Source organism: Enterobacter sp. SA187 (genome assembly GCF_001888805.2).
Lineage (GTDB): Bacteria > Pseudomonadota > Gammaproteobacteria > Enterobacterales > Enterobacteriaceae > Enterobacter_D.
The window spans coordinates 2,527,551-2,585,221 of the sequence record NZ_CP019113.1 but is presented as its reverse complement, the minus strand read 5'-3'; the positions used below and the strand labels follow the sequence as shown (position 1 = coordinate 2,585,221).

Annotated in this window: 53 protein-coding genes and 5 tRNA genes (2 of these 58 cut by a window edge); 16 read left to right on the top strand and 42 right to left on the bottom strand. The window is 56.4% G+C overall.

Annotated elements, in window-relative coordinates:
• The 3 genes from galK to gpmA form a co-directional block, all read left to right on the top strand.
• Nucleotides 1-334, top strand: partial view of a galactokinase gene (gene galK / locus BMF08_RS12370; RefSeq protein WP_072567870.1) — the end only. The gene continues 815 nt to the left of window position 1, outside the view; 334 of the gene's 1,149 nt are visible here — the last part of the coding sequence; its start codon lies beyond the left edge, outside the window; its stop codon occupies nt 332-334.
• Entirely contained in the window at nt 328-1,368 is a 1,041-nt protein-coding gene (gene galM, locus BMF08_RS12365; RefSeq protein ID WP_072567869.1) for a galactose-1-epimerase, read from the top strand. Before galK ends, galM begins: the two co-directional genes overlap by 7 nt.
• 239 nt (nt 1,369-1,607) lie before the next feature.
• Entirely contained in the window at nt 1,608-2,360 is a 753-nt protein-coding gene (gene gpmA, locus BMF08_RS12360; RefSeq protein ID WP_072567868.1) for a 2,3-diphosphoglycerate-dependent phosphoglycerate mutase, read from the top strand.
• A 99-nt stretch (nt 2,361-2,459) separates the two neighbouring features.
• Here the strand turns inward: gpmA and chbG are convergent, their stop codons facing one another.
• The 5 genes from chbG to aroG form a co-directional block, all read right to left on the bottom strand.
• Nucleotides 2,460-3,233, bottom strand: a complete 774-nt coding sequence (gene chbG / locus BMF08_RS12355) for a chitin disaccharide deacetylase (protein WP_072567867.1) — start codon at nt 3,231-3,233, stop codon at nt 2,460-2,462.
• A gap of 1 nt (nt 3,234) precedes the next feature.
• Nucleotides 3,235-4,590 (bottom strand): 6-phospho-beta-glucosidase, encoded by a 1,356-nt coding sequence (locus BMF08_RS12350; protein WP_072567866.1) that lies wholly within the window; start codon nt 4,588-4,590, stop codon nt 3,235-3,237.
• 2 nt (nt 4,591-4,592) lie between these two features.
• The gene (gene chbR, locus BMF08_RS12345; RefSeq protein ID WP_072567865.1) at nt 4,593-5,429 is read right to left on the bottom strand and encodes a transcriptional regulator ChbR; all 837 of its coding nucleotides are present in this window, start codon (nt 5,427-5,429) and stop codon (nt 4,593-4,595) included.
• A gap of 10 nt (nt 5,430-5,439) precedes the next feature.
• The gene (gene chbC / locus BMF08_RS12340) at nt 5,440-6,798 is read right to left on the bottom strand and encodes a PTS N,N'-diacetylchitobiose transporter subunit IIC (protein WP_072567864.1); all 1,359 of its coding nucleotides are present in this window, start codon (nt 6,796-6,798) and stop codon (nt 5,440-5,442) included.
• Nucleotides 6,799-7,070: 272 nt separating this feature from the next.
• Nucleotides 7,071-8,123: a 3-deoxy-7-phosphoheptulonate synthase AroG gene (aroG, locus tag BMF08_RS12335; protein ID WP_072567863.1), complete on the bottom strand. Its 1,053-nt coding sequence runs from the start codon at nt 8,121-8,123 to the stop codon at nt 7,071-7,073.
• Nucleotides 8,124-8,441: 318 nt separating this feature from the next.
• Here aroG and BMF08_RS12330 point away from each other — a divergent pair, with 318 nt between their 5' ends.
• Both BMF08_RS12330 and zitB read left to right on the top strand, forming a co-directional pair.
• Entirely contained in the window at nt 8,442-8,861 is a 420-nt protein-coding gene (locus BMF08_RS12330; RefSeq protein WP_072567862.1) for a protein YbgS, read from the top strand.
• Nucleotides 8,862-8,976: 115 nt separating this feature from the next.
• A complete protein-coding gene (gene zitB, locus BMF08_RS12325) occupies nt 8,977-9,912 on the top strand; it encodes a CDF family zinc transporter ZitB (RefSeq protein WP_072567861.1) in 936 nt (311 codons plus the stop codon).
• Here the strand turns inward: zitB and pnuC are convergent.
• The 21 genes from pnuC to mngA form a co-directional block, all read right to left on the bottom strand.
• Nucleotides 9,909-10,628, bottom strand: coding sequence for a nicotinamide riboside transporter PnuC (gene pnuC, locus BMF08_RS12320; protein ID WP_072567860.1), 720 nt, complete (start codon nt 10,626-10,628; stop codon nt 9,909-9,911). The genes zitB and pnuC overlap by 4 nt on opposite strands.
• Nucleotides 10,629-10,647: 19 nt before the next feature.
• Nucleotides 10,648-11,697 (bottom strand): quinolinate synthase NadA, encoded by a 1,050-nt coding sequence (gene nadA, locus BMF08_RS12315; protein ID WP_072567859.1) that lies wholly within the window; start codon nt 11,695-11,697, stop codon nt 10,648-10,650.
• A 37-nt stretch (nt 11,698-11,734) separates the two neighbouring features.
• The gene (locus BMF08_RS12310; RefSeq protein WP_072567858.1) at nt 11,735-11,953 is read right to left on the bottom strand and encodes a hypothetical protein; all 219 of its coding nucleotides are present in this window, start codon (nt 11,951-11,953) and stop codon (nt 11,735-11,737) included.
• A 135-nt stretch (nt 11,954-12,088) separates the two neighbouring features.
• Nucleotides 12,089-12,164 (bottom strand) — tRNA-Lys (locus BMF08_RS12305).
• Nucleotides 12,165-12,285: 121 nt separating this feature from the next.
• Nucleotides 12,286-12,361: transfer RNA gene (locus BMF08_RS12300), tRNA-Lys, on the bottom strand.
• Between the two features lie 144 nt (nt 12,362-12,505).
• Nucleotides 12,506-12,581 (bottom strand) — tRNA-Lys (locus tag BMF08_RS12295).
• Nucleotides 12,582-12,584: 3 nt separating this feature from the next.
• Nucleotides 12,585-12,660, bottom strand: a tRNA-Val gene (locus BMF08_RS12290).
• A 47-nt stretch (nt 12,661-12,707) separates the two neighbouring features.
• Nucleotides 12,708-12,783, bottom strand: a tRNA-Lys gene (locus BMF08_RS12285).
• A gap of 174 nt (nt 12,784-12,957) precedes the next feature.
• Nucleotides 12,958-13,740, bottom strand: coding sequence for a cell division protein CpoB (gene cpoB, locus BMF08_RS12280; protein ID WP_072567857.1), 783 nt, complete (start codon nt 13,738-13,740; stop codon nt 12,958-12,960).
• Between the two features lie 9 nt (nt 13,741-13,749).
• Nucleotides 13,750-14,271 (bottom strand): peptidoglycan-associated lipoprotein Pal, encoded by a 522-nt coding sequence (pal, locus tag BMF08_RS12275; RefSeq protein ID WP_072567856.1) that lies wholly within the window; start codon nt 14,269-14,271, stop codon nt 13,750-13,752.
• A 34-nt stretch (nt 14,272-14,305) separates the two neighbouring features.
• The gene (gene tolB / locus BMF08_RS12270; protein ID WP_072567855.1) at nt 14,306-15,598 is read right to left on the bottom strand and encodes a Tol-Pal system beta propeller repeat protein TolB; all 1,293 of its coding nucleotides are present in this window, start codon (nt 15,596-15,598) and stop codon (nt 14,306-14,308) included.
• A gap of 130 nt (nt 15,599-15,728) precedes the next feature.
• The gene (tolA, locus tag BMF08_RS12265) at nt 15,729-17,033 is read right to left on the bottom strand and encodes a cell envelope integrity protein TolA (RefSeq protein ID WP_072567854.1); all 1,305 of its coding nucleotides are present in this window, start codon (nt 17,031-17,033) and stop codon (nt 15,729-15,731) included.
• 37 nt (nt 17,034-17,070) lie between these two features.
• Complete coding sequence (tolR, locus tag BMF08_RS12260; RefSeq protein ID WP_072567853.1) at nt 17,071-17,499, bottom strand: colicin uptake protein TolR; 429 nt, start codon at nt 17,497-17,499, stop codon at nt 17,071-17,073.
• A gap of 3 nt (nt 17,500-17,502) precedes the next feature.
• Entirely contained in the window at nt 17,503-18,195 is a 693-nt protein-coding gene (gene tolQ, locus BMF08_RS12255) for a Tol-Pal system protein TolQ (RefSeq protein WP_072567852.1), read from the bottom strand.
• Nucleotides 18,192-18,596, bottom strand: a complete 405-nt coding sequence (gene ybgC / locus BMF08_RS12250; protein WP_072567851.1) for a tol-pal system-associated acyl-CoA thioesterase — start codon at nt 18,594-18,596, stop codon at nt 18,192-18,194. Before ybgC ends, tolQ begins: the two co-directional genes overlap by 4 nt.
• A gap of 148 nt (nt 18,597-18,744) precedes the next feature.
• On the bottom strand, nt 18,745-19,038 hold the full coding sequence (gene ybgE / locus BMF08_RS12245) for a cyd operon protein YbgE (protein WP_072567850.1): 294 nt from the start codon (nt 19,036-19,038) through the stop codon (nt 18,745-18,747).
• The gene (gene cydX, locus BMF08_RS12240) at nt 19,038-19,151 is read right to left on the bottom strand and encodes a cytochrome bd-I oxidase subunit CydX (RefSeq protein WP_072567849.1); all 114 of its coding nucleotides are present in this window, start codon (nt 19,149-19,151) and stop codon (nt 19,038-19,040) included. Before cydX ends, ybgE begins: the two co-directional genes overlap by 1 nt.
• A 14-nt stretch (nt 19,152-19,165) precedes the next feature.
• Nucleotides 19,166-20,305, bottom strand: coding sequence for a cytochrome d ubiquinol oxidase subunit II (gene cydB / locus BMF08_RS12235; RefSeq protein WP_072567848.1), 1,140 nt, complete (start codon nt 20,303-20,305; stop codon nt 19,166-19,168).
• Nucleotides 20,306-20,320: 15 nt separating this feature from the next.
• A complete protein-coding gene (gene cydA, locus BMF08_RS12230; protein ID WP_072567847.1) occupies nt 20,321-21,889 on the bottom strand; it encodes a cytochrome ubiquinol oxidase subunit I in 1,569 nt (522 codons plus the stop codon).
• A gap of 591 nt (nt 21,890-22,480) precedes the next feature.
• Nucleotides 22,481-25,105 (bottom strand): mannosylglycerate hydrolase, encoded by a 2,625-nt coding sequence (gene mngB / locus BMF08_RS12225; protein ID WP_072567846.1) that lies wholly within the window; start codon nt 25,103-25,105, stop codon nt 22,481-22,483.
• An 11-nt stretch (nt 25,106-25,116) separates the two neighbouring features.
• A complete protein-coding gene (mngA, locus tag BMF08_RS12220) occupies nt 25,117-27,012 on the bottom strand; it encodes a PTS 2-O-a-mannosyl-D-glycerate transporter subunit IIABC (RefSeq protein ID WP_072567845.1) in 1,896 nt (631 codons plus the stop codon).
• Between the two features lie 190 nt (nt 27,013-27,202).
• Between mngA and BMF08_RS12215 the strand changes: the two genes are divergently transcribed.
• Nucleotides 27,203-27,919: a GntR family transcriptional regulator gene (locus tag BMF08_RS12215; protein ID WP_072567844.1), complete on the top strand. Its 717-nt coding sequence runs from the start codon at nt 27,203-27,205 to the stop codon at nt 27,917-27,919.
• Between the two features lie 61 nt (nt 27,920-27,980).
• Here the strand turns inward: BMF08_RS12215 and sucD are convergent, their stop codons facing one another.
• The 8 genes from sucD to sdhC all read right to left on the bottom strand — a co-directional run bounded on the left by sucD (nt 27,981) and on the right by sdhC (nt 37,718).
• Entirely contained in the window at nt 27,981-28,847 is an 867-nt protein-coding gene (sucD, locus tag BMF08_RS12210) for a succinate--CoA ligase subunit alpha (protein ID WP_072567843.1), read from the bottom strand.
• Nucleotides 28,847-30,013 carry an ADP-forming succinate--CoA ligase subunit beta gene (sucC, locus tag BMF08_RS12205; protein WP_072569416.1) on the bottom strand — a complete coding sequence of 389 codons (1,167 nt, stop codon included), beginning with the start codon at nt 30,011-30,013 and terminating at the stop codon, nt 28,847-28,849. The genes sucD and sucC overlap by 1 nt, the downstream gene beginning before the upstream one ends.
• A gap of 144 nt (nt 30,014-30,157) precedes the next feature.
• A complete protein-coding gene (gene odhB, locus BMF08_RS12200) occupies nt 30,158-31,396 on the bottom strand; it encodes a 2-oxoglutarate dehydrogenase complex dihydrolipoyllysine-residue succinyltransferase (protein WP_072567842.1) in 1,239 nt (412 codons plus the stop codon).
• A 14-nt stretch (nt 31,397-31,410) separates the two neighbouring features.
• Entirely contained in the window at nt 31,411-34,218 is a 2,808-nt protein-coding gene (sucA, locus tag BMF08_RS12195) for a 2-oxoglutarate dehydrogenase E1 component (protein WP_072567841.1), read from the bottom strand.
• A 255-nt stretch (nt 34,219-34,473) separates the two neighbouring features.
• On the bottom strand, nt 34,474-35,190 hold the full coding sequence (locus tag BMF08_RS12190; RefSeq protein WP_072567840.1) for a succinate dehydrogenase iron-sulfur subunit: 717 nt from the start codon (nt 35,188-35,190) through the stop codon (nt 34,474-34,476).
• A gap of 16 nt (nt 35,191-35,206) precedes the next feature.
• Nucleotides 35,207-36,973: a succinate dehydrogenase flavoprotein subunit gene (sdhA, locus tag BMF08_RS12185; protein ID WP_072567839.1), complete on the bottom strand. Its 1,767-nt coding sequence runs from the start codon at nt 36,971-36,973 to the stop codon at nt 35,207-35,209.
• The gene (gene sdhD, locus BMF08_RS12180) at nt 36,973-37,320 is read right to left on the bottom strand and encodes a succinate dehydrogenase membrane anchor subunit (RefSeq protein ID WP_072567838.1); all 348 of its coding nucleotides are present in this window, start codon (nt 37,318-37,320) and stop codon (nt 36,973-36,975) included. The genes sdhA and sdhD overlap by 1 nt, the downstream gene beginning before the upstream one ends.
• Entirely contained in the window at nt 37,314-37,718 is a 405-nt protein-coding gene (gene sdhC / locus BMF08_RS12175) for a succinate dehydrogenase cytochrome b556 subunit (RefSeq protein ID WP_072567837.1), read from the bottom strand. The genes sdhD and sdhC overlap by 7 nt, the downstream gene beginning before the upstream one ends.
• A gap of 636 nt (nt 37,719-38,354) precedes the next feature.
• Between sdhC and BMF08_RS12170 the strand changes: the two genes are divergently transcribed.
• Entirely contained in the window at nt 38,355-39,641 is a 1,287-nt protein-coding gene (locus BMF08_RS12170) for a citrate synthase (RefSeq protein ID WP_072567836.1), read from the top strand.
• A gap of 96 nt (nt 39,642-39,737) precedes the next feature.
• Here the strand turns inward: BMF08_RS12170 and nei are convergent, their stop codons facing one another.
• The 8 genes from nei to BMF08_RS12130 all read right to left on the bottom strand — a co-directional run bounded on the left by nei (nt 39,738) and on the right by BMF08_RS12130 (nt 46,434).
• Nucleotides 39,738-40,529 carry an endonuclease VIII gene (nei, locus tag BMF08_RS12165; RefSeq protein WP_072567835.1) on the bottom strand — a complete coding sequence of 264 codons (792 nt, stop codon included), beginning with the start codon at nt 40,527-40,529 and terminating at the stop codon, nt 39,738-39,740.
• Nucleotides 40,522-41,268 carry a 5-oxoprolinase subunit PxpA gene (gene pxpA, locus BMF08_RS12160; RefSeq protein WP_072567834.1) on the bottom strand — a complete coding sequence of 249 codons (747 nt, stop codon included), beginning with the start codon at nt 41,266-41,268 and terminating at the stop codon, nt 40,522-40,524. Before pxpA ends, nei begins: the two co-directional genes overlap by 8 nt.
• Nucleotides 41,258-42,190, bottom strand: coding sequence for a 5-oxoprolinase subunit PxpC (gene pxpC, locus BMF08_RS12155; RefSeq protein ID WP_072567833.1), 933 nt, complete (start codon nt 42,188-42,190; stop codon nt 41,258-41,260). Before pxpC ends, pxpA begins: the two co-directional genes overlap by 11 nt.
• Nucleotides 42,184-42,840 carry a 5-oxoprolinase subunit PxpB gene (gene pxpB, locus BMF08_RS12150; protein WP_072567832.1) on the bottom strand — a complete coding sequence of 219 codons (657 nt, stop codon included), beginning with the start codon at nt 42,838-42,840 and terminating at the stop codon, nt 42,184-42,186. Before pxpB ends, pxpC begins: the two co-directional genes overlap by 7 nt.
• Before the next feature lie 14 nt (nt 42,841-42,854).
• A complete protein-coding gene (locus BMF08_RS12145) occupies nt 42,855-43,598 on the bottom strand; it encodes a type 2 GTP cyclohydrolase I (RefSeq protein WP_072567831.1) in 744 nt (247 codons plus the stop codon).
• 12 nt (nt 43,599-43,610) lie between these two features.
• Nucleotides 43,611-45,029, bottom strand: coding sequence for a deoxyribodipyrimidine photo-lyase (gene phrB / locus BMF08_RS12140; RefSeq protein WP_072567830.1), 1,419 nt, complete (start codon nt 45,027-45,029; stop codon nt 43,611-43,613).
• A 12-nt stretch (nt 45,030-45,041) separates the two neighbouring features.
• Complete coding sequence (locus BMF08_RS12135; protein ID WP_072567829.1) at nt 45,042-45,998, bottom strand: YbgA family protein; 957 nt, start codon at nt 45,996-45,998, stop codon at nt 45,042-45,044.
• Between the two features lie 229 nt (nt 45,999-46,227).
• Nucleotides 46,228-46,434: a YbfA family protein gene (locus BMF08_RS12130; protein WP_072567828.1), complete on the bottom strand. Its 207-nt coding sequence runs from the start codon at nt 46,432-46,434 to the stop codon at nt 46,228-46,230.
• Between the two features lie 308 nt (nt 46,435-46,742).
• Between BMF08_RS12130 and kdpF the strand changes: the two genes are divergently transcribed.
• From kdpF to potE, 9 genes are all read left to right on the top strand, one after another.
• Nucleotides 46,743-46,832: a K(+)-transporting ATPase subunit F gene (kdpF, locus tag BMF08_RS12125; protein ID WP_042392117.1), complete on the top strand. Its 90-nt coding sequence runs from the start codon at nt 46,743-46,745 to the stop codon at nt 46,830-46,832.
• Nucleotides 46,832-48,511: a potassium-transporting ATPase subunit KdpA gene (kdpA, locus tag BMF08_RS12120; RefSeq protein WP_072567826.1), complete on the top strand. Its 1,680-nt coding sequence runs from the start codon at nt 46,832-46,834 to the stop codon at nt 48,509-48,511. Before kdpF ends, kdpA begins: the two co-directional genes overlap by 1 nt.
• 10 nt (nt 48,512-48,521) lie before the next feature.
• On the top strand, nt 48,522-50,570 hold the full coding sequence (gene kdpB / locus BMF08_RS12115) for a potassium-transporting ATPase subunit KdpB (protein ID WP_072567825.1): 2,049 nt from the start codon (nt 48,522-48,524) through the stop codon (nt 50,568-50,570).
• Between the two features lie 11 nt (nt 50,571-50,581).
• Nucleotides 50,582-51,163: a potassium-transporting ATPase subunit KdpC gene (gene kdpC, locus BMF08_RS12110; protein WP_072567824.1), complete on the top strand. Its 582-nt coding sequence runs from the start codon at nt 50,582-50,584 to the stop codon at nt 51,161-51,163.
• Nucleotides 51,160-53,847, top strand: a complete 2,688-nt coding sequence (gene kdpD / locus BMF08_RS12105; protein WP_072567823.1) for a two-component system sensor histidine kinase KdpD — start codon at nt 51,160-51,162, stop codon at nt 53,845-53,847. Before kdpC ends, kdpD begins: the two co-directional genes overlap by 4 nt.
• Complete coding sequence (kdpE, locus tag BMF08_RS12100; protein WP_072567822.1) at nt 53,844-54,521, top strand: two-component system response regulator KdpE; 678 nt, start codon at nt 53,844-53,846, stop codon at nt 54,519-54,521. Before kdpD ends, kdpE begins: the two co-directional genes overlap by 4 nt.
• Before the next feature lie 306 nt (nt 54,522-54,827).
• Nucleotides 54,828-54,932: a leader peptide SpeFL gene (speFL, locus tag BMF08_RS21160; RefSeq protein ID WP_110510109.1), complete on the top strand. Its 105-nt coding sequence runs from the start codon at nt 54,828-54,830 to the stop codon at nt 54,930-54,932.
• 197 nt (nt 54,933-55,129) lie between these two features.
• Nucleotides 55,130-57,328, top strand: coding sequence for an ornithine decarboxylase SpeF (speF, locus tag BMF08_RS12095; protein ID WP_072567821.1), 2,199 nt, complete (start codon nt 55,130-55,132; stop codon nt 57,326-57,328).
• A protein-coding gene (gene potE, locus BMF08_RS12090; RefSeq protein ID WP_072567820.1) for a putrescine-ornithine antiporter crosses the window boundary here: on the top strand, nt 57,325-57,671 show its start. 967 nt of this gene lie beyond the right edge of the window; 347 of the gene's 1,314 nt are visible here — the first part of the coding sequence; the start codon lies at nt 57,325-57,327; its stop codon lies off the right edge, out of view. The genes speF and potE overlap by 4 nt, the downstream gene beginning before the upstream one ends.

The following is a 57,671-nucleotide window of genomic DNA, read 5'->3' as shown; positions in this document are numbered from 1 at the left end:
CGCGCGTACCGTGGAAGCGGCCAGCGCGCTGGAAAAAGGCGATCTGACCCGTATGGGTGAGCTGATGGCGGAATCCCATGCCTCTATGCGTGACGATTTCGAAATCACCGTGCCGCAGATCGACACCCTGGTGGACATCGTCAAAGCGACCATTGGCGACAAAGGCGGCGTGCGTATGACCGGCGGCGGCTTCGGTGGCTGCATCGTGGCGCTGGTACCGGAAGCGATGGTGCCGGAAGTGCAGAAAGCCGTGGCGGAACAGTACGAAGCCAAAACCGGGATCAAAGAAACCTTCTACGTTTGCAAAGCATCACAGGGGGCAGGACAGTGCTAAACGAAACGCCTGCGCTGGCCCCGGACGGGCTGGCTTATCGTCTGATCACCCTGCGCAATGGCGCAGGGATGGTGGTGACGCTGATGGACTGGGGCGCAACCCTGCTCTCCGCGCGCGTACCGCTGCCGGATGGCTCGGTGCGTGAAACCCTGCTCGGCTGCCGTACGCCGCAGACCTACCCGGAGCAGACCGCCTATCTGGGCGCGTCTGTCGGACGCTATGCTAACCGCATCAGCAAAAGCCGTTTCCGCCTCGACGGGCAGGAATATCAACTGCTGCCGAGCCAGGGCGAAAACCAGCTGCACGGCGGCCCGCAGGGCTTTGACAAGCTCCGCTGGCGCATTGTGCGGCAGAACGACAGCGAAGTGCTGTTCTCCATCGACTCGCCGGACGGCGATCAGGGTTTCCCCGGCAATCTCACCGCCAGCGCCCTGTTCCGTCTGACGGACGACAACCGTATCCGCATTGAATATCGCGCGACCACCGACAAGCCGTGCCCGGTGAACCTGACCAACCACGCCTATTTCAATCTGGATGGCGCGCAGGGAGACGTGCGTCAGCATCAATTGCAACTGCTGGCGGATCACTATCTGCCGGTGGGCGAAGACGGCATTCCGGACAGTGGCCTGAAAGCCGTCGATCAGACCAGCTTTGATTTCCGCCGCCCGAAAACCCTGGCGCAGGATTTCCTCAGCGATGACGATCAGAAAAAGGTGAAGGGCTACGACCACGCCTTTTTACTGCAGGCGAAAGGCGATCTCAGCCAGCCTGCGGCGCATTTGTGGTCCAGCGATAACCGCCTGCAAATGTCGGTCTATACCACCGCCCCGGCATTGCAGTTCTACTCCGGTAACTTCCTCGAAGGGACGCCGTCGCGCGAGCTGAAAGCGTATGAGGCCTGGCAGGGACTGGCGCTGGAAAGCGAGCTGTTGCCGGACAGTCCGAATCATCCGGAGTGGCCGCAACCGGATTGTGTTCTGCGTCCGGGCGAGGAATATCTGAGTATTACCGAGTACCAGTTTATTCCATCCTGATCCTTTCGTTTTGCCCGGCGGCGCTTCGCCTGCCGGGCGTTCTCTGTTTTGCCGTGACTTTTTTGTTCATTTCGCTGAAATAAACGCCATTTACCGACAAAAACATAACCCTGCATTCACATGCACCTTACACTGCGCGACTATTTTCGCTATGGTTAAGGTTATGCGTTGCCGCTGACGACCTCAGGGCAATATAATGAGAATTGTTATCATTCAATCAGTTTTTGGAGGAGTAGAGTATGGCAGTTACTAAGCTTGTTCTGGTTCGTCACGGCGAAAGCCAGTGGAACAACGAAAACCGCTTTACCGGCTGGTACGATGTGGACCTGTCCGAAAAAGGCGTCAGCGAAGCGAAAGCAGCAGGTAAACTGCTCAAAAGCGAAGGCTTCAGCTTCGACTTTGCGTACACTTCTGTGCTGAAACGCGCGATCCACACCCTGTGGAACGTGCTGGACGAGCTCGACCAGGCCTGGCTGCCGGTTGAAAAATCCTGGAAACTGAACGAGCGTCACTACGGTGCGCTACAGGGCCTGAACAAAGCTGAAACCGCTGAAAAATACGGTGACGAGCAGGTTAAACAGTGGCGTCGCGGCTTTGCGGTAACCCCGCCGGAGCTGACCAAAGATGATGAGCGCTACCCGGGCCACGATCCGCGCTACGCTAAACTGACCGACCAGGAGCTGCCGACCACCGAGAGCCTGGCGCTGACCATCGATCGCGTGATCCCGTTCTGGAACGAGTCCATTCTGCCGCGCATGAAGTCCGGTGAGCGTGTGATCGTTGCGGCGCACGGTAACTCCCTGCGCGCGCTGGTGAAATATCTGGATAACATGAGCGAAGACGAGATCCTCGAACTGAACATCCCGACCGGCGTACCGCTGGTGTATGAGTTTGACGAGAACTTCAAACCGCTGAAACGCTACTACCTGGGTAACGCTGACGAAATCGCTGCAAAAGCGGCGGCCGTCGCTAACCAGGGTAAAGCGAAGTAATAAAAAAAGCGTGGGACCTTCCCACGCTTTTTTAGCGACGGCATTACCTGTTATAAGCGTTATTTACAAACCGCATGGCTATCCGGTTTCGTTGCCGTCTCATGCATCGATCTGCGCCAGATCACCATAGTTTCCCAGCCAGTAACCCTGGGCTTCCACGGCTTGCCTGAGTGACGCTGTGGTCAATACCGCCAGTTCGTCCAGCCGCTGATCGCAATAGCGGCTCTGTTTGACCCCTTGATCCACATAACCCGGATGGCACATCAGCTCAACTGAACGCTCACCGCGCGCTTTTGACTGCGACAGCGCTAAGAGAAAAGCCTGCGCTGAAACGTTATCAGCATAAAAATCACCGATAAAACCGTCGGTACTGCGCACACCCTGCGGGACGATCCCCTGCTGGTGAAGCGCCTCGCGATCGATGCGTAGCGGGATGTTTTTCTCACGGGCAAACGACACCACCTGTGCCCAGACCGGAGGGATAAAATGGGCGTGGTGATGGCTGTCGATATGCACTGGTGGATAACCAAACAAGGAGATAAAGCGCTGATATTGCGCCTGCAATTCCGCCGCAATCTCATCACTGGCGAGCAGCCCCAGCGTTGCCTGTTGCACCAGCCATTTGCCCAGCTGCCCTTCACGGACGAGCGAAGTCATGGGCGTTAGAGGCACGCCAAAGCTGAGCACGAAATGCAGCCCCACGCCTAATGCCGGAAAATCTGCGCTGATTTCTGCTGCGTGTTCGATCGCAGGCGCATTCATCATAGCCGTGGTGGAACTGACCACCCCGTGACGATGAGCTTCAATAATGCCGTAGTTAATCCCCTGGCTCAGGCCAAAATCGTCGGCGTTCACAATTAACAGATTCGTCACATTACGCCTCCCTTGTTGCAGTAAAGGTTGCGATAGCATCGGCAAACTGCGGCAAATATGACTGATGCGCCAGCAGCATCTCCCGCGCCAGTAATTCGGCGTCGCTGTCAGAATTCACCAGTGGGTTGAGGTTGAGCGCGAGTAACAGATCATTGAGGTTGCCGTTCAGCGCGGCGCGGGCGGCGGCGATTTCAAAGCCCTTGATGGTGTGGATAAGCCCCATGGTCTTATCGTCAAAACGGGTAAGGCGCGGGTGCGGTGTTCCTCCGTTGCGCCCCAGCAGAAAGGTCATTTCCACCACCCAGTCATCAGGAATGTTTTCAACGTGGCCGTTATGCGGCAGGTTTATATAATGTTCACTTTGCTTATCGTTATAGATGGCATTAATCACTTCACAGGCGGCATCGGAATAATACGCTCCGCCACGCGCCTCCAGTTCGGCGGGTTTTACTGCAAGGGTTGGATCCTGATAGATCTTAAATAACTGGCGTTCAAGTTTCTGCACTGCCTGCGCGCGCACTTCGCCTTTGTAATATTCGCCAAGCTCAATGGCCAGCATCTCTTTATGTTTAAAGTAATAGAGAAGATAAGAACAGGGCAGTAAATTCAGCCCCCGGATAAGGCTTCCCGCAAAAGGCAGGCTAAAAATATTCTTTACCGTGCTGCCGCTAAAGTTACCGGAAGCCACTTTGTCGATCACCTCCGTAAAACGGGAATGACCATTAACGAGAACATCTTTGATAAATACCAGATGGTTAAGACCAAAGAGATCAAGAGAGAGGTGATCGGTTTTGCCAAGGGATAAAATATCCTGAATAAACCTGTGCATTCCTACCGGCACATTACAGACACCGATAAAGCGGCGGAAATGAGTATGACGATATACCGCTTCAGTGACCATACCAGCCGGATTAGTGAAATTAATGACCCACGCATCGGGGCAGATTTCCTCAATATCCTTGATGATATCAACAATCACCGGAATGGTGCGTAGCCCTTTAAATAACCCCCCCGCCCCGTTGGTTTCCTGGCCTAAATAACCATGAGAAAGCGGGATGCGTTCGTCCTTTTCCCGTGCCGCTAACTGGCCGACACGAAACTGGGTAGTGATAAAACTGGCATCGCGCAACGCTTCCCGGCGATCAAGAGTTTGAACGATTTTCATGGGCAGCCCGGCACGGTCTACCATGCGCTGACACAGCTCACAGATGATCGCGAGTTTTTCCTTTCCTTCGGCAATATCCACCAGCCATAGCTCATCGATCGGTAATTCATGATAGCGCCGGATAAACCCTTCGACTAATTCCGGGGTATAACTACTGCCGCCACCGATGGTCACTACTTTTAATTTATTCATCCTTATTCCTCTGTTGCTCCGTTAGTCGGCTGGCCTGCCAATTGTCGACGGTAATGTCCCGGCGTGAAGGAGGTGATTTTTTTAAAATTGTTGATAAAAATGCCGGGGCTGCTGAATCCGGCATCGAAAGCAATATCGGCCACCGAGAAATTAGTGGTTTCCAGTTGCTGCTTAGCAAAATTGATGCGGATTTCATTAATGATCTGGCCTGGCGTTTTGTGATAATAAAACTGCGTAGCCCGCGTCAGATAGGACTGCGTTTTCCCTGCCAGGCGCACCATATTCTTCAGAGCGTTATCGGCAAACAGCGTTTTATTATGCATCTCACGGATCACTCGCGTCAGCCACGCCGGAATATCCTGCTGACACTGAGGATGTTCATAATGATGCAAATGATTCACTACGTAATAGGTCAACAACTTATTAAATTCATCACATTCACCCGGCTGTAAACTTAAAGACGATAACGTGGATTCGATATAAGTTAAAAAAGCTGGTGCAATGGCATAACTTTGCGAGGCCACAAAACACACCGGTAGCATCGCGGAATAGTGCGCTTCGAAATAGCGCCGACCAATCCCCATATTTAAAATGCGCGCGACGCCGTAATCATAAAATGTCTGATGTGACGATCCGACCGGGATAAAAACCACGTCACCACGCTTTAAAGAAACTGATTTGCCATTAATGACCTGACGGCAGCGGCCAGTCAGTACCAGCGTAAATTCATAATAATCATGCTGGTGCAGCCCGCTCACGCTTGTCGATTTATCAAGGATAAAAAAATAAAAATCATTACCCTTCAAAAACTGGCTTTCCTGTACGGTATTAATTTCCATCACCGTTTCCTCAAAATTGCAGCGCTGCCCTGATGTCGGTCTCGCTTTCTTCTTCGGCAATCACGCCCTGCGCCTTATTGGCGATAATAACAAAAGGTAAATACACCAGCGTGGCCAACACCAGGTTTACCAGCGCGAGAATTAATGCCGCTATGCTGCCATTGGAATTAAAGAAAGCGCCTAAGCCTGGCGGCATCGTCCAGGGTGCAAAATTGGTTGAGGGCGGGATCAAACCCAGCGAATAAGCGGCAAGCGTAATCCCCGCCAGCAACGGCTGGATCAGCACAAAAGGCAGCATCAGAACCGGATTCATAATGATCGGCAGACCAAAGAGAATAGGCTCGTTGATATTGAACAGGCCGGAAGGTAATGCCAGTTTCGCTACCTGCCGATAATCTGCCCGCCGCGATGCAATAAAGATGGCAAAAATAAGGCTCAGCGTGGCCCCCGTACCGCCCAGATAAACATAGGATTCCATCATCGGCCCTGTCCAGAAATGGAAGGTTTTGCCCGCCGCCAGTGCCGCCTCTACAGAACCATATTCGGTATAAATGGCCATATTTTCCATACCCCACGGCCCAAGAATACCACTGTTCAGCGCAGTTAATGCCAGCCCACCGTGAACACCGAAAAACCACAGCAAAGAGTTAAAGATGACATATGCCCAGCCGACTATGCCGCCCAGAGAGGCCAGAGGCGTGGAAACCATACTCATAATGATCTGGTGAAAATGCGTACCCGCCAGCGATAATCCGCCGCTTATCAGCCCCATGATCAGCAAAATGATAAATCCGGGCACCAACGCCGTGAACGACCGCGCCACGGAAGCCGGAACGCTGTCCGGCAGGGTGATAACCCACTGGCGGCGAATGATAAAAGCGAACATTTCGCCAACCGCAAGGCCGATAATCATCCCGGAAATAATATTCGCGCCACCGAGCCAGCCCGGGCCAATCGCAGCCACGTCACCGACCTGGTAAGGCGTTACGGTCATGAACGCCGCAATCGATAACAACCCGGCGGCGAGTCCATCCACCTTTCGTTCCTCCGCCAGCGCCATGCCGATAAAGAACGGCGTTAACAGCGACATAATGCCCAGGGTACCGTTATAAACGCTGCCGCCGATCACCTTAAATGCATCAAGCCGGGTTATCGTTTCCTGATCCAGATGGATCCCCAGCGACCAGAAAAACGACCCTTCGCCAAAATTCAGTAACACATTATTAATCAGGACAAACATCGCCCCCACCAGCGTTAACGGCATTAAGCGAATAAAACCATTTTTTATGGCGTTAACGTGAACCTGTTTTCCCAGCTTTATCGCCACCGGCAATATCACTTTTTCTAAAGCACTCATTGCACCGCTCATCATAAATATCCTTATAAGATCCCTGATACCGGAAACAGTAATTAATGCGGTCATTCAGCAGAAAGGATATTTATGGCGTGTCCCTTCCTGTGAATTAACTCAAGAGTATCTGAAGGCAGCAAAAGGTGATAATCACTGGGGCACGGCTATTATCATTCTTTGACATGGCAATATGATAATTTTCACAATTATCATTTTTCGCCCACCCGTGCTTGGGGTGCGAATATAAAAAACCCGGCAGGCGCCGGGTCTGCAGAGTGCAGATTGGCCGATCAGCCGCGACGCGCTTTCACCGCTTCCGCTAACTGACGCAGCACCACGCCGGTATCTTCCCAACCGATGCAGGCATCGGTAACGCTCTTGCCATATACCAGGGGTTCGCCGCTTTCCAGGCTCTGATTCCCTTCCACCAGATGGCTTTCGATCATCACGCCCATAATGGCTTTTTCACCGCCCGCGATCTGCTTGCAGACGTCTGCGCCCACGTCCATCTGACGTTTAAACTGCTTGCTGGAGTTGGCGTGACTGAAGTCGATCATCACCTGCGGCGGCAGCCCGGCCTTAACCAGCCCCTCTTTCACTTCAGCCACATGGCGCGCGCTGTAGTTCGGCTCTTTGCCGCCGCGCAGAATGATATGGCAGTCGCCGTTACCGCTGGTGTTCACGATCGCCGAATGACCCCATTTGGTCACAGACAGGAAGCAGTGCGGCGCACCGGCGGCATTAATGGCGTCAATGGCCACTTTAATGGTACCGTCGGTGCCATTTTTGAAGCCCACCGGACATGAAAGACCCGATGCCAGCTCACGGTGCACCTGGGATTCCGTCGTACGCGCGCCGATAGCGCCCCAGCTCATCAGATCCGCCACGTACTGCGGCGTGATCATATCCAGAAACTCACCCGCTGCCGGCAGGCCAGTGTCGTTAATATCCAGCAGCAGCTTACGGGCGATACGCAGGCCGTCGTTGATCTGGAAGCTGTTGTCCATATGCGGATCGTTAATCAGCCCTTTCCAGCCCACAGTGGTACGCGGTTTTTCAAAATAAACACGCATCACCACTTCCAGCTCGCCTTTCAGTTCATCGCGCAGCGCCAGCAGGCGGGCGGCATACTCTTTCGCAGCCTGGGGATCGTGGATGGAACAGGGGCCGATCACCACCAGCAAACGGTCATCGTGACCGCTAAGGATGTTATGGATCGCTTTACGGGCGTGGGAGACGGTATTGGCAGCCGTTTCTGTCGCAGGAAATTTTTCAAGGAGTGCAACCGGGGGTAATAACTCGTTGATTTCTTTAATACGTAAGTCGTCGTTCTGATAATTCATGGGGATCCCAGCTTTGCCATACAAATAGAAGTGATTGCAATACTCCCAATCTAACTGCTCGGCATTAAAGTGTAAACGCGCTTTTACACTTGATACGGATAATTCCTGAAAACCAGTTAAAAAGCTCCAGATAGTAGCGAACGTCGGGTTCGTAGCTAAACTTTTTTACTGTAAGCACTTTATTTGTTTGTTTTAACGAGATCCCATTCTGCCTTACCGGCTGGATTTGGCATCTTTCACCACTGGGCGATGAATTCGTATCACATCTGCACTGTTGGACCCAATGTCCAATCAAATGACGAGCACAGGAGCAATATGATGAAAATGAATAAATTAACTGCACTTTTCCTGACGACGACATTAACGCTGGCCAGCGGCGCAGCACTGGCGGCGGATGCTGCTTCTTCCGATAACAACGGCAACGCGAATGCGGCAGCGAGCGCGGGTCAGGTTGCCCCGGATGCTCATCAGAATGTAGCGCCAAATAGTGTGGGTAATAAAGACATCAATACCGGCAATACCAATACTGCAACTGGTACCAATACCACCACCGGTACTACAGCGCCGGGTATGACTGGCGGCAACACCAGCGCCTCTGGCGAGACGATGAGTAAAGACGACATCCACAAAAATACCCAGTGTAAAGACGGCAAATGCCCGGACATCAATGAAAAAGTTCAGACCGGTGACGGTGTGAATAACGATACCAACACCAAAACTGATGGCACGTCCCAGTAACCGGCAGCCATAAGTTGATAAAGAGGAGAGCTTCGGCTCTCCTTTTTTGTGCCGAAAACAAAAAAATCTGTAATGATGTAAGGCGCTGATTATTAACCATGCCGGGATTATAAAAATGGCGCATTCGCACTCTCATTCTCACCCGCCCGCCGATGAAAACGGACGCCGTTTACTGCTGGCGTTTGGCGTCACCACCCTGTTTATGATTATTGAAGTCGTGGGTGGCCTGGTTTCCGGCTCGCTGGCGCTGCTTGCCGATGCCGGTCATATGCTGACCGACTCCGCCGCCCTGCTCTTCGCCCTGCTGGCAGTGGGATTTGCACGTAAGCCGCCCAGCGGCCGACACACCTTTGGCTGGCTGCGGCTGACCACCCTGGCGGCCTTTGTGAACGCCATTGCGCTGGTGGTGATCACTCTGCTTATTGTCTGGGAAGCATACCAGCGTTTCCGTCATCCGCAGCCGGTAGCGAGCGTCACCATGATGGCGATTGCTTTCGCCGGTCTGGTCGCCAATCTGCTGGCATTCTGGATCCTGCACCGGGGCAGTTCGGAAAAAAATCTGAATGTGCGGGCCGCTGCCCTGCATGTGCTGGGCGATCTGCTGGGTTCGGTCGGGGCAATTGTTGCCGCGGTGGTGATCCTGTGGACGGGCTGGACGCCTGCCGACCCTATCCTGTCGGTGCTGGTGTCCTGTCTGGTGTTGCGCAGCGCGTGGCAGCTGTTACGGGAAAGCGTCAATGAATTACTGGAAGGCGCGCCGGTGTCGCTGGATATTAATGCCCTCAAGCGTCATCTGCGCCGGGATATACCGGAAGTGCGTGATGCGCACCATGTGCATGTCTGGACGATTGGTGAAAAGACGGTGATGACGCTGCACGTGCAGGTGGTTCCGCCGCACGACCATGATGCCCTTCTGACGCGCATTCAGCACTTTCTGGCGCATCATTATGACATTGAGCATGTCACCGTGCAGATGGAGTATCAGCCCTGTAGCGGACCGGACTGCGAGCTGAATTCGCTGCCGTCCGGTCATGCACATCACCATCATTAACGGCTGAGCGCGCGTGAACCACGTTCCCGTGCGCTTTTGATCCACATCCGGCTGCCGTTGAGGGCAATAAACGTCAGCAGCAGGTATTCCAGCGACATCGCGTAGACGCCCTGACGGGCAAAGATCACCATGCTTATCACATTGATAACCACCCACAGCAGCCAGTTTTCCACATACTTGCGCGTCATCAGGATCATTGCCACGATGGACAGCACCATCATGCAGGAATCCCAGAACGGGAAGGCGTCCGGCTGAAGTTCAGGCATCGCCACGTTAAGCCCAAGGCTCTGCATCAGCGCCACGGCGATACGCGTTAAGAACGCGAAGACCGGGTTGATCCACACCGTCATCAGACCGATTGCGACGACGCAGACCGCAAGCCACGTGATAGCCTTCGACAGCGGTAGCCAGCGGATTTGCAGTACGGCTTCGTTTTGTGTGGTTTGCCGTGACCAGGCGTACCATCCGTAAATATTGGCGGCGAAGAAAAACAGTTGTAATAACAGGCTGGCGTAGAGCTGGATCTGGAAGAAAATAATCGCAAACAGCGTGACGTTGATTAAACCAAACGCGTAGTTGCTGATTTTTTCCAGGCTGGCGAGCCAGATACAAAGCAATCCCGCCAGGGTGCCCACCGCTTCGATCCATGATAAATCATAGCCACCCGCGCCAATCGGGATGTGAACCAGAATGTTCTGCGTGCTAAAAAAATCCATCTTTTCCCCAAATGATTGTTTACGTTGATGAACGTAGTGTAGCTGCAAAATCCAGCATGCGGTTTAACGGCCTGAGAGCGCCTTCACGCAGCGCGGCGTCAACATGGATCTCATGCTCAGCGCCACCGCTTCTGAGGCCGTCAGCGATAGCCTTCAGGCCGTTCATCGCCATCCACGGACAGTGCGCACAGCTGCGGCAGGTTGCCCCCTCGCCTGCGGTCGGCGCTTCCAGCAGTTCCTTTTCCGGCACGGCCTGCTGCATCTTATAAAAGATCCCGCGATCGGTGGCCACAATCAGCTGTTTTTGCGGCAGCGTTTTCGCAGCGGCAATCAGCTGGCTGGTAGATCCCACCGCGTCAGCCATCTCCACCACCGCCTGCGGGGATTCCGGATGCACAAGGATCGCAGCATCCGGATACAATCCTTTCATGCGCGCCAGCGCCTGAGTTTTAAACTCATCATGTACGATACAGGCACCCTGCCAGCACAGCACATCCGCGCCGGTCTGTTTTTGCACATAATTGCCGAGATGCCGGTCCGGCGCCCAGAGGATTTTCTCTCCGAGGCTGTCGAGATGCTCGATCAGCTCAACGGCGATGCTGGAGGTCACCACCCAGTCGGCGCGCGCTTTGACGGCGGCAGAGGTGTTGGCATACACCACCACGGTGCGATCCGGATGGGCATCACAGAATGCGCTGAACGCATCGGCCGGACAGCCGAGATCCAGCGAGCATTCTGCCTGAAGGGTTGGCATGAGGATGGTTTTTTCCGGGCTGAGAATTTTGGCGGTTTCGCCCATAAAGCGGACGCCCGCGACCAGCAGCGTTGAGGCAGGATGTTTTGCGCCAAAGCGCGCCATCTCCAGCGAATCAGAAATACAGCCACCGGTTTCTTCCGCCAGCTGTTGGATTTCCGGGTCGGTGTAGTAGTGCGCCACCATCACCGCATCCCGCGCTTTCAGAAGACGTTTAATTTCTTCGCGGTACGCCTGTTTTTCATCATGGTTTAAGGGCGCAGGCTTTGGCGGAAAGGGATAAATCGCGGTTTCCGGATCGAACATCACGCTCATGTGGCTTTCTCGTTTTGCTGACTTAACAAATATCGGTTCATAAAGCGATAAATTGCTTATAAAAAACCAGATGCGTTTTATATGCTAAACAAGCATAGCCGATTAGCAGGGGAAAGTCACAGAGATAAAGATGCTGGCGGACGTTTTTTTGCGGGAAGAGGTATACGCCCGGCGGCGCAAGCTTGCCGGGCCTACGCGTACGCTGCAGGCCGGGTAAGCGCAGCGCCACCCGGCAAAAAACCTGCATTTCGCGCATAGCAAAAAGGCGCCTTTAGGGCGCCTTTCTACATTGGTGGGTCGTGCAGGATGACTCGGCTTCGCCTCGCCCTTCGGGCCGTTGCTGTCGCAACGTTATCCTTCACGCTTTATTACTGTTTTGTTGCTTAAAGAGTGGTGGGTCGTGCAGGATTCGAACCTGCGACCAATTGATTAAAAGTCAACTGCTCTACCAACTGAGCTAACGACCCCTTAGGGGATTTTCTTCGAAGTGGTGGGTCGTGCAGGATGACTCGGCTTCGCCTCGCCCTTCGGGCCGTTGCTGTCGCAACGTTATCCTTCACGTCTCACTATCATGGTCCACCGATGAATTGGTGGGTCGTGCAGGATTCGAACCTGCGACCAATTGATTAAAAGTCAACTGCTCTACCAACTGAGCTAACGACCCATTCAGGGTGTTGACTTCGAAGATTTAAATCAGGCAAGAATGATTGGTGGGTCGTGCAGGATGACTCGGCTTCGCCTCGCCCTTCGGGCCGTTGCTGTTGCAACGTTATCCTTCACGTTTAACTACTGCTTTCCACCTGAGTATTGGTGGGTCGTGCAGGATTCGAACCTGCGACCAATTGATTAAAAGTCAACTGCTCTACCAACTGAGCTAACGACCCGAGTGGTGGGTGATGACGGGCTCGAACCGCCGACCCCCTCCGTGTAAAGGAGATGCTCTACCAACTGAGCTAATCACCCACTCAAATTACTCATCATTCTGTTACTACTGCGTTCAATCGAAAGATTGGTGGGTCGTGCAGGATTCGAACCTGCGACCAATTGATTAAAAGTCAACTGCTCTACCAACTGAGCTAACGACCCACTATAACGCTTTTTTGCGCTGCTTCAGGTATGTCTCATATCCCGTGGCAACGGCGGCATATATTACTGGTTTATGAATCTGGCGCAACAAAAATTTCGATATAGATCACTTAACTGCTTATGATTCATGCGACAAGACCAGAAATTCCGCGATTTCTGGTCATGCAGCATTCATTACATCGCACTAAGTCGTTTTTGCGCTTGTTTTGCGCCTTCAGTGCCGGGGTACTTGCTGATCACCTGCTGATAAACCGCTTTGGCTTTTGCAGTGTCCCCTTTGTCTTGCATGATCACGCCGACTTTAAACATCGCGTCCGGCGCTTTCGGTGATTTCGGGTAATTTTTTACCACGGAGGCAAAATAAAACGCCGCATCATCCTTTTTACCCTTGTTGTAATTCAGCTGACCAAGCCAGTAATTCGCGTTCGGCTGGTAAGTGGAATCCGGGTAATTTTTAACGAAGTTGCCGAACGCGGTAATGGCTTCATCCTGACGGGACTTATCCTGCACCAGCGCAATAGCAGCATTGTAATCCGTATTAGCATCACCGCTCTGTACCGGCGCTGATGGCGTTTGCGCCCCGGCGTTCGGCGTCGCGGTCGCTGCGCCTGTTTGATCGCCTGTCGCTGGCTGTGCGGCGGCACCACCGCTGCTCAGACCATCAAGCTGCGACTGCATCTGCTTCTGGCGTTCCACCATCTGGCTCAGCTGATACTGGCTTTCCTGGATCTGACCGCGCAGGGAATCAATATCGGACTGGTTATCAGAAAGTTGCTGCTGAAGCTGAGTTAAAAGCTGGCTGTGAGCGTTAGAAATACGCTCAAGTTGGGTGACACGGTCTTCGACCGAGCCTGAGCCGACACTACTGATTGGCGCCTGAGCAAAAGCGGCCCAGGGGGCCGCTATGCCAACCAGTAACGACAGACTCATCAGATGATGTCTGAAGTTACTGCTCATGCAATTCTCTTAGTAAACCAGTACGGCACGACGGTTTTTAGCGTAAGCCGCTTCGTCATGGCCCAGTACTGCTGGTTTTTCTTTACCGTAAGAAACGATAGAGATCTGGTCAGCGGTAACGCCTTTACCCTGCAGGTACATTTTAACAGCGTTAGCACGACGCTCACCCAGGGAGATGTTGTATTCCGGGGTACCACGTTCGTCAGCGTGACCTTCTACGGTGACTTTGTAAGACGGGTTGCTACGCAGGAAGTTAGCGTGCGCGTCCAGCATTGCAGCGAAGTCAGAACGGATGTCGTACTTGTCCAGATCGAAGTACACGATGTTGTTCTGTTGCAGCTGCTGCATCTGCAGACGAGCCTGCTCTTCAGAAGACATGTTGCCGCCGCCGTTAGCGTCCATACCAGTGCCGGCACCCAGCATGCCTTCGCCGCTCTGGTCGTTGCTTGCGTTCTTGTTAGAAGAACACGCTGCGATTGCCATAACCGGCAGAGCGAGCATCAGCCCTTTCAGCACTTTGTTCAGTTGCATTTCTTTGATTCCTTTAATAATCAATTATTTATTATTACAGATACGGCGACCAGGCAGGGAATTTGACCTGTCCATCAGTTGCCGGAATACGCGCTTTGAAACGCCCATCTGTAGAAACCAGGTTCAGCACGGATCCCATCCCCTGAGAAGAGCTGTAGATAACCATAGTGCCGTTAGGTGCCAGACTTGGCGTTTCATCCAGGAACGTTGACGATAAAACCTGCACGCCACCCGCTACCAGATCTTGTTTGGCAATGTGTTGCTGACCGCCGTTAGAGGTCACCATTACCATAAATTTGCCGTCGGAACTCACGTCAGCATCCTGGTTCTGCGAACCTTCCCAGGAAATACGCTGCGGGGTACCGCCGTTGATATTCACTTTATAAACCTGCGGACGACCAGCCTGATCGGAGGTGAACGCCAGGTTCTGGCTATCCGGGAACCAGGTCGGTTCAGTGTTGTTGCTGCGACCATCAGTCACCTGGCGGATCTGACCAGAAGCAAGATCCATCACGTACAGGTTCAGACTGCCGGTTTTAGACAGAGCGAAAGCCAGTTTTTTGCCATCAGGCGAGAACGCAGGTGCCCCGTTGTGACGCGGGAAAGAGGCAATCTGACGCGTTGCGGTGCTTGCCAGATTCTGCACCACCAGCGCAGAACGACCGCTTTCGAAGGTCACATAAGCCAGCTGGTTGCCATCTGGTGACCAGGCCGGGGACATCAGCGGCTGCGGTGATTTGTGCACAACAAACTGGTTATAACCGTCGTAGTCAGACACGCGCACTTCATACGGGAACTGGCCGCCATTGGTTTGCACTACATAGGCGATACGCGTACGGAAGGCACCTTTGATACCGGTAAGTTTTTCAAAGACTTCATCGCTGGCGGTGTGACCCGCAAGGCGCAGCCATTGTTTGTTAACCTTAAAGGTGTTTTGCGACAGCACGGTACCCGGCGCGCCGCCGGTGTCCACCAGCTGATAAGACACGCTGTAGCCGCCGTCCGGAGTAGGCGTAACCTGTCCTACGATAACCGCGTCAATACCCAGCGCAGACCAGGCGGCTGGCTGAACTTCCTGAGCGGAAGCCGGTTGCTGCGGGAGACGAGAACGATCCAGCGGATTGAATTTACCGCTGTTCGCAAGGTCAGCGGCAACGATACCGCCGATATCTTCCGGCGCTGCGCCCGGACCTGCCCATTTGAACGGGACCACGCCAATAGGACGCGCAGAGTCGACACCCTGGGTGATCTCAATGCGCACTTCTGCATGCAGCGCCGCTGCAAACAGTACCAGAAAACCAAACACTACACGTAATGCCTGCTTCATCATATCTCCCTTATCCAGGCTGAAAACCTGCGATAATTTAGCAGAATGTTAACAAACTCAAATAGACAAAACTATCGAAACCCCGTGACTAAAATAGTCCCTTTTCCGGCGTTATGTGGAAAAGTGTATCTTAAGGTTTGAAGTCCAGTGGCGCATTTTTAAACACTTCATACACCGCCTGCGTCGGCGGTTTCGGGAGCTTCGCCTGACGGGCTGCAGCAAGTGCGGCCTGACAAAGCGCGGGATCGCCCCCTTCAGACTGAATATCTTTCAACGTACCATCTGGCTCAAGCCTGATGCGCAGCGTACATACCTTGCCAGTATAGGATGCGGCATCATAGAACTTGGTTTCGATGGCTGCTTTTATCTGACCAGCATAGTTGCTGATATCAGCCCCTGAAGCGCCATTGTTTTTAGTGTTACCACTTCCTGCTGGCGCTGCATTACTTCCTTTCGCTCCACCGCCGGTTTTCGGCGCATTCTTACCGGAGCTGAGGTCGCCAAACAGGTCGTCGACATCAGACGCGGCGGCTTTCTCTGCCGCGGCTTTTTTCGCAGCGGCGGCTTTTGCTGCTGCGGCTTTGTCGGCGGCTGCTTTCTTATCGGCAGCGGCTTTCTCAGCTGCAGCTTTTTTATCAGCGGCGGCCTTTTCAGCAGCGGCAGCTTTCGCGGCCGCGGCTTTTTCGGCAGCGGCAGCAGCTTTCTCAGCGGCAGCCTTTTCAGCAGCGGCTGCTTTCGCCGCAGCAGCTTTTTCAGCGGCAGCGGCTTTTTTAGCGGCTTCAGCCTGTGCTTTCTTCTCGGCGTCCTGCTGCGCTTTTTTCGCAGCTTCCGCTTCGGCTTTTTTCGCAGCATCGGCGGCGGCTTTGGCGGCTTCGGCTTCCGCTTTCTTCGCGGCGGCGGCAGCGGCTTTGGCAGCCTCGGCTTCGGCTTTCTTCGCGGCATCTGCGGCGGCTTTCGCCTGGGCGTCAGCCTGCGCTTTCGCATCGGCGGCAGCTTTGGCAGCGGCTTCTTCAGCCTGCTTTTGCTGCTCCTGCGCTTTCTTCGCCGCTTCTTCTGCCTGTTTCTGCTGTTGTGCCTGTTCGCGGGCGTTTTCCTGCGCCTGCAAACGTTCTTTTTCGAGCTGTTTTAAACGCTCCTGCTCGGCGGCCTGCTTCTCGCGAATCTCTTCCGCCTGCTGTTGCGCCTGCTTTTCACGCTGTTCTTCAGCGCGTTTCGCGCTCGCCTGTTGCTGCTGCTCACGGTTGTACTGCTGTACAACGGCGCCGGGATCGACCATAACGGCGTCGATGGATGAACCACCGCCGCCGCCAGCAGAGGCGTCTATGTGCTCATCGAACGAACTCCAGATCAGCAGTGCAAATAAAATCACATGCAGCACCGCCGAGATGGTTATCGCCCGTTTAAGCTTGTCGTTTTGTTCGGTTGCCTTTGACACTATCGGTTCCCAAAAACTGTTCGCCTGTTATGCAGGATTAAATAGGCTGCGTCATCAAGCCAACCGACTTCACACCCGCGCTGTGTAACAGGTTCAGCGCTTTGATGATTTCATCATATGGCACCTCTTTCGCACCACCGATTAAGAAGACCGTTTTCGGATTCGCCTGCAGGTGACGCTGCGCTTCGGCAATGACCTGTTCAGGCGGCAGTTGATCCAGACGATCTTTTTCAATCACCACGCTGTACTGTCCCACGCCAGAGACCTCGATAATGACCGGAGGATCATCATTGGTACTGACGCTCTGTGATTCTGTCGCATCCGGCAGATCAACCTCCACGCTCTGGGTGATGATCGGGGCGGTTGCCATAAAGATCAGCAACAGCACGAGCAGGACGTCCAGCAGCGGTACAATGTTGATTTCGGACTTGAGTTCGCGACTTCCTCGTCCACGCTTTCTGGCCATGGCTTACCCCTTGTTGCTCTCGCTGCTGGTAAACGCCTGACGATGCAGAATAGCGGTAAACTCTTCCATAAAGTTGTCGTAATTCTGTTCCAGTTTATTCACGCGCTGGTTCAGGCGGTTATACGCCATAACAGCCGGAATAGCCGCAAACAGACCGATTGCCGTGGCAATCAGCGCTTCGGCGATACCTGGCGCAACCATCTGCAGCGTGGCCTGTTTAACGGCACCCAGTGCGATAAAGGCATGCATGATCCCCCATACCGTACCGAAAAGGCCGATATAAGGACTGATGGAACCGACCGTTCCCAGGAACGGAATATGCGTTTCCAGCGCTTCCAGTTCGCGGTTCATGGAGATACGCATCGCACGCGATGCCCCTTCCACTATCGCTTCCGGCGCATGGCTGTTGGCGCGATGTAAACGGGCAAACTCTTTAAATCCGCTGTAGAACATCTGTTCTGAACCGGAGAGCGTTTCGCGGCGGCCCTGACTTTCCTGATACAGGCGAGACAGCTCGATGCCTGACCAGAATTTGTCTTCAAAGGCTTCCGCTTCACGCCCGGCTGCGTTAAGTATGCGCGTGCGTTGAATGATGATGGCCCAGGATGCGATTGAAAAACCAATCAAAATCAACATGATAAGTTTGACCAGAAGGCTTGCCTTCAGGAACAAATCAAGGATGTTCATGTCAGTCACTGCTTAAACTCCGCGACAATAGACTTGGGAAGCGCACGAGGCTTCATTAAGAGTGGATCAACGCAAACAATCAGTACTTCAGCTTCATTAAGCACGGTGTTCTCTGCGTTGACGATCCGCTGCGTGAAAACCAGAGAGGTTCCACGCACTGATGTAATTTCCGATTGGACTTCGAGCATATCGTCGAGTCTGGCGGGCGCAAAATAGTCCAGCGTCATTTTACGCACCACGAAGGCGACGCGCTCTGCCAGCAAAACCTGCTGACTAAAGTTGTGGTGGCGCAGCATCTCTGTGCGTGCCCGTTCATAAAAAGCGACGTAGCTGGCGTGGTAAACCACACCACCGGCATCGGTGTCTTCGTAATAGACACGAACCGGCCATCGAAACAGCGTTGTATTCACTTTACATCCCGGTAATGCAATAAAAGTTAGCGCTCAAAAACGTTGCTACTATACGCGCGGGAATGTTGCTTTGGAATGGGTTCAGGTGAACGGAGAGTAAAAATTTATGGGCTTTTACAAGCCCATGACGTTAACGGACAGTTCTTAGTCAAAAGAAAAAATAAAACAGCGCGGCAGCCAGCACGATGTCTGCGATGAGCGGGCAAAATATGCCCTGCCAGTGAACGGCAGCAGGACGAAAACCAACCCCGTGGATCACGCCGCTACAGACGGCCCACATCATCAGGAAACCTTGCCAGATTTCGTAGTCGCTGGTCTTCGCGGCAAAGCGGGCAGGATCCCAGAATACGCAGCCTGCCAACACCAGCGCCATCACTAAGGAAAGGGCCCGAAGCGGGCCCTTATCCATTACCGCATAGAGTTTTGCGATAATAGCGTTCATCAGTGTTCTTCTTTACCTGCCTGAGTCGCTTCTACGTGCTCAAGCGCCAGGGCGGTGATCACTCCGAATGCGCAGGCAAGAAGCGTTCCTAAAATCCATGCGAAATACCACATTGTATGCTCCTTACTTAGTACAGAGAGTGAGTGTTGCTTTCAATGTCTTCTTTGGTGATGCGACCGAACATCTTCCAGTAACACCATGCGGTATAAAGAAGAATGACAGGTACAAACACCGCCGCAACCCAGGTCATCAGATTCAGCGTCATCTGGCTGGAGGTCGCATCCCACAGCGTCAGGCTTACGTTCATCATCGTGCTGGACGGCATAATGAACGGGAACATGGCGATGCCCGCGGTGAGGATGATGCACGCCAGCGTCAGTGATGAGAAGACGAAGGCAAACGCCGGTTTCTCAAGACGTGACATCAGGGTGGTCATCAGCGGCAGCACGACGCCCAGCGCTGGCACCAGCCACAGGATCGGCGTGTTGTTGAAGTTCACCAGCCAGGCACCAGCCTGACGCGCCACTTCTTTGGTCAGCGGGTTAGAGGCGGCATGATGATCGATAACCGAGGTCACCACGTAACCGTCAATACCATACACTACCCACACGCCTGCCAGCGCGAAGCACACCAGGGTTACCAGCGCGGCGATCTGCGCCACGCCACGCACACGCAGATGCAGTTCACCGACGGTACGCATTTGCAGATAGGTTGCCCCCTGGGTGACGATCATCGCCACGCTCACCACACCGGCCAGCAGGCCAAACGGGTTCAGCAGCTGGAAGAAGTTGCCGGTGTAGAACAGGCGCATGTATTCATCCATATGGAAAGGCACGCCCTGTAACAGGTTGCCGAACGCCACGCCAATGACCAGCGGCGGTACGAAGCTGCCGATGAAAATGCCCCAGTCCCACATGTTGCGCCAGCGTGTGTCTTCGATCTTCGAGCGGTAGTCAAAACCAACCGGACGGAAGAATAACGACGCCAGCACGAGGATCATCGCCACATAGAAGCCCGAGAACGCGGCGGCATAGACCATCGGCCAGGCAGCGAACAGCGCGCCGCCAGCGGTGATAAGCCATACCTGGTTGCCATCCCAGTGCGGGGCGATGGCGTTAATCATGATACGGCGTTCCGTGTCGCTGCGACCCAGCACGCGGGTTAACATCCCTACGCCCATGTCGAAGCCGTCGGTGACCGCAAAACCAATCAGCAGAATGCCAACCAGCAGCCACCAGATAAAACGTAATACTTCATAATCGATCATTTGACGACTCCTGTCTTAGCGTGCCGGCTGAGAAGCCACGGTAGGCTGCTCGTGATGATAACGACCTGTTTTCAGACTGCTCGGCCCAAGGCGAGCGAATTTGAACATCAGGAATACTTCCGCCACCATAAACAGCGTGTACAGACCGCAAATCAGGATCATCGAGAACAGCAGATCGCCGATGGTCAGCGAGGAGTTCGCCACGGCAGTCGGCAGCACCTCACCAATCGCCCACGGCTGACGGCCATATTCTGCGACAAACCAGCCTGCTTCGATGGCGATCCACGGCAGCGGCATACCGTACAGGGCAGCGCGCAGCAGCCAGGGTTTAGAACCGATACGGTTGCGGCAGACGGTCCAGAAAGAGAAGCCGATGATAAACAGCATCAGAATGCCGCTACCTACCATGATACGGAAGGCGAAGTAGAGCGGCGCAACGCGCGGAATAGAATCTTTGGTTGCCTGCTGAATTTGCGCTTCGGTGGCGTCAGTGACATTCTCGGTATAGCGCTTAAGCAGCATGCCGTAACCCAGGTCTTTCTTCATGCTGTTGAACTGATCGCGCACGTTCTGATCGGTTGATCCGGCACGCAGCTCTTCCAGCAGCTGGTAGGCTTTCATCCCGTTACGGATACGCTCTTCATGCTGCACCATCAGATCTTTCAGGCCGATAACCTGCGTATCAACGGAACGCGTGGCGATAAGGCCCAGCGCATACGGGATCTGGATGGCGTATTTATTTTCCTGGGTTTCCTGATCGGGAATACCAAACAGGGTAAATGCCGCCGGAGCCGGTTGCGTTTCCCACTCGGCTTCAATCGCCGCCAGTTTGGTTTTCTGCACGTCGCCCATTTCGTAACCGGATTCATCACCCAGCACGATCACAGAGAGGATCGCCGCCATACCGAAGCTCGCTGCAATGGCAAAAGAGCGTTTGGCAAAGGCGACATCGCGGCCGCGCAGCAGGTAGTAGGCGCTGATGCCGAGGATGAACATGGCGCCGCAGGTGTAACCCGAGGCTACGGTATGAACAAATTTCACCTGCGCGACCGGGTTCAGCACCAGCTCGGAGAAGCTCACCATTTCCATACGCATGGTTTCGAAGTTGAAATCCGACGCGATAGGGTTTTGCATCCAGCCGTTAGCAACAAGGATCCACAATGCGGATAAGTTAGAGCCCAGCGCCACCAGCCAGGTGACGGCCATGTGCTGAACTTTACCCAGACGATCCCAACCGAAGAAGAACAGACCTACAAAGGTGGATTCGAGGAAGAAGGCCATCAGACCTTCAATGGCCAGCGGCGCACCGAAGATATCGCCCACATAGTGGGAATAGTAAGACCAGTTAGTCCCGAACTGGAACTCCATGGTCAGGCCGGTTGCCACACCCAGCGCAAAGTTGATACCAAACAACTTGCCCCAGAATTTGGTCATATCTTTATAAATCTGTTTGCCGGAGAGGACGTACACCGTTTCCATGATCGCCAGCAGGAACGCCATACCGAGCGTCAGTGGCACAAAAAGGAAGTGGTACATCGCGGTCAAGGCAAACTGTAAGCGCGACAGTTCGACTATATCTAACATCATGACTCCTTGCTCAACGCATGAAGACTTCGGGAGTAAACCCGGCAAACGGATTTACACACATGCCCCATTACAAAAATATCCGCGCTGTTCTTTGTCGCTGTTATTCGAATGAAAGTGACAGGCGCAAAGAAAAGTTAAAGATACGTTAAAAAACACCCTAAATTGATCCCGCAATATATTACGCCGCAAAACCCTTACAATAAACAGGTTTTTATTGATGCTCTTTTGAGTTTTTCGACGGGGATCAATTTATCGGCATTCTACTACTTTTCAACCAATTTGATCGGGAGCAATTTAACGTTTTTTAAAGTCTTTTTCCACGATTTAAATATTGATTTAAATCAATTTTTGGCGCGTTTGTTAACGTTGTGTCACCAATGAATGTATTGGTAAAAACCATGTTAAAATTATGTTTATAAAAGGAGTCAATATTTACCTGATTTCTGCATTTTAATAATAAATTTCGCACAACGTAATTTTTAATTTCACAACGAGGTGTTCGCGCCACGAAAATAATTTCCCGGGGCGCGACTTTTATAAAGGGATAAATGTTAAAAAACCGATAATTAATACGAGATGAGAATGAGCTTATTCAGGAAATGCCACTTCCAGCGTCACGGACTGTCCCGGCGATAAGCGCTGCCATTCCTCTTCACCCCGCTCACGGGGTTGCTCATCCATACCGGTTTCGCGCAGGCTCACCGGACCGCTGAAGGCCAGCCGCGTCCCGCAGAGGGTGGTCGCGGACGGGTTAAACAGCCTGATGATTAACCTGTCCCGATCTTCTGCTTTTTTGAGCGCGCTCAGCTGGCAGCCATGCGGCGGCAGAGTCAGCAGACTGTAATGCGCCGGCGTCACCTGCGGCGAAGGGTTGAGCTTCATCGCGTTCCATGGGATTTTGTTATAGCACTGCACCGGCGTCAGCCAGCGGCGCGCCTGCTGCGCCACCCCGGCGTCAAGGGGATCGCCGCTGAAGCTCCACAGGCTGAACCGGCTTTGCAGCCGTCCGCGCAGCTGAGAGTCGGGGACCGGCAGCCCAATGCCCGACGGTCTGCCGGGGCGCAGCAGCAGATCGCTTTTGCCAAGCATTCCCACGCCGCGCAGCAGCGTCAGGGCGAAGGTTTTCTCCCCTTCCCCGACAATTTCAAATTCACGCAGCCCTTCGCTGAACAGCGCCAGCCCGTGCTCCGCCTGTTGCAGCACGGTATAGCTGAGCATATTCCACACCGACACCGGCGCTTCTTTCCATCCCTGCGCCTGCCAGTCCGCCATCGCGCCGTCATTAACCGGGCGCGAAACCGTACCGAACTGCGTATCCGCCAGCACGTGATCGGTGACGAAAGGTGTGGGGATCAGCACCCGCACGCGGTGGTCATCCGCCTGGTTATCCAGCTGTACCTCAATGTCGATACGGCGGCTGTTGTGACTTAACGTGACATGGAATTCCGCCCCGAGCGACCCGCTGGTAAGACGCGCCGCCCGCTCGTCCAGGTTAAGTGGAACCGCCAGCGCGACGCGAATAACCGCCCTGCTCTGCCAGGCCTCGTGGATCACCTCATGGGTATGTGTCGACTGTAAAGAGGTGAGCAGCCACTCTTTGCGCGCCGGGGAGTAGTCATATTCATCGCCGTCGTCAGAACTTTCTTCCAGGGTCAGCACCCGGTCATAAACCTGCCCGTTCGCTTTATCGCGCAGATGCAGCGTGCCATCGTCATTCAGGCTGATTTCCCAGAAGCTGTTTTCCATAAGCGCCGTGCGCGGGGATGCGAGCGGCGCGGCCAGCATGCCGGGCACGTCAGGCTCGATAAACAGCGTGCTGTAGCCCATGGCGGGCAGCGTCTGTATCAGCTGTATGTCAAAGGCCATAAAGGGATCGTAATTGCCGTAATGGACGATTTGCCGGTCAATCTGTCCCGGATCGATCTCCCGCTTACCGCGAATAAAATACGCCACCTCGCGCCCGTCGACATCCCGCAGGCGGAACTGGCTGGCGCGTAAGATCAGGGTGGTGTTGATCACCTCTTCGCGCGGGTACGGCATCAGGTTGAAGAGCACCAGCTTGTCGCCATCGCCGGGCTGGCCGTCGGCGATTTTGCGCTGGGTGAAGCGCAGCAGATTTTCTGCCATGTCCTCCGCCTGCTGAAAGCGCGCCAGGATTTCGCGATGCACCTTATCGCTGCAACAGCAGCCAATGCTGTCGTGGGCGTGATTTTTTAAAATCGTTTTCCACATCTTCTCCAGCAGCCCGTGCGGATACTCAAAGCCCAGCCGCCAGGCGATGGCGCACAGCGGCTCCAGCAGGTTTACAATGCGGTTTTCCATGCGCGCGTGGGCCAGTTTTATATCCATGCGCGTCGAACCGATGGTGCGATGCACGCGCATGTATTTGCCGTCGATAAACTCGCCGGTCAGCCGCGGCAGCCTCTCCCGTTGCTGTTCGATCAGTTCAAATACGTCTTCGAAGCGGCTCATCACAAATTCGCGCTGCGGCCAGATCTGGCGCATTTTTTCCATCACGGCAAAAATATTCTGCTGGAGCGGCATCTGGTCGTGACCGTTTGGCAGCAGGATCTCCCCGGTCAGCGAGGCCTTTTCCAGTACCGCAAAGTAACTCTCCAGCCGCTTGCGCAAACCCGCTTCGTCTTCCGGCAGATATTTGCCGATCGCATAGCCCAGCGGCAGCACCTGGGCGATGACTTCGCTGCCGTCGCGGCTTTGCCAGATAAACTCGGTTTTGTCGGTGCCGTGCCGCTCTGAACAGCCGCGCCAGAACATGGCGCGGGTAATGCCAAAACCGTTATAGATGTGCGGCAGCTGGCCGGACATGCCGAAGGAGTCCGGCAGATAGCCAATTTTCATCGGCTCGCCAAAGGCCCGGCAGTCGCGCATGCCGTACAGCAGATTGCGCACAATCGACTCCCCCGCCACGATGCAGGTGTCGGTCTGGGTATACCAGGGGCCGACGATCAGTTTTCCCGCCTGGACCTGCGCTTTTATGCGCGGCGCGTTCTGCGGTTTAACGGCGAGATAATCTTCCAGCACCGCCGTTTGCCCGTCGAGCACGTAGTATTTGTACTCCGCATCCTGCTCCAGGCGGGTGAGGATCTCCTCCATATTGTTGACCAGTAAAATGCGCGACTCTTCGCTGGTGAAGTACCATTCACGATCCCAGTGCATATGCGGCGTGATGTGCACGCGCGATACCTTTTTCATCGTTCTGTCCTTTAATGGCGATCGGTAAGATATGTGCCGCTACGCACCGCGTGAGCACGCCATGCCAGCAAAATAGCGGTGGAAATTGCCGCGCCCAGCAGCGCCGCGGCAAACCAGATGGCGGCGGCGGTAACGCCCCCCAGCCCGTTGTCATGCAGTAAAAACAGCGAGAAGATCCCCGCCCCCGGCGTCGACAGCCCGATGCCCGCGCTACCCACCAGCGCCCCCGTGACCAGCGATCCGATCACAAAAGCGCCGATCACCCGCAGCGGATCGTCAATCGCCATCGGGATCGCCCCTTCGGTGATCCCCGCCAGCCCCAGCAGCCAGGTAGATTTACCGGTTTCGATTTCAAATGCTCTGAACAGGCGGGGAGCAAGCAGGGTCGAGGCGGTGACGGTAAACGCAGAGACCATTTTTACCGCCGCAAAAATGGCGTAAGGCCCGTATACGCCGTTCGCCATCGCCCCCAGGCAGAAGGCGTAAGCGGCTTTATTCACCGGGCCGCCAAGGTCAAAGGAACACATAAAGCCGATAATAGCGCCCAGCAGCAGTGCATTGCTGCCGGACAAGCCGTTCAGCCAGGCGGTGAGTCCCTGGTTCAGCCATGCCACCGGCTCACCGATGACAAACAGCATCAGGCTGCCCGCCCCCAGCGTGCCCAGCACCGGATAGAGATAAAAGGTCAGAAAGCCGTTATAACGGCTGCCCAGCCGGATATGGATTTTCACCTGGCGCATCAGGTAGCCAGCGATAAGCCCGCCCACCACCGCGCCCAGAAAGCCCGCGCCTATCATATTGGCCGCCAGCCCCGCCGCGAAGCCTGGGGTCAGCGCCGGTTTATCCGCCAGCGAATACGCAGTGTAGGCCGCCAGCACCGGCACCATCAGGGTGCCGAGCATGCCGCCGCCCAGTTTGCGGTACAGCCACAGCCAGGAGTTTTCCAGCTCGAACAGGTGTTGCAGACCGAAAATCTGCGCCAGCAGCACCGACACCGCCAGCACGGTTCCGCCCGCGACGATGAGCGGCACGGCAAAGGAAATACCGCTCAGCAGCGCCTGCTTCAGCTCGGTTTTAACGCTAAGGGGTGCCGCCGTCCGGGGTTCGGTGCTGGCATCAAGCGCCAGCGCCCGGGTAAGCAGCGCATCGGCCTGTTTAATGGGTTCCGCCACCGGTACCGCCAGCGTCGGGATACCCTGAAAGCGTTCGGCGTCCTTTACCGCCACATCAGCCGCCAGGATACAGGCGCGGGCGGCTTTCAGCTGCTCGCTGGTTAAGCGCCCCTCAATGCCGTTCGCCCCCTGCTTTTCGACATACACCTGAATGCCGCGCCTGCGCCCGGCGTTTTCCAGATATTCCGCCGCCATATAGGTGTGGGCGATGCCCGCCGGACAGGCGGTGACGCAGACCACCGTCGGCGCATCGCGCAGGGTTAGCGGCGTTTTCTCTGCGGGTGCCTCTGCCAGCAGCGCCAGCAGTTCGTCGGCGTTGTTTGCCCCCTGCACCTGTTCGCGCAGGGCGTCATCCGCCAGCAGACTGGTCAGCCGGGTCAGCAGTTGCATATGGGTGGTAGCGGCTTCGGCGCAGGGAATGGCAAGCAGAACAATCAGCGTCACCGGCTCCGGGCCATCGATACCTTCCCACATCAGCGGCTCACGCAGGGTGGCGACAGCGAAGGCCGCCTCTACAACCGCGTCGGTTTTGCCGTGCGGCACCGCCAGCCCTTCCCCGAGCGCCGTCGGGCCATCCGCTTCGCGGCGCAGCACTTCGTTCACAAATTCATCCAGATTGCGCACGTTGCCCAGCTGGTGCAGCCGCACGGCCAGTGCACGAATGGCGTCGTCCCGACTGACGAACTGCGTCTGGATCAGGCAGGCGTCCGGGTGAGTTAATGCCGTCAGGTTCATCTCTTCCTCATTGAGTCCTGGGTAAGCCGCCACCATGACGGCTTCAGACGAAGGCATTCTGTGCGATCTAACCATACAATTTTGCGATCAAATTCAACTTAATGAATAGTTGTATTAAATTTGTATTATTTACTTCAGCGCCGCGCCGGGCATAATCGGGGATATTTGTCTGGTACAACACGAGGGTTCCATGAGCAGACAGCCAATGTACCGCCAGATCGCCGGGGCGATCCGCACGCAGATCGAAAGCGGCGAACTGAAGCCGGGGGATGCGCTGCCTACCGAGTCGGCCTTACAGGCGCAGTTTAGCGTCAGTCGGGTCACGGTGCGCCAGGCGCTGAAACAGCTCACGGAACAGGGAATTATTGAAAGCATTCAGGGCAGCGGCTCCTATGTGAAAGAGGAGCGCGTGAATTACGACATCTATCAGCTGACCAGCTTTTCGGAAAAGCTCGGCGATCGTCATGCCGATACGCACAGCGAAGTGCAGGTGTTCGAAGTGATCAAAACGGATGAAACGCTGGCGGCGCAGCTGCACCTTACCCCTGGTGATAAAGCCTGGCATGTGAAGCGGGTGCGCTTTATCAGGCAAAAGCCGGTGGCGCTGGAAGAGACCTGGATGCCGCTTGCGCTCTTTCCTGATCTCACCTGGGAGGTGATGGAAAACTCCAAATACCATTTTATCGAGCAGGTGAAAAAGCGGGTTATCGATCGCAGCGAGCAGGAGATCGTGCCGGTGATGCCCGACGAGGAGGCGGTCGACGCGCTGGGGATTGATCCTGCCAGACCGATCCTTGAGAAGATCTCACGCGGTTTTCTGAAAAGCGGGGAAGTGTTCGAGTACAGCCGCAATCTGTTCAAAAGCGACGACTATAAATTCACGCTGGTGGCAAAACGGCGGCAATAAAAAAGGCCATCTTGCGATGGCCAACCATGTCGAACGTTATTATTGTCTTACTTCAGTAAGATCAGATGATGCTTTTCAGCGCTTCGCCGATGTCTGCCAGGCTGCGCACGGTTTTCACGCCTGCTGCTTCCAGCGCTGCGAATTTCTCATCCGCCGTGCCTTTGCCGCCCGCGATGATCGCGCCTGCGTGGCCCATACGTTTACCTTTCGGCGCGGTCACGCCTGCGATGTAGCCGACAACCGGTTTGGTGACATGATCTTTGATATACGCCGCCGCTTCTTCTTCCGCGCTGCCGCCGATCTCACCGATCATAACGATCGCTTCGGTCTGCGGATCTTCCTGGAACAGCTTCAGGATGTCGATGAAGTTAGAGCCCGGGATCGGATCGCCGCCGATGCCCACACAGGTGGACTGGCCGAAGCCGTAGTCGGTGGTCTGCTTAACCGCTTCATAGGTCAGGGTACCGGAGCGGGAGACGATGCCCACTTTACCCGGCTGGTGAATGTGGCCCGGCATGATGCCGATTTTGCATTCGCCCGGCGTGATCACGCCCGGACAGTTCGGGCCGATCATGCGCACGCCCGCTTCGTCGAGCTTCACTTTCACGGTCAGCATATCCAGCGTCGGGATGCCTTCGGTGATGGTGATGATCAGCTTAATGCCTGCGTCGATAGCTTCCAGAATGGAGTCTTTGCAGAACGGCGCCGGAACGTAGATCACGGTCGCGGTCGCGCCGGTGGCTTCTACTGCTTCGCGCACGGTGTTGAACACCGGCAGGCCGAGGTGCGTGGTACCGCCTTTGCCTGGCGTCACGCCGCCAACCATCTGCGTACCGTAGGCAATCGCCTGCTCAGAGTGGAACGTGCCCTGACTGCCGGTGAAGCCCTGGCAGATCACTTTGGTGTTTTTATCGATCAAAATGGACATTATTTCCCCTCCACTGCGGCAACAACCTGCTGTGCTGCATCCGTCAGACTTTTCGCTGCGATAATATTGAGGCCGCTGTCAGCCAGTTTTTTCGCGCCCAGTTCGGCGTTGTTACCTTCCAGACGAACCACGACCGGCACGTTCACGCCCACTTCTTCAACCGCACCGATGATGCCGTCAGCGATCAGGTCGCAACGTACGATGCCGCCGAAAATGTTAACCAGAACGGCTTTCACTTTGTCGTCAGAGAGGATGATTTTGAACGCTTCGGTTACGCGCTCTTTGGTCGCGCCGCCGCCCACGTCAAGGAAGTTAGCCGGTTCGCCGCCGTGCAGCTTAACGATGTCCATGGTGCCCATTGCCAGGCCCGCACCGTTCACCATGCAGCCGATGTTGCCATCGAGCGCCACATAGTTCAGTTCCCACTGTGCCGCCTGAGATTCACGGGCGTCTTCCTGAGAGTGGTCACGCATTTCGCGCAGATCCGGCTGGCGGAACAGCGCGTTGCCGTCAGCGCCCAGTTTGCCGTCGAGGCAAATCAGATCGCCCTGGGTGGTGATCACCAGCGGGTTGATTTCGATCAGCGCCAGATCGCGCTCCAGGAAGATGTTCGCCAGACCCATGAAGATCTTGGTGAACTGCTGAACCTGTTTGCCCTGCAGACCCAGTTTGAACGCCAGTTCGCGTCCCTGGTACGGCATCGGGCCGGCCAGCGGATCCAGTGCCACTTTGTGGATCAGGTGCGGGGTTTCTTCCGCCACTTTTTCGATTTCCACGCCGCCTTCAGTAGACGCCATGAACACCACGCGACGGGAGCTGCGATCCACTACCGCGCCCAGATACAGTTCTTTATCGATGTCGGTTGCGGCTTCCACGAGGATCTGGTTAACCGGCTGACCGTGGGCGTCTGTCTGGTAGGTCACCAGACGCTTGCCCAGCCAGTGCTCAGCAAAAGCACGGATCTCTTCTTTGCTCTTCACCACTTTCACACCGCCCGCTTTACCGCGGCCACCGGCGTGAACCTGACATTTTACCACCCACGGACCGGCACCGATTTTAGACGCGGCTTCTTCGGCTTCGCGCGGAGTGTTGCAGGCATAGCCTACCGGCGCGGGCAAACCATAGCGGGCAAAAAGTTGTTTTGCCTGGTATTCATGTAAGTTCATGTGTTCTATCCACTTTTCAGGTAATCGTTTTTTAGATCCGTAGGCCGGATAAGGCGGTAACGCCACCATCCGGCGATGGTGCAACGCCTGATGGCGACGTTGTCACGTCTTATCAGGCCTACGGAGCAGGTGATCTTCTTATTACTACACGTCCAGCAGCAGACGCGTCGGATCTTCCAGCAGCTCTTTAATGGCCACCAGGAAGCTCACCGATTCACGGCCATCGATCAGGCGGTGATCGTACGACAGCGCCAGATACATCATCGGCAGGATCTCAACCTTGCCATCCACCGCCATCGGGCGATCTTTAATGGCGTGCATGCCCAGAATGGCGCTCTGCGGCGGGTTGATGATCGGCGTGGACATCAGGGAACCGAACACACCACCGTTGGTGATGGTGAAGTTACCGCCGGTCAGATCTTCAACGGTCAGTTTGCCGTCGCGACCTTTCACCGCCAGATCTTTGATGCGTTTTTCAATGTCGGCCATGCCCAGCGCGTCAACGTCACGCAGTACCGGCGTGACCAGACCACGCGGGGTGGACACCGCCATGCTGACGTCGAAATAGTTGTGGTACACCACATCATCGCCATCAATGGAGGCATTCACTTCCGGGAAGCGTTTCAGGGCTTCCACCACGGCTTTCACGTAGAAGGACATAAAGCCCAGACGGATGCCGTGACGTTTTTCGAAGGCGTCACCGTACTGCTTACGCAGATCCATAATCGGCTTCATGTTGACTTCGTTGAACGTGGTCAGCATGGCGGTTGAGTTTTTCGCTTCCAGCAGACGCTCGGCCACGCGCTTACGCAGACGGGTCATCGGCACGCGTTTTTCGGAGCGGTTGCCCAGCGCTGGCGCAGACTGGGACGGCGCGCTGGCAGGAGCCGGTGCAGCCGGCGCTTTTTCTTCTTTTGCGGCAGGCGCTTTCGCCAGATGTTTTTCAACATCTTCGCGGGTCAGACGGCCACCCACGCCGGTGCCTTTAATCGCACCCGCTTCAAGACCATGTTCAGCCAGCAGGCGACGGATCGCCGGGCTTAAGGCCTCGTTATTCTGTTCTTCCAGGGATGCCTGCTGGCGCTGAGCCGGAGTGGACTCATTGCTGTCGGACTTCGCGCTGCTCTCTTTACCTGCGCTGTTGCCTTCGCGCAGACGACCCAGGATCTGGCGGGAGGTGACGGTGGTCCCCTCTTCTTCCAGCACCGCGTCCAGAATGCCGTCGGCCGACGCCGGTACTTCCAGTACCACTTTGTCAGTTTCGATTTCTACCAGCACTTCATCACGGGTAACCGCATCGCCTGGTTTTTTGTGCCAGGTCGCTACAGTCGCGTCTGCAACGGATTCAGGCAGGTCGGGAACAAGAATATCTACGCTACTCATTATTTATCCTTTAATTAATCGACGTTCAGCGCGTCATTGACCAGATCTTGCTGCTGTTTCTGGTGAACGGACATATACCCTACCGCCGGAGAGGCGGAGGCCGGACGACCGGCATAACGCAGAGCGGACCCAAACGGGATCACTTCGCGGAAATGATGCTGACTGCAGTACCATGCGCCCTGGTTCAGCGGCTCTTCCTGGCACCAGACAAAATCATGCACATGGGCATAAGGTTTTAAGGCTTCCTGCACCGCCTGGTGCGGGAACGGATACAACTGTTCGATACGGATGATGACGACGTTTTTCTGGTCGTTCTTACGACGTTGCTCAAGCAGGTCGTAATAAACCTTACCAGAACAGAGCACGACCCGCTTCACGCCCTGCGGATCGATATCGTCGATCTCGCCAATAGCAGGCAGGAAGGTGCCGTTCGCCAGTTCGTCAAGGCTGGATACCGCCAGCGGATGACGCAGCAGCGATTTCGGCGACATGACCACCAGCGGACGGCGCATACCGCGCAGCGCCTGACGGCGGAGCATGTGGTACACCTGCGCCGGTGTGGACGGTACGCAGACCTGCATGTTTTGTTCTGCACAGAGTTGCAGGTAACGCTCCAGACGGGCGGAGGAGTGCTCCGGACCCTGACCTTCATAGCCGTGCGGCAGCAGCATCACCAGACCGCACATACGGCCCCATTTCTGCTCGCCGGAGCTGATGAACTGGTCAATGACCACCTGCGCGCCGTTAGCGAAGTCGCCGAACTGCGCTTCCCAGATGGTCAGGGTACGAGGTTCTGCAGTCGCGTAGCCGTATTCGAACGCCAGCACCGCTTCTTCAGAGAGCACGGAGTCCCAGACGCGGAAAGTGCCCTGTGAATTGTGGACATGATGCAGCGGCGTCCAGGTGGAGCCGTTGGTCTGGTTATGGATCACCGCATGACGGTGGAAGAAGGTGCCGCGGCCGGCATCTTCGCCGGACAGACGCACCGCGATGCCTTCATCAACCAGGGTCGCGTAAGCAAGGTTTTCCGCTGCGCCCCAGTCAAAGAGCTTCTCGCCTGCCGCCATCGCCAGACGATCGCCGTAAATTTTCGCCACGCGGGACTGCATTTCGATGGCATCCGGCACCGTACTGATGCGCTTCGCCAGCTCCTGCAGACGTTTCATCTCTACCTTGTTCGGGTAGCTTTCATCCCACTCGTGGTTCAGATACGGCGACCAGGTGAACGAATGCATGTTCATCGGACGGTACTCTTTCACCACGCATTCACCCGCATCGAGCATGTCGCGGTAAAGATTGACCATTTCGGTGGCATCTTCCAGGGTGGCGACCTTTTCCTGCTCCAGCTTGTCGGCGTAGATTTTGCGCGGCGTCGGATGTTTTTTGATTTTCTGGTACATCAGCGGCTGGGTTGCGCTTGGCTCGTCGGCTTCGTTATGGCCGTGACGGCGGTAGCACACCAGATCGATAAACACGTCGCGCTTGAAGGTGTTACGGAAATCCAGCGCCACACGGGTGACGAAAGCAACGGCTTCCGGATCGTCCGCATTCACGTGGAAAATCGGCGCCTGCACCATTTTACCGATGTCAGTACAGTACGGCGTGGAACGGGCATCCAGCGGGTTAGAGGTGGTAAAGCCCACCTGGTTGTTGATCACGATACGCACGGTACCGCCAACTTCGTAGCCCCGCGCTTTCGACATGTTCAGGGTTTCCTGCACCACGCCCTGGCCGGTTACCGCCGCATCGCCGTGAATGGTGATCGGCAGTACTTTGTTGCTGCTCGGCTCGTCCAGACGATCCAGACGGGCGCGCACAGAACCCATTACCACCGGGCTGACGATCTCCAGGTGCGACGGGTTAAACGCCAGCGCCAGGTGCACCAGGCCGCCTTCGGTTTCGATATCCGAGGAGAAGCCCATGTGGTATTTCACATCGCCCGTGCCCAGATGTTCTTTATGCTTACCGGCGAATTCGTCAAACAGATCCTGGGATTTTTTGCCCAGCACGTTGATCAGCACGTTTAAACGTCCGCGGTGCGCCATACCCAGCACCACTTCGCGCGTGCCGCTCTTACCGGCATGACGGATCATCTCTTTGAGCATCGGCACCAGCGCGTCGCCGCCTTCCAGCGAGAAGCGTTTCGCGCCAGGGAATTTCGCGCCCAGATAGCGCTCCATCCCTTCCGCCGCCGTCAGTTCGCTGAGGAAGCGTTTTTTCTCTTCGGCGCTGAAAATGCCATGACCCGCTGCCGATTCGATACGCTGCTGGATCCAGCGCTTCTCTTCGGTGCTGGTGATGTGCATGTACTCCGCGCCAATCGAACCGCAATAGGTTTGTTTCAGCGCTTCTAACAGCTCGCCCAGTTTCATGGTGTCTTTGCCGATGGCAAAAGATCCCACGTTGAAACTTTCTTCCAGATCGGCTTCGGTCAGGTCGTGATAATCGAGGGAGAGATCGGCCACGCGCTCTTGTTTCCACAGTCCCAGCGGATCGAGATTCGCATGCTGGTGGCCGCGGAAGCGGTAGGCGTTGATCAATTGCAGGACTTTAACCTGCTTCACGTTGGTGTCAGGGTCAGAAACTGAAGAGGTATAACGTGAGGCATCCTTCGCGAGACGACGGAAATAATCACGTGTTTTGGAATGGAATTGGTCCGGTTTGATACCGGTCACCGGTAGCTGCTGGAACATAGAGCGCCAGTTTTCATCTACCGAATCAGGATCGGTTAAGAAGTCTTCATAGAGCTGTTCTATCCAGCTCTGGTTGGAGCCAGAGAGGTAAGAAGAGTCCAGCCAGGCTTTCATTGCGCCGTTCTGCATCGTGATCCCTTAAGCATTGGTATGCTTATTCGCCGTGGATAACTACACCGTACACCGCCAGGCGCACGTACCAGGGTTCACTTGCGAGCTCTTTTCACTGAGTTGGCCCGCGAAGGAACCTTTAAAAACTGTCTCTCTGTCAGGGCAGTTTTTAGAGGTTTCCTGCATTTTCACTCGGTTTGCCCGGTGGCACTGCGTTTACCGGGCCTACTTAACTGTAGGCCGGATAAGCGCAGCGCCATCCGGCAATCTTACTTATGCACTACGTTGCAGCAGCATCGACTTAATATGGCCGATGGCGCGCGTCGGGTTCAGCCCCTTCGGACACACACTGACGCAGTTCATGATGCTATGGCAGCGAAATACGCTGAAAGCATCGCTCAGCCCTTCGAGGCGCTGATCGGTTTCGGTATCGCGACTGTCGATCAGGAAGCGATACGCAGCCAGCAGACCCGCCGGGCCGATGAACTTGTCCGGGTTCCACCAGAATGACGGACAGGATGTGGAACAGCATGCACAGAGAATACACTCGTACAGCCCATCCAGTTTTTCACGCTGCTCTGGCGACTGAAGATGCTCGCGAGCTGGCGGATTATGTCCATTATTCAACAAGTAAGGCTTAATCTTCTCATATTGGGCATAGAATTGCCCCATGTCCACCACCAGATCGCGGACGACCGGCAAACCGGGCAGCGGGCGGATGACAATTTTCTTCGTGCCGTTACCCAGCGCCGAAATCGGCGTGATGCAGGCGAGGCCATTCTTGCCGTTCATGTTCAGACCGTCGGAGCCGCACACGCCTTCACGGCAGGAGCGACGAAACGCCAGCGTCGGATCTTTTTCTTTCAGCTGCATCAGCGCATCAAGCAGCATCATGTCGCGGCCTTCTTCGCCTTCCAGGGTGTAATCCTGCATACGCGGCGCGTCGTCGACATCAGGGTTATAGCGATAAATCGAAAATTCGAGTTTCATTTATCCTGTCTCCGCATTAATAGGTACGAATCTTCGGCGGGAATGCCGGACGCAGTTTCGGTTCCATATTGACGCTACGGCGCGTCATGGATTCCGATTCAGGCAGATACAGGGAGTGGCACAGCCAGTTTTCGTCGTCACGATCCGGGAAGTCAAAGCGGCTGTGCGCTCCACGGCTTTCAGTACGGAAGTTCGCCGATACTGCCGTGGCGTAAGCCGTTTCCATCAGGTTATCCAGTTCAAGGCATTCGACGCGCTGGGTGTTGAAGTCGCTGGAGGTATCGTCCAGACGCGCGGTTTTCAGACGCTCGCGGATCTCTTTCAGCTGCTCCAGTCCTTTCGCCATCGCATCCCCTTCACGGAATACTGAGAAGTTATGCTGCATACATTCCTGCAACGCTTTACGAATGGTCACCGGATCTTCACCGCTACGGGTGTTGTTCCAGCGATTCACGCGGGTCAGGGAAGCTTCGATATCGGATTCGCTGGCATCGCGCAGTGCGCCCTGCTCGGCGATAGATTCCTGCAAGTGCAGACCAGCCGCGCGACCAAATACCACCAGATCCAGCAGTGAGTTGCCGCCCAGGCGGTTAGCGCCGTGTACCGATACGCAGGCGATTTCGCCTACCGCGAACAGGCCCGGGATCACCACGTCTTCGCCCTGGGCGTTAACGGTCAGCGCCTGGCCGGTCACTTTGGTCGGAATACCGCCCATCATATAGTGACAGGTCGGGATCACCGGGATCGGCTCTTTCACCGGATCGACGTGCGCAAAGGTGCGGGAAAGTTCCAGAATGCCCGGCAGACGGGATTCCAGCACTTCTTTACCCAGGTGGTCGAGCTTCAGTTTCGCGTGCGGACCCCACGGACCGTCGCAGCCGCGACCTTCACGGATTTCGATCATAATGGAACGCGCCACCACGTCACGACCCGCCAGGTCTTTGGCGTTCGGCGCATAACGCTCCATAAAGCGCTCGCCGTGTTTGTTCAGCAGATAACCACCTTCACCACGGCAGCCTTCTGTCACCAGAACGCCTGCACCGGCGATGCCGGTCGGGTGGAACTGCCACATTTCCATATCCTGCACCGGCACGCCAGCGCGCAGCGCCATGCCAACACCGTCGCCGGTATTGATGTGGGCGTTAGTGGTGGACTGGTAAATACGGCCTGCGCCGCCTGTCGCCAGCACGGTAGCGCGGGCTTTGAAGTACACCACTTCGCCGGTTTCAATGCACAGCGCAGTACAACCTACCACCGCGCCATCCTGGTTTTTTACCAGGTCAAGGGCATACCATTCGGAAAAAATGGTGGTGTGATTTTTCAGGTTCTGCTGATAAAGGGTATGCAACAGCGCGTGGCCGGTACGGTCAGCCGCTGCGGCGGTACGTGCCGCCTGCTCGCCGCCGAAGTTTTTCGACTGGCCGCCAAACGGACGCTGATAGATAGAGCCGTTTTCCAGACGGGAGAACGGCAGACCCATATGTTCCAGTTCCAGAATCGCTTCCGGGCCGGTTTTACACATATATTCAATGGCGTCCTGGTCACCGATATAGTCGGAACCTTTCACCGTGTCATACATGTGCCATTCCCAGTTATCTTCGTGGGTGTTACCCAGCGCAACGGTAATACCGCCCTGCGCAGATACGGTGTGGGAACGGGTCGGGAATACTTTGGAGAGCAGCGCACAGGTCTGGCCGCTCTGGGAAATTTGTAGCGCCGCGCGCATACCTGCGCCGCCGGCACCAATGACGACTGCATCAAACTCTCTGACTGGTAAATTCATCACACACCCCACACCACAACAAATCCATAAATAACGTAAACCAGCAGCGCAACCACAATGGCGAGTTGCAGACCAAGACGCAGGCCCGTTGATTTAACGTAGTCGGTCAGCACCTGCCACATGCCAATCCAGGCATGAATTAACGTGGAGAACAGCGCCAGCAGGGTGAAGACTTTGGTAAAGGCGGATGAGAAGAAACCCGTCCAGACGTCATAAGTGATCTCGCCGGAAATGGCGAAAAAACCGACCATATAGATGATGTAAAGCGTCAGAACGAGGGCGGTAGCACGAACAAGAATGAAGTCATGTACGCCGTTGCGTCCGAATGCGGAGGCGTTGCTTACCATACGAGGACTCCTGCGAGAATTGAAAGCACGACAGTAATACCAATAGCGACCCAGGCAGAGCGTTTCCCGGCTTCGAAGGTCTCTTCAAGATAGCCCACATCCATCAATGCATGACGAATACCACCGACGGCGTGATATGCCAGCGCGGTGAGAATGCCCCACATGATGAATTTAGCGAAGAAGCCGTCCATGATGGCGGCGGCTGACTGGAAGCCTTCTTGAGAGGAGAGCGACAGGCCCAGCAACCACAGCAGGATCCCGACCGCCACAAAAGTGATGACGCCAGAAACACGGTGCAGAATGGACGCTATAGCCGTAACAGGAAACCGGATCGTTGTCAGATCCAGATTGACAGGTCTTTGTTTTTTGACATTTTTTATCATGAATAACGCCCACATGCTGTTCTTATAGTTCCTTTCCTCCGGTCTGCAGGCGGGTCAGACAGCGTCCTTTCAATAACCGCACGTTATGCAAATAACATCGCTTCCAGATGCTCAACGACACGTTACAACGCTGGGTGGCTCGGGACGGCAGAGGATTCCGGAGACCTGGCGGCAGTATAGGATGTTCACAAAATCATTACAATTAACCTACATATAGTTTGTCGGGTTTTATGCGGAACAGTGACCGTCATCACGATAACAACATATTTTTAATTTTTAACCATGGGATTTGACAATAGTTAAACATTATTGTTACAAACGACAGCCGAAAAGGCATATAATTCGTAAAAGTTATGGGGTCTCTCTTTCACCTGAGATTTAGTTATGTAAGAGTGAGAAGGATTGACCGACGTTATCAGTACAGTTATTAGTGATAGACAGATTTGACAAATTCGGACTGCTAAGACCCTGATTTGCTGTTGTTTCACTGGTTTTTCAATGTTTGCCTGCCAGCGCCCATCGCTCTGTACCCTGGTACCACCTCTCTGCAGAGTGTCGTGCCAAATAACAAATTGGTAACATTGATTTTCGCTATGAATGCAAATCCGGCTTCTGTGCAGTCTTAAGCATAAGGCGCTAAGGAGACCGTAAATGGCTGATAAGAAAGCAACCATCACTTACAATAGTGAAGATGCTATTGAACTGGATGTGCTAAAAGGCACGCTCGGTCAGGATGTTATTGATATTCGTAGTCTGGGTTCGAAAGGGGTATTTACTTTTGACCCTGGTTTCACCTCTACCGCATCTTGCGAATCCAAAATCACCTTTATCGACGGTGACGAAGGTATCCTGCTCCATCGCGGTTTCCCGATTGATCAGTTAGCCACTGAATCCAACTATCTGGAAGTGTGCTACATCCTGCTGTACGGTGAAAAACCGAGCCAGGAAGAGTATGACGATTTCCGCACCATCGTCACCCGTCACACCATGATCCACGAGCAGATCACCCGTCTGTTCCACGGTTTCCGTCGCGATTCACACCCGATGGCTGTGCTGTGCGGCGTGACCGGCGCGCTGGCGGCTTTCTATCATGACTCGCTGGACGTCAACAATCCGCGCCACCGTGACATCGCTGCATTCCGTCTGCTGTCCAAAATGCCGACGGTCGCCGCCATGTGTTACAAATATTCTATCGGCCAGCCGTTTGTTTATCCGCGTAACGATCTCTCCTATGCCGGTAACTTCCTGCATATGATGTTCTCCACGCCGTGCGAGCCGTACGAAGTGAACCCGGTGCTGGAACGCGCGATGGATCGTATCCTCGTGCTGCACGCGGATCATGAGCAGAACGCCTCTACTTCTACCGTGCGTACCGCAGGCTCCTCCGGCGCGAACCCGTTTGCCTGTATCGCGGCAGGTATCGCTTCCCTGTGGGGACCGGCACACGGCGGCGCGAACGAAGCTGCGCTGAAAATGCTGGAAGAGATCAGCACCGTTGAGCACATTCCGGAATTCGTGCGTCGCGCCAAAGACAAGAACGATTCGTTCCGTCTGATGGGCTTCGGGCATCGTGTTTACAAAAACTACGATCCGCGCGCCACCGTAATGCGTGAAACCTGCCACGAAGTGCTGAAAGAGCTGGGCACCAAAGATGATCTGCTGGAAGTGGCGATGGAGCTGGAACACATCGCGCTGAACGACCCGTACTTCATCGAGCGTAAGCTCTATCCGAACGTGGACTTCTACTCCGGTATCATCCTGAAAGCGATGGGTATTCCGTCTTCCATGTTTACGGTGATCTTCGCGATGGCCCGTACCGTTGGCTGGATCGCGCACTGGAACGAAATGCACGACGACGGCATCAAGATCGCCCGTCCGCGCCAGCTGTACACCGGTTACGAGCAGCGTGATTTCAAATCGGAACTGACGAACCGCTAAGGTTTGTGGCGCCCGGCGGCGCTTCGCTTGCCGGGCCTACGAATTCAGCCAGTAACCACAGGCCGGGTAAGCGTCAGCGCCACCCGGCTTTTCACATCAAATCTGACACCCCGGACACCAGTAAAACGGCCGCGACGACAGCGTGGTTTTCTCAATGATCCCCCCGCACCGCTCACATTTCTTCCCTGCCCGGTGAAACACCTTAAAGCGAAACAGCGCCCCGTGATGTTTGTTCTCTTTTGCCTTGCCGCGCGTCTGGTACGAGAGCCTGGGAATATCCAGCAGCGCCTGCGCCAGCACCTCGATCTGCGCGTCACTTAATTGCGCCGCTTTATGCGTTGGCGCAAGCCCGCTGTGCCAGAGGATCTCCACCCGCAGATAATTGCCCAGCCCGGCAAGAAACGCCTGGTCCAGCAGCAGACCGGAAAACTGTCGGCGGCAGAATTTTGGCGAGCACAGCCGCGCTTTCACCTCCTCCACCGTCAGGCTCATGTCCAGCACGTCAGGGCCGACGCGCTGTAAGAACGGATGGCTTGCCAGCTGCTCCGGTGTCAGCATCTCAATGTCCGAGGCGCTGTAGAGCAGTATTGCGCGTTCGGCGGTCTGCAACTTCACCCGCAGAATACGCGTCGTCTGCGGCGTTTCCCCCGCTTTTACCACGCGCCAGACGCCATACAGCTGATTATGACTGTACAGCGTCAGGCCGCCGGAAAAATGCGTCAGCAGCGCTTTACCGCGCGTCTCCATATGGGTCACATGCTGGCCGATAAGATCAGCGGCGTAGGGTTGCAGACGGTCAAAGGCGAACCAGGCGTCGGTCAGCGGTTGCCCGCCGATAGCCGCTTCAAGGGTATCCGCCGCCCGGCGGATCTCCGGGCCTTCAGGCATGCTGCACCGCCGAAATGGTAATGTTATGTGCCTCAAACGCCTGTCGCAGGCGGCGCGCAAAGGCCAGCGCATGATCGCCGTCGCCATGCAGACAGACGGTTTGCGCGTTCACCTTCACCCAATTGTCGTGAATGCTTTTCACCCGGCCCTGCTGGATCATGGTCAGCGTCTGCGCCAGCGCCTGCTCTTCATCGCTGATGAGCGCGCCGGGCTGCGAGCGCGGCACCAGAGTGCCGTCGTCCTGATATCCCCGGTCGGCAAAGACTTCTTCGCGCGTTGGCAGGCCATAGTGCCTGCCCGCGTCGATGAGCTTGCTACCCGCCAGCCCCACCAGAATGAGCGTCGGATCCAGATCGTGCACCGCGCGGGCGATGGCATCCGCCAGCACCGCGTCCTGCGCCGCCTGGTTATAGAGCATGCCGTGGGGTTTGACGTGCTGCACCTGCCCGCCCTGCGCCCTGGCAATGGCCGCCAGCGCGCCGATCTGATACAGCATCTGCGCATAAACGGTGTCCGCAGGCAGCGTCATCGCCGTGCGGCCAAAGTTTTCCCGATCCGGGAAGGAGGGGTGCGCGCCAATGGCGACGCCGTTTTTCAGCGCTTCGCGTACCGCGTCCTGCATCATCTGCGCGTCACCGGCGTGAAAACCGCAGGCGATGTTGGCAGAAGAAACCAGTTGCAGCAGCGCGGCGTCACAGCCCGCGCCCTCCCCCAGATCGGCATTAAGATCAACGATCACCGCGCACTCCGTAAGCCAGCTGGTCAAGGAACAGCCGCTGCTCGCGTCGCGCCTTCAGCGCTTCTTCTAACGTGCAGGGCACAAAATGGATCGGATCGCCGAGGCGGATCTGCGCAAGATGATACATATCCGCTTCGATCACACAGCCGATACGCGGATAGCCGCCGGTGGTCTGGGCGTCGTTCATCAGCACAATCGGCTGACCGTTGTGCGGCACCTGAATGACGCCGGGGATCAGCCCGTGGGACAGCAGCTCGCGGGTGTCGGTGCGGGTCAGCTGCGCCCCCTGTAAACGATACCCCATGCGGTTACTCTGCGGGCTTAACTGCCAGGGTAAGCGCCAGAACGCCTCAAGGGAGTTTTTATCGAAGGAGTGATATTCCGGCCCCGGCAGCACGCGGATGCGGTTGCCCCAGAGTAACTGTTTGACGCCCTGCGGACCGCTGAACTGCCGCGACGCGGGCAGCACCGGCAGCACGTCGCCCTCTTTCAGCAACCGGCCCTTAAAGCCGCCGGTGCCGGTTTTTAAATCGGTACTGCGCGAGCCCATCACTTCCGGAACATCGATCCCGCCCGCCACGGCCAGATAACTGCGCATACCACGCTGCGGGCTTTTCAGGGTCAAACGCTGCCCTGCGCTCATCGCCTGACGCCAGCCGGTCCACACCGCTTTGCCGTCAAGCTGCGCGTCGCAGCCTGCGCCGGTCAGCGCAAACCAGCCGTCGTGGGTGAATTCGATTTCGCACTGGCCGAGCGTAATTTCCAGCGCGGCGGCGTCGGCCTCGTTGCCCACCAGCGCATTGGCGATTTCCAGCGCCGGGCCGTCCATCGCGCCGCTATAGCTGATGCCGGACTGGCGCAGCCCTTTGCGTTTTCCGGCCTGTACGGAGGTATACATCCCCGCGCGAATAATCTTCAGCATATGCCCTCCTTTTGCGGCACAAAACGCACGGTGTCGCCGGGGCGCAGCAGAACAGGTTCAGCGCTGTGCGGATCAAAGAGCGCCAGCGGCGTGCGGCCAATCAGCTGCCAGCCGCCGGGCGTCGGCAGCGGATAGATGCCGGTCTGCTCGCCGCCGATGCCCACCGATCCGGCAGGCACGCTAAGGCGCGGCTCCGCATGGCGCGGGGTCGCTAACTGTGCGGGCAGGCTGCCAAGATAGGGAAAGCCCGGCTGAAAACCGAGAAACCAGACCTGGTAATCCACCGACGCGTGCAGCTCCACCACCTGTTTTTCGCTCAGGCCGCAGTGGCTGGCGACGTGCGGCAGATCGGGGCCGTCCTCTTTGCCGTAGATCACCGGGATTTCAATCAAGCGCGGATCCGGCTCCAGCGCCTCGCTCTCCTCCCACCAGCGCTGTAAACGCTCAATGGCATCCAGCGCGTTTCCCTGGGGATCGCGCAATACCACGGTGACATTATTCATACCGGGAATGACATCCACCACATCGGGGATGGTCATCGCCCGCTGAACCAGTCGCCAGATCCGCTTCTGGCTGGCCAGCGTGACCGGCGGCTCAAGTTCAAGCACGACAGCCGTTTCACCTAACAGATAACAACGCGCTCGCTGCACTTTCGCTCCTCGCATCAGGCTGGATTAGGAATATCAATAAAGGTGACGTCCAGATCGGTATTTTCCGTCAGCCATTCGCTCAGGGCGCGAATACCGCCGCGCTCGGTGGCGTGATGACCCGCCGCATAGAAATGCAGGCCCTGCTCACGGGCGGAGTGAATGGTCTGCTCCGAAACTTCGCCGGTGATAAAGGCATCCACGCCAAAACGCGCGGCGCTGTCGATAAAGCCCTGACCGCCGCCGGTGCACCATGCGACACGCCGGATCTCCTCCGGCCCGGTGTCGCCACACCACAGCGGCCTGCGCCCCAGACGCGCTTCGATCCACGAAGCCAGCTCCGGGCCGGGCACCGGGATCGCCAGCTCGCCCCAGGGCACCAGATCGTCCACCTGGCCCATCACCGTGATGCCGAGCAGCTTCGCCAGCTGCACGTTGTTGCCCAGCTCCGGGTGCGCGTCCAGCGGCAGGTGCCAGCCGTAGAGGTTGATGTCGTTGGCCAGCAGGGTTTTCAGGCGGTTACGCTTCATGCCGCGAATGATCGGCGCTTCGTTTTTCCAGAAATAGCCGTGATGGACGATCACCGCGTCCGCGCCCAGGCGCACGGCTTCATCCAGCAGCGCCTGGCTGGCGGTGACGCCGGTAATAATTTTTTGTACGCTGTCGCGCCCTTCAACCTGGAGTCCGTTCGGGCCGTAATCGCTGAACGCGCCACTGTTGAGTTTGTCGTTGATCAGTTTTTCCAGATCGCTATTTTTCATCGTGCCTCTCCTTTACGATTTTCGCGCGGCTTCGTACGCCGCCAGCGTGGCAACGCGGGCCTTTTTATGATCGACAATGGGGCGAGGATAATCGAGGGTCACGCCCTGTTTATCGGCCCAGTTCCACGGCTCATGCAGCGCGGTGGCGGGCACCTTCGCCAGCGCCGGAATATAGCGGCGAATAAATTCACCGTCTTTATCGAATCGCTCGCCCTGCGTCGTGGGGTTAAAAATACGAAAGTACGGCGCGGAATCATTGCCGGTGGAGGCCGCCCACTGCCAGCCGCCGTTATTGGCCGCCAGATCGCCGTCAATCAACTGAGACATAAAGTACCGCTCTCCGGCGCGCCAGTCGATAAGTAAGTCTTTGACCAGGAAACTGGCGGTGATCATGCGCAGCCGGTTGTGCATCCAGCCGGTTTCATTCATCTGACGCATGGCGGCATCGACAATCGGGTAACCGGTGTTACCCTCCTGCCACGCCCGGAAATGCGCGTCGTTATCCTGCCACTGCACGCGACGCGTCCAGTCGATAAAGGGCTGGTGCTTGCACAACTCCGGGTGAAAGGTCATCAGATGGCGGTAAAACTCGCGCCAGATCAGCTCGCTGAGCCATACCGCCCCTGCGCCGCCGCCCAGCGCATCGGGCTGCTCTTTCAGCAGGCGATGCAGACACTGGCGCGGCGATAACGAGCCAATCGCCAGACAAACGGATAAGCGGCTGGTGCCGTCGATAGCCGGAAAATCCCGCCGCGCCTCATATTCCCCTGCCCCCTGCTGGCAGAATTCCCGCAAACGGGCGATGGCGGCTTTTTCGCTGCACGGGAACAGCTCACGATCAAAATCCTGCTGCGGATAGTTCAGCCCGATGGGCGTGAGAGGGTCGCTGAGTGCGCCGCCTTCACGTACTTTTGGCGCGGGGACGCATTCGGGGAGATCCTCACGCAGCCGCCGTAAAAAGGCGTTCTTAAAGGGCGTGAAGACTTTGTACATCTGATGATTGCCGGTGACGACGCTGCCCGGAGCAAGCAGCACACTGTCATCGAAGCCCTGAAACACCACCTCCGGCAGCAGTTTTTCCACCGCGCGGTCGCGCTGGTGCTCGTTGATTTCATACTGATAATTATAAAAAAGATGCGTGACCTGCTGCGCCTCGCAGAGTTCTTTTACTACCTGCTGGCTGGCAGCAAAGTCATCCACTTCTTTAAAAATCAGCGGAATGCCGCGCTCCGCCAGCGACTGTTGAAGATCGTTTAACTGCGCCTGCATACAGGCTGCCTGACGGGGCGCCATCAGGTGATTTTCCCACTGCTGTGGCGTGGCGATAAAGAGTGCCAGTACGCGGGCATGGGGATTGCGGCAGGCCGCCGCGAGCGCAAAATTATCGTTCACGCGGAGATCCGCGCGAAACCAGACCAGATGCGTGGTCATAACTCTCCTGAATTAATGTCCGTAGCGAAGACGAAGCGTTTCCGGCCAGGGATCAAAATAGCGCTGTCCCGACAGATAAGCGTCCGGGAATTCGGCCATATAGTGTTTAAGTAAGGTGACCGGGGCGAGCAGCGGCTGCGTGCCCTGACGGTAGCGGTCAATAAGCGAGGAGAGCTCTTCGCGCTGGCGCGCGTTAAGCTGTTTGCGGAAATAGCCCTGCACGTGCATCAGCACGTTTGTATGGTTGCGGCGCGTGGCCTGATGGGAAAGCAGATCCATCAGCCGCAGACGATATTCGACAAACCACTCCTCCAGCGATGACCATTCATGTATGGCCGCCACGAAGCGTCCCAGTTCGCGGTATTTGGGCTGTGAATGAGCCAGCAGCAGGAGTTTGTAGCGGCTGTGATAGGCGATAAGCTCGCCGCGGGTCAGGCCGCGCTCGCGCACGCTGTTCAGTTCATGCAGGGCATAGACGCGCTCAACGAAGTTTTCGCGGATCATGGGATCGTGCAGCCGCCCGTCTTCTTCCACCGGCAGCCAGGGGAAAGTTTTCATCAGCACGTCGGTATAGATGCCGCGCCCGGCTTTACGGTTATTATTGTTTTCCAGTTCGTAGACGCGCACCCGCTCCATGCCGCAACTGGGGGATTTGGCGCAGACGATATAACCGCACAGGCGGTCAAACTGACTGATGCGTTTTTCCGCAAAGTCGATCATGTCCTGCGTCAGGTCGCCTTCGCGCCCGTCGCTGAAGCGCAGCGAGAGGTCACCCGTATCCTTTTTTACCAGCCGCAGCGCCGGACGCGGCACCGGCAGGCCAATCGCCATTTCCGGGCATACCGGCTCAAATTTCATCAGCGGCGATAACTCTTCAACCGCAAACGCCAGACGCTTATGGCCGCCATCAAAACGCACCTGTTCCCCTAACAGACAGGCGCTGATGCCAACAGGGATTTTCTCACTCATAACGACTCCTTTTAGCCCGTAAAATGAGTGTAGCCTGAGAACATCAAAAAATACCGCGCCGGTTTGCGTGGAACACGTGATGAACAGCTGACTGCTGGTAAAAGCAGCAACCGAACACGTTTCACAATGAATAGCGGATCTACAGGCATAAAAAAACCGCCAAATCAGATTTGGCGGTTTTTCTTTTTTTGCCGCATGGGCTTGTAGTTTGCTGTGTGCGCTTTGCTTCTTAGTAGAAATCGCAGGCGACTTTCTCGGCCTGATCCATCCACACCGGCTTATCGCTGGTTTTCGCCCAGACCCGATGCAGATAGCTGTAAAAACGTGCACGATCTTTCCAGAATAACATCACCGGTAATGCGATGATGCCTGCCGCAACGGCGAAAGCGCGGCGTACGAAAATGACGTGTGCAGGATATTCCCGATATAAAGACATAAGCTTCCCCCTTTTGTTGGTCGGTAACATTCACCGTAAAAATGAATCTGCTGAACTGGTTAAAATAGTACCGTTTTGTTTGTAATTTTACTACTCATCCGACCACTATTTTTCACCTGTTTAGCCAATATTTACACAACCCACCGTAATTAAGTTACAAAATAGTTAAATAAATACTAAACCTTAGTTAAATTGTGCCATTTTTCATTTTTATACTTTTTTTACACCCGCCCGCCTGATTTTTGCGAAATCTTTGCACCGAAAATCCTACCTTCACTACGTTAACAAAAGACACCTGGAGGTGGATTGTGAGTGCAGGCGTAATAACCGGTGTGGTACTGGTTTTCCTGTTGTTGGGCTATCTGGTTTACGCCCTGATAAACGCGGAGGCCTTCTGATGGCGGCTCAGGCGTTTTTACTGATCGCCAGCTTTATGCTGGTGCTGATGGTGCTGGCACGACCGCTGGGCGGCGTACTGGCAAAAATGGTGCGCGGTGCGCCCCTTGCAGGCACGGGGGGCGTTGAAAACCTGCTGTGGCGCGGGCTGGGCATTAATCCGTCGCCGATGAACTGGCGGCAATATCTGTTCGCCATTCTTGCGATCAATATTTGCGGGCTGGTGCTGCTGTTCGCGATGCTGATGGTGCAGGATCATCTGCCGCTGAACCCGCAGCAACTGCCTGGCCTGTCATGGCATCTGGCGCTGAATACTGCGGTGAGTTTTGTCGCTAACACCAACTGGCAGTCGTATGCCGGTGAAAGCACGCTCAGCTATTTCAGCCAGATGGTCGGGCTGACGGTACAGAACTTCCTCTCTGCCGCTACCGGCATTGCGGTGCTCTTTGCGCTGATCCGCGCGTTCGCCCGACAAAGCGTTAATACGCTGGGTAACGCCTGGGTCGATCTGACGCGCATTACCCTGTGGATCCTGCTGCCGCTCTCGCTGCTGCTGGCGCTGTTCTTTATGCAACAGGGCGTACTGCAAAACATCGATGCCTATCAGCCCTTTACTTCGCTGGAAGGGGCGAAGTCGGTGCTGCCGATGGGACCGGTGGCCTCGCAGGAAGCCATTAAACTGCTGGGCACCAACGGCGGCGGTTTCTTTAACGCCAACTCCTCGCATCCGTTTGAAAACCCCACCGCGCTGACCAACCTGGTGCAGATGCTGGCGATCTTTATCATCCCCGCCGCGCTCTGCTTCGCCTTTGGCGACGCGGTCGGCGATAAACGCCAGGGTCACATGATCCTCTGGGCGATGTCCATCATCTTCGTGGTCTGCGTTGCGCTGGTAATGTGGGGCGAGCTGCACGGCAACGCTAACCTCACGGCGTTTGGCGCAGACAGCCACATCAATATGGAAGGCAAAGAGAGTCGCTTCGGCATTCTGGCGAGCAGCCTGTATGCAGTGGTCACCACGGCGGCCTCCTGCGGTGCGGTGAACGCCATGCACGACTCTTTCACCGCGCTGGGCGGCATGATCCCGCTGTGGCTGATGCAGATCGGCGAAGTGGTGTTCGGCGGCGTCGGATCCGGTCTGTACGGCATGTTGCTGTTCGTCCTGCTGGCAGTCTTTATCGCCGGGCTGATGATTGGCCGCACGCCGGAATACCTCGGCAAAAAAATCGACGTCCGCGAGATGAAAATGACCGCGCTGGCGATCCTCGTCACCCCGCTGCTGGTGCTGCTCGGCACCGCGCTGGCGATGATGACCGAGGCCGGACGCGCAGGCATGTTAAACCCCGGCACCCACGGCTTCAGCGAAGTGCTGTATGCGGTGTCGTCTGCCGCGAACAACAACGGCAGCGCCTTTGCCGGACTGAGCGCCAACACGCCGTTCTGGAACTGTCTGCTGGCGGTCTGCATGTTCGCCGGGCGCTTCGGGGTGATCATCCCGGTCATGGCTATCGCCGGGTCGCTGGTGATGAAAAAACGCCAGCCCGCCGGTAACGGCACCCTGCCCACGCACGGCGCATTGTTTGTCGGTCTGCTGATCGGCACCGTGCTGCTGGTGGGTGCGCTGACCTTTATTCCCGCGCTGGCCTTAGGCCCGGTCGCAGAACATCTTTCCTTACGTTAAGGCGCACACAATGAGCCGCAAGCAACTTGCCCTGCTCGAACCCGCGCTGGTTCGTCAGGCACTTTTAGATTCTTTCCGCAAATTAAGCCCGCGTGCGCAGTGGCGCAACCCGGTGATGTTTATGGTCTGGCTGGGCAGCCTGCTCACCACCCTGCTGTGCGTGGCGATGGCCACCGGGCAGATGTCGGGCAGCGCCGGATTTACCGGCACCATCAGCCTCTGGCTGTGGTTTACCGTATTGTTCGCCAACTTTGCCGAAGCGCTGGCGGAGGGCCGCAGTAAAGCCCAGGCCAACAGCCTGAAAGGGGTACAGAAAACGGCGTTTGCCCGCAAGCTGCGCGCCCCGCGTCACGATGCGCAGCAGGATCAGGTGCCCGCTGCCGATCTGCGCAAGGGCGATATTGTGCTGGTGGAAGCCGGTGACATTATCCCCTGCGACGGCGAAGTGATCGAAGGCGGCGCGTCGGTGGATGAAAGCGCCATTACCGGTGAATCCGCGCCGGTGATCCGCGAATCCGGCGGCGATTTTGCCTCGGTGACCGGCGGCACACGCATTCTTTCTGACTGGCTGGTGATCCAGTGCAGCGTTAACCCTGGCGAAACCTTCCTTGATCGCATGATCGCCATGGTGGAAGGCGCGCAACGCCGCAAAACGCCGAACGAAATCGCGCTGACCATTCTGCTGGTGGCGCTGACCATCGTTTTCCTGCTGGCGACGGCGACCCTGTGGCCGTTCTCGGCTTACGGCGGCACGGCGGTCAGCGTGACGGTGCTGGTGGCGCTGCTGGTCTGTCTGATCCCGACCACCATCGGCGGGCTGTTATCCGCCATCGGCGTGGCGGGGATGAGCCGTATGCTGGGGGCAAACGTGATCGCCACCAGCGGACGCGCGGTGGAAGCGGCAGGCGATGTCGATGTGCTGCTGCTGGATAAAACCGGCACCATCACCCTCGGCAACCGTCAGGCCTCCGCCTTCCTGCCGGTAAAAGGGGTGGAAGAACGGGCGCTGGCAGACGCCGCGCAGCTCTCCTCGCTGGCGGATGAAACGCCGGAAGGCCGCAGCATCGTGATCCTCGCCCGTCAGCGCTTTAATCTGCGCGAGCGGGATATTCAGAGCCTGAATGCGACTTTCGTGCCCTTCACCGCCCAGACGCGCATGAGCGGCATCAATATTCAGGATCGTCTGATCCGTAAAGGCTCGGTGGATGCGCTGCGCCGCCATATCGAGGCCAACGGCGGGCACTTCCCGCCGGATGTCGACGCGCTGGTGGAAACCGTCGCCCGTCAGGGCTCCACGCCGCTGGTGGTGGCGGACGGCGCAACGGTGCTCGGCGTCATCGCCCTGAAAGATATCGTCAAAGGCGGCATCAAGGCGCGTTTCGCCCAGTTGCGCGCCATGGGTATCAAAACCGTGATGATCACCGGCGATAACCGCCTGACCGCTGCGGCTATTGCCGCCGAAGCGGGCGTCGATGATTTCCTCGCGGAAGCGACGCCGGAAGCGAAACTGGCGCTGATCCGCCAGTATCAGTCCGATGGCCGTCTGGTGGCAATGACCGGCGACGGCACCAACGATGCGCCAGCGCTGGCGCAGGCAGATGTGGCAGTGGCGATGAACTCCGGTACCCAGGCCGCGAAAGAGGCGGGTAACATGGTGGATCTGGACTCAAACCCCACCAAGCTCATCGAAGTGGTGCATATCGGTAAACAGATGCTGATGACACGCGGCTCGCTCACCACTTTCAGTATCGCCAACGATGTGGCGAAGTATTTCGCCATTATCCCGGCGGCGTTCGCGGTGACTTATCCGCAGCTGAACGCACTGAACGTGATGCACCTGCACTCCCCGGCGTCGGCGATTTTAAGCGCGGTGATCTTTAACGCGCTGATCATCGTGTTTCTCATTCCGCTGGCGCTGAAAGGCGTGAGCTATAAGCCCCTGAGCGCCTCCGCCATGCTGCGCCGTAACCTGTGGATTTACGGTCTCGGCGGCCTGGTGGTGCCCTTTATCGGCATCAAGCTGATTGACCTGCTGTTGTCGCTCACCGGTCTGGTGTAAGGATCCTGAAAATGGCTGTTTTACGTCCTGCTGTTCTGCTGTTGTTATTCTTAACCTTGATCACCGGCGGGCTGTACCCGCTGGTCACTACCGTGCTGGGCCAGTGGTGGTTCCGCGACCAGGCGAACGGCTCGCTGATCCGCGTGGAAGATGAGGTTCGTGGCTCGCGGCTGATCGGGCAAAACTTTAGCGCGCCGGGATATTTTCACGGTCGCCCTTCTGTAACTTCAGATTCGCCTTATAATCCGCTGGCGTCCGGCGGCAGTAATCTGGCGGCCAGCAATCCGGCGCTGGATACGGCGATCCGTGAGCGCGTCGCCGCGCTGCGGGCGGCCAACCCCCAGGCGGATCAGCGCGTGCCGGTAGAGCTGGTCACCGCCTCGTCGAGCGGGCTGGATTATGGCCTCAGCCCTGCGGCGGTGCGCTGGCAGATCCCGCGCGTGGCGCAGGCCCGTGGGCTGTCGGCAGAGGTGCTGTCGCAGCTGGTCGAACGCCATACGCAGCAGCCGCTCATCGCGTTTAGCGGCGAGCCGGTGGTGAATATCGTTGAGTTAAACCTCGCGCTGGACGCGCTTAAGGATAATCCTGAATGACAGACGAGCCGTTGCGCCCGGATCCTGACCGCCTGCTGGAGCAGGCCGCTGCCCCCCATCGCGGCAAGCTGAAGGTGTTTTTTGGTGCCTGCGCCGGGGTCGGCAAAACCTTCGCCATGCTGGCGGAAGCGCAGCGCCTGCGGGCGCAGGGGCTGGATATTTTAATCGGCGTGGTGGAAACCCATGGCCGCCCGGAAACCGCGGCGATGCTGACGGGGCTGGCGACGCTGCCGCCCCGCCGTATCGCTCACCGGCGGCGGGAGCTGGATGAGTTTGACCTGGATGCCGCCCTGGCGCGGCGTCCGGCGCTGATCTTAATGGATGAGCTGGCGCACACCAATGCGCCCGGCTCACGCCATCCAAAACGCTGGCAGGATGTAGAAGAGTTACTGGAAGCAGGCATTGATGTGTTCACCACCGTTAATGTGCAGCATCTGGAAAGCCTCAACGATGTGGTCAGCGGCGTCACCGGGATCCAGGTGCGGGAAACCGTGCCGGATCCCTTTTTTGATGCCGCCGACGAAGTGGTGCTGGTGGATCTGCCGCCGGACGATCTGCGCCAGCGCCTGCACGATGGCAAAGTCTACTTCGGCGGCCAAGCCGAGCGCGCCATCGAACACTTTTTCCGTAAAGGCAATCTGATCGCCCTGCGCGAGCTGGCGCTGCGCCGCACCGCCGACCGGGTGGATTCGCAGATGCGCGCCTTTCGCGGTCGCCCCGGCGAGGAGAAAGTCTGGCATACGCGGGACGCCATTTTGCTGTGCATCGGTCACGGCACCGGTAATGAAAAACTGGTGCGTACTGCCGCGCGTCTGGCGGCCAAACTCGGCAGCGAATGGCATGCGGTGTACGTGGAAACCCCCACTCTGCACAAACTGCCGGAAGCGCAGCGCCGCGCCATTCTCAGCGCGTTACGCTTAGCTCAGGAACTGGGCGCGGAAACCGCCACCCTTGCGGATCCACAGCAGGAAAAGGCGATTGTCCGCTACGCCCGTGAGCATAATCTCGGCAAAATTATCACCGGCCGCCGTACATCGCGCCGTTTCTGGCAGCATGAAACCTTTGCCGAAAGGCTGGCGCGGCTGGCTCCCGATCTGGATTTGATGATCGTCGCCCTGGAAGATAAACCCGCCCCTGCCGCCGCCCGTACGACGGACACCCGGCCGTGGCTGGATCGCTGGCGCGTGCAGCTCACCGGTACGCTGGTGGCCGTCGGGCTGTGCGCGCTGATCACCCTGATCGCCAGCCAGTGGCTGATGGCCTTTGACGCCGCCAACCTGGTGATGCTCTACCTGCTGGGCGTGGTGATAGTCGCGCTGTTTTATGGCCGCTGGCCGTCGGTGCTGGCGACGGTGATTAACGTGGTCAGCTTCGATCTGTTTTTCATCGCCCCGCGCGGTACCCTGGCGGTGTCGGACGTGCAGTATCTGCTGACCTTCGGCGTCATGCTCACCGTCGGGCTGGTGATCGGTAATCTCACCGCTGGCGTGCGCTATCAGGCGCGGGTGGCGCGTTACCGCGAGCAGCGTACCCGGCATCTGTATGAGCTGTCGAAAGCGCTGGCCGCCGGGCGTAACGAGCGCGACATCGCCGCCACCAGCGAAGCCTTTATCCGCTCCACCTTTCACGCGCAAAGCCAGTTGCTGATCGCCGGACCGGACGGCACGCTGACCGCCCTCACCCGCCAGCCGGGGCTGACGCCCTGGGATGACGCCATCGCCCAGTGGAGCTTTACCAAAGGCCAGCCTGCGGGCGCGGGCACCGATACGCTGCCCGGCGTGCCCTATCAAATTTTGCCGCTGAACAGCGCCGATAAAACCCGCGGCCTGGTGGTGGTGGAGCCCACCAGCCTGCGCCAGCTGATGATCCCTGAACAGCAGCGGTTGCTGGAAACCTTTACCCTGCTGGTGGCGAACGCCCTGGAGCGTCTGGCGCTCACCGCCAGCGAACAGCAATCGCGGCTGGCGAGCGAGCGGGAAAGCGTGCGCAATGCGCTGCTGGCGGCGCTGTCCCATGACCTGCGTACGCCGCTGACGGTGCTGTTCGGCCAGGCGGAGATCCTGACGCTGGATCTGGCCAGCGAAGGCTCGCCCCACGCCACCCAGGCCAGTGAAATCCGTCAGCATGTGCTGAACACCACGCGGCTGGTGAATAATCTGCTGGATATGGCGCGTATTCAGTCCGGCGGATTTAATCTTAAAAAGGAGTGGCTGACGCTGGAAGAAGTGATCGGCAGCGCGCTGCGCACCATGGAGGCGCTGCCCGGCAGCCGGCAGATCGCCCTTGAGATGCCGGATCCGCTGATGCTGGTGCATATCGACGGGCCGTTGTTCGAGCGGGTGCTGATCAATCTGCTGGAAAACGCCCTGAAATACGCCGGGCCGACGGCGCAGATCGGCATTTCCGCCCGTGTCGAAAAAGAGGAATTCCGGCTGGCGGTATGGGATAACGGCCCCGGCATTCCGGAGGGGCAACAGGCGAGTATTTTTGATAAATTTGCCCGTGGTCATAAAGAGTCGGCTATTCCCGGCGTCGGGCTGGGGCTGGCCATTTGCCAGGCGATTGTCAGCGTGCACGGCGGCACTATTACCGCCGCTAACCGCCCGGAAGGCGGGGCCTGTTTCTGTGTTACACTGCCGCAGGGATCCCCCCCGGCCCTGACTGAACTCCCCGAGGATCTGTGATAAGCGTACTCATTGTTGAAGATGAACAGGCCATTGTCCGCTTTCTGCGCACCGCGCTGGAGGCCGATGGCCTGCGCGTTTACGACGCCGGAACCTTACAGCGCGGTCTGCTCGAAGCCGTCACGCGCAAGCCCGACCTGGTGATCCTTGACCTCGGCCTGCCGGACGGCGACGGCATTGATTTTATTCGCGATCTGCGCCAGTGGAGCCAGGTGCCGGTACTGGTGCTGTCGGCGCGCATTGAGGAGAGCGACAAGATCGCCGCCCTCGATGCCGGTGCCGACGATTATCTCAGCAAGCCGTTCGGCATTGGCGAGTTACAGGCGCGCCTTCGGGTGGCGCTGCGCCGTCATGCCGGGGCGCGGCAAAGCGATCCGCTGGTCAGTTTTTCCGATATTCAGGTCGATCTGGCGGCGCGGCGCATTACCCGTAATGACGAAGAGATCCACCTCACGCCCATTGAGTTTCGCCTGCTGGCGGTGCTGTTAAATAATCACGGCAAAGTGCTGACCCAGCGCCAGCTGCTAAGCCAGGTGTGGGGGCCGAATGCTGTTGAGCACAGCCACTATCTGCGCATCTATATGGGCCACCTGCGCCAGAAGCTGGAAAGCGATCCGGCGCGCCCGCGTCATCTGTTAACGGAAACCGGCATCGGCTATCGTTTTATGCTGTAAGCGTCCCTGTTAACACGTCTTCTCTTGCGTTTGAATAAAAACACGCAATCCTGCCCGCTTTATTCATTTATTTGAGGCCTGGAGGCCATTTATTTCCACCAGGTGAATAAAACAGCAAAAATATATTAAAAGCAGCTTTATAACATCTAATTAACCTTTTCACGCCACCAGGCGATCCGTACGGCATTATTCACTTTTACCGACTAAATATTTCTGATCTGCGCTGTTTTTGTTGATCGCCCTCACAGACTACCCGTATTTCCAGGATAAAATGACCGCGCTTTCAAACAGCAAAAGGATTTTATTATGGAAAATAACAGCAGGCTGATGCCCCATATAAGACGCACCACCCATATTATGATGTTTGCCCACCGTAACAGCTTCGACTTTCATTTCTTTAACGCCCGATAACCGTTCCGGTTTCGGGTCTGCCTTCTTTTCCTGATTTCAGCGAGTTAGCTGACGTCTGGTTTCGTGCACGCCCAACATAAATAAAAATAACGTTTTCCCCGGAGTTTATTTTCCGGCGCTGACGCTTATTTAAAAATCATATCAATTCCCCTTACGGGAGTTGCGGGACGCCCTGTCCCTTTAAACAAGGAAAGATTATGCAACGCTTAAAAATTGCGGTCAGCCGCGCCTGTCCGGACTGTTTTACCACCCAGCGTGAAATAGTAAATGTTAACGACACCGATTATATGGATGTCGCCGCGGTCGTATTATCCATTAACGATATTTATAAAGGGATCGTCGAAGAAATAGAAGAAACCGGTTTTGGCATTCCGCTTTTTGTCGTCAGCCACGAAGGGGAATTTGTGCCGTCGGAGTATCTGGCGCGCATTCAAGGGGTATTTGAATATCAGGATGCCTGCCATGATTATTATGGCCGCCAGCTCGAAGCCGCCGCGCAAAAATATGAGCGCGCCTTACGTCCGCCGTTTTTCAGTGCGTTAGTGGATTACGTAAAACAGGGAAACAGCGCCTTTGATTGCCCCGGCCATCAGGGCGGACAATTCTTTCGCCGCCATCCTGCCGGTAATCAGTTTGTCGATTTCTTTGGCGAGACGCTGTTCCGCGCGGATCTCTGTAATGCCGACGTGGCGATGGGCGATTTACTGATCCACGAAGGCGCGCCCTGTATTGCCCAGCAGCATGCGGCAAAAGTTTTTAATGCCGATAAAACTTATTTCGTGCTGAACGGCACCTCATCGGCGAACAAAGTGGTGCTCAATGCGTTGCTGACGCCGGGGGATCTGGTGCTGTTCGACCGTAATAATCACAAATCCAACCACCACGGCGCGCTGTTGCAGGCCGGGGCGACGCCGGTGTATCTGGAAACGGCGCGTAACCCCTACGGCTTTATCGGCGGCATAGACGCGCACTGTTTTGCAGAAAACTATCTGCGCGAGCAGATTGCGGAAGTTGCCCCGCAACACAGGAATACGCCCCGCCCGTTCCGCATGGCGGTGATCCAGCTTGGCACTTATGACGGCACCATTTATAACGCGCGTCAGGTGGTGGATAAGATCGGGCATCTGTGCGATTACATCCTGTTTGATTCGGCCTGGGTCGGCTACGAGCAGTTTATCCCGATGATGGCCGACTGCTCGCCGCTGCTGCTGGAACTGAATGAAAAGGATCCGGGCATTCTGGTCACCCAGTCGGTGCATAAACAGCAGGCCGGATTTTCCCAGACCTCGCAGATCCATAAAAAAGACAGCCATATCAAAGGCCAGCCGCGCTATGTGCCCCATAAGCGCCTCAATAACGCCTTTATGATGCACGCCTCCACCAGCCCGTTTTATCCGCTGTTTGCCGCGCTGGACGTTAACGCCCGGATGCATGAAGGCGAAAGCGGGAAACGAATGTGGATGCGCTGCGTCGAACAGGGCGTGGAAGCACGCAAAATGATCCTGCAAAACTGCAAGTTCATCCGCCCCTTTGTGCCCGCCACCGTCGATGGCCGTCCGTGGGAAACCTTCGAGACGCACGACATTTGCCGCGATCTGCGCTTCTTCCATTTCGTGCCGGGGGAAAACTGGCACGCCTTCGAAGGCTACGCGCCGCACCAGTATTTTGTCGATCCCTGCAAACTGCTGCTTACCACGCCGGGCATCAATGCCCGCACCGGCGAGTACGACCGCTTTGGCGTCCCGGCCACCATTCTGGCGAACTATCTGCGTGAGAACGCCATTGTGCCGGAGAAGTGCGATCTGAACTCGATCCTCTTCCTGCTCACCCCGGCGGAAGGCATGGGCAAACTTCAGCAACTGGTATCGCAACTGGTGCAGTTCGAGAAACTGCTGGAAAACGATGCGCCGATGCAGGAGGTGCTGCCGTCGCTCTATCGCCAGCATCAGCAGCGTTATGAAGGCTACACGCTGCGCCAGCTGTGCCAGGAGATGCACGATCTCTATGCGCGTAACAACGTCAAACAGCTGCAAAAAGAGATGTTCCGTAAAGATCACTTCCCGCCGGTGAAGATGAATCCGCAGGCGGCGAACTATGCCTACATCCGTGGCGAAGTGGAGCTGGTGACGCTGCGCGATGCCGAGGGGCGGATCGCCGCGGAAGGGGCGCTCCCCTACCCGCCGGGGGTGCTGTGCGTGGTGCCTGGCGAGATCTGGGGCGGCGCGGTGCTGCGTTACTTCGCCGCGCTGGAAGAAGGCATCAATTTGCTGCCGGGCTTTGCGCCTGAACTGCAGGGTGTCTACATCAAAGAGATCGACGGACGTAAACAGGTGTGGTGCTACGTCATTAAGCCGCAAACCGCTGAACCGGCGCTGTTGAAAGGGGAAACATTATGAGCAAATCCAACAAGATGGGCGTTGTGCCGCTCACCATTCTGACGATGGTCAATATGATGGGCTCCGGCATTATTATGCTGCCCACCAAGCTTGCGGAAGTGGGCACCATCTCGATTATCTCCTGGCTGGTGACGGCGGTCGGCTCCACGGCGCTGGCGTGGGCGTTCGCCAAATGCGGGATGTTCAGCCGCAAGTCCGGGGGGATGGGCGGTTACGCGGAGTACGCTTTCGGTAAGTCCGGCAACTTTATGGCGAACTACACCTATGGCGTATCGCTGCTGATTGCTAACGTCGCCATTGCCATTTCCGCCGTCGGCTACGGCAGCGAACTGCTCGGCGCCAC

Coding starts and splice junctions, on each gene's coding strand:
- gpmA (WP_072567868.1), top strand. CDS start 1,608: ATGGCAGTTACTAAGCTTGTTCTGGTTCGTCACGGCGAAAGCCAGTGG.
- BMF08_RS12350 (WP_072567866.1), bottom strand. CDS start 4,590: ATGAATAAATTAAAAGTAGTGACCATCGGTGGCGGCAGTAGTTATACC.
- chbR (WP_072567865.1), bottom strand. CDS start 5,429: ATGGAAATTAATACCGTACAGGAAAGCCAGTTTTTGAAGGGTAATGAT.
- chbC (WP_072567864.1), bottom strand. CDS start 6,798: ATGAGCGGTGCAATGAGTGCTTTAGAAAAAGTGATATTGCCGGTGGCG.
- aroG (WP_072567863.1), bottom strand. CDS start 8,123: ATGAATTATCAGAACGACGACTTACGTATTAAAGAAATCAACGAGTTA.
- BMF08_RS12330 (WP_072567862.1), top strand. CDS start 8,442: ATGAAAATGAATAAATTAACTGCACTTTTCCTGACGACGACATTAACG.
- zitB (WP_072567861.1), top strand. CDS start 8,977: ATGGCGCATTCGCACTCTCATTCTCACCCGCCCGCCGATGAAAACGGA.
- pnuC (WP_072567860.1), bottom strand. CDS start 10,628: ATGGATTTTTTTAGCACGCAGAACATTCTGGTTCACATCCCGATTGGC.
- nadA (WP_072567859.1), bottom strand. CDS start 11,697: ATGAGCGTGATGTTCGATCCGGAAACCGCGATTTATCCCTTTCCGCCA.
- BMF08_RS12310 (WP_072567858.1), bottom strand. CDS start 11,953: ATGCGCGAAATGCAGGTTTTTTGCCGGGTGGCGCTGCGCTTACCCGGC.
- cpoB (WP_072567857.1), bottom strand. CDS start 13,740: ATGAGCAGTAACTTCAGACATCATCTGATGAGTCTGTCGTTACTGGTT.
- pal (WP_072567856.1), bottom strand. CDS start 14,271: ATGCAACTGAACAAAGTGCTGAAAGGGCTGATGCTCGCTCTGCCGGTT.
- tolB (WP_072567855.1), bottom strand. CDS start 15,598: ATGAAGCAGGCATTACGTGTAGTGTTTGGTTTTCTGGTACTGTTTGCA.
- tolR (WP_072567853.1), bottom strand. CDS start 17,499: ATGGCCAGAAAGCGTGGACGAGGAAGTCGCGAACTCAAGTCCGAAATC.
- ybgE (WP_072567850.1), bottom strand. CDS start 19,038: ATGAACGCTATTATCGCAAAACTCTATGCGGTAATGGATAAGGGCCCG.
- cydX (WP_072567849.1), bottom strand. CDS start 19,151: ATGTGGTATTTCGCATGGATTTTAGGAACGCTTCTTGCCTGCGCATTC.
- cydB (WP_072567848.1), bottom strand. CDS start 20,305: ATGATCGATTATGAAGTATTACGTTTTATCTGGTGGCTGCTGGTTGGC.
- cydA (WP_072567847.1), bottom strand. CDS start 21,889: ATGTTAGATATAGTCGAACTGTCGCGCTTACAGTTTGCCTTGACCGCG.
- mngB (WP_072567846.1), bottom strand. CDS start 25,105: ATGAAAAAGGTATCGCGCGTGCACATCACGCCGCATATGCACTGGGAT.
- mngA (WP_072567845.1), bottom strand. CDS start 27,012: ATGAACCTGACGGCATTAACTCACCCGGACGCCTGCCTGATCCAGACG.
- BMF08_RS12215 (WP_072567844.1), top strand. CDS start 27,203: ATGAGCAGACAGCCAATGTACCGCCAGATCGCCGGGGCGATCCGCACG.
- sucD (WP_072567843.1), bottom strand. CDS start 28,847: ATGTCCATTTTGATCGATAAAAACACCAAAGTGATCTGCCAGGGCTTC.
- sucC (WP_072569416.1), bottom strand. CDS start 30,013: ATGAACTTACATGAATACCAGGCAAAACAACTTTTTGCCCGCTATGGT.
- odhB (WP_072567842.1), bottom strand. CDS start 31,396: ATGAGTAGCGTAGATATTCTTGTTCCCGACCTGCCTGAATCCGTTGCA.
- sucA (WP_072567841.1), bottom strand. CDS start 34,218: ATGCAGAACGGCGCAATGAAAGCCTGGCTGGACTCTTCTTACCTCTCT.
- BMF08_RS12190 (WP_072567840.1), bottom strand. CDS start 35,190: ATGAAACTCGAATTTTCGATTTATCGCTATAACCCTGATGTCGACGAC.
- sdhA (WP_072567839.1), bottom strand. CDS start 36,973: ATGAATTTACCAGTCAGAGAGTTTGATGCAGTCGTCATTGGTGCCGGC.
- sdhD (WP_072567838.1), bottom strand. CDS start 37,320: ATGGTAAGCAACGCCTCCGCATTCGGACGCAACGGCGTACATGACTTC.
- sdhC (WP_072567837.1), bottom strand. CDS start 37,718: ATGTGGGCGTTATTCATGATAAAAAATGTCAAAAAACAAAGACCTGTC.
- BMF08_RS12170 (WP_072567836.1), top strand. CDS start 38,355: ATGGCTGATAAGAAAGCAACCATCACTTACAATAGTGAAGATGCTATT.
- nei (WP_072567835.1), bottom strand. CDS start 40,529: ATGCCTGAAGGCCCGGAGATCCGCCGGGCGGCGGATACCCTTGAAGCG.
- pxpC (WP_072567833.1), bottom strand. CDS start 42,190: ATGCTGAAGATTATTCGCGCGGGGATGTATACCTCCGTACAGGCCGGA.
- BMF08_RS12145 (WP_072567831.1), bottom strand. CDS start 43,598: ATGAAAAATAGCGATCTGGAAAAACTGATCAACGACAAACTCAACAGT.
- phrB (WP_072567830.1), bottom strand. CDS start 45,029: ATGACCACGCATCTGGTCTGGTTTCGCGCGGATCTCCGCGTGAACGAT.
- BMF08_RS12135 (WP_072567829.1), bottom strand. CDS start 45,998: ATGAGTGAGAAAATCCCTGTTGGCATCAGCGCCTGTCTGTTAGGGGAA.
- BMF08_RS12130 (WP_072567828.1), bottom strand. CDS start 46,434: ATGTCTTTATATCGGGAATATCCTGCACACGTCATTTTCGTACGCCGC.
- kdpA (WP_072567826.1), top strand. CDS start 46,832: ATGGCGGCTCAGGCGTTTTTACTGATCGCCAGCTTTATGCTGGTGCTG.
- kdpB (WP_072567825.1), top strand. CDS start 48,522: ATGAGCCGCAAGCAACTTGCCCTGCTCGAACCCGCGCTGGTTCGTCAG.
- kdpC (WP_072567824.1), top strand. CDS start 50,582: ATGGCTGTTTTACGTCCTGCTGTTCTGCTGTTGTTATTCTTAACCTTG.
- kdpD (WP_072567823.1), top strand. CDS start 51,160: ATGACAGACGAGCCGTTGCGCCCGGATCCTGACCGCCTGCTGGAGCAG.
- speFL (WP_110510109.1), top strand. CDS start 54,828: ATGGAAAATAACAGCAGGCTGATGCCCCATATAAGACGCACCACCCAT.
- speF (WP_072567821.1), top strand. CDS start 55,130: ATGCAACGCTTAAAAATTGCGGTCAGCCGCGCCTGTCCGGACTGTTTT.